This window comes from Rhodothalassium salexigens DSM 2132, assembly GCF_004341375.1.
Lineage (GTDB): Bacteria > Pseudomonadota > Alphaproteobacteria > Sphingomonadales > Rhodothalassiaceae > Rhodothalassium > Rhodothalassium salexigens.
Map to the genome: position 1 here is coordinate 335,983 of NZ_SLXO01000003.1, position 57,671 is coordinate 393,653.

The window sequence follows — 57,671 nt, forward strand, 5'->3', positions numbered from 1 at the left end:
CCGGTGGCGCCCCGGTCGGACAGCGACAGGCCGCGCTCGTCGCGGTCGCTCATCGCCGCCAGATCGCCGAGCACGGTCCAACGGTCCTGGGCTGCGGCCGGCGCGCCGGCCGCGACCAGGGTGGCGAAAAGGCTGACGCTCAGGGCGCGCGCGATGACGGTGGCGCCGGTCGACGCCGCGCGCCGGGGCCCGGTCGCCCGATCGGTCATGGGGCCGGTGCCATTTCGGCGGTCAGCCAGGCTTCGAGGTCGGCGGTGATCCGGTCCATGGCGCCGTCGAAGGCGTCGACGATGGCGCCGGCGCGTTTGTTGTCGGCGCTGCGCTCGGCGCTGAACACCCGGTCGGCCAGCAACACCACCGGGCCGTTGCGCAACAGGGTGGCGGTCAGGCGGATGTCGACCCGGGGGGTGTCATGCACCTCGGCATAGAAGCGCTCCACATCAATGCGCAGGCGATAGTCGGCCTGGATGTCGATGTCCTCGCGCCCGTCGATGCCCTTGATCGGGCCGGCCCGGCGCAGCGCGCTGACCAGATAGCGGCGCAGCAGGTCGGGGGTGCGGTCGGTCCAGCGGGCGCCGTCGATGAAGTTGATCCGGTTGTCGTCGGCGCGCACGGCGATGTCGCTGCCGGCCAATTCGCCGGGCACGCTGGGCGTTTCCACCAGCACCACCCGGGCGGGCGCGATGGCGCTCGGGCCGCGGTCCTGGCTCGGTGGGCTCAGGCGATAGAAATCGGGCGGCTGGCCCTGGCCGGGTAATTCAACCAGCGGATTGCAGCCGGCCAGCACCATCAGGCCCGCCAGCCCGGCCACGCCGGCCAGAGTGGAAAGACGCCATACGCGACAGGTCATCGGGTATCCTCGTTACCGGCCGTACCTTTGACCACCGGCTTGGGCCGGCCGAACAGCAGTTGCGACGGCTCGTCGGCCAGTTGGTCGGCGACCCGTTGCAACGACTGGGTCAGCCGGCGCAGATCGACCACCAGCCGCGACGCCTCGGGCAGGGTGTTGTTGGTGAAACTACGAACCGCGCCGCGATTCTCCGCGACCGCCCGATCCAGGTCGGCGAACAGGGCGCCGGCCTCGGCCAGCGCCGTTTGAGCCTCGGTCAAAGCGGCGGCCAATTCGGTATCGGTGGCGGCGCGTACGCTGTCGGACAGGGCGGTGATCGCCCGGGCGGTCTCCTCGAAGGCGGCCAGCGTCCGGTCGGTGCGCTCGAACAACTGGTCGATGCCCTCGCGCCGGCCGGCCAGCGTATCGTTCAGGGCGGCGGTCAGGCGGGCCATATCGTCCAGGGTGTCGGCGACCCGGCGCTGGTTCTCCGGTCCGGTCATCTTCTGGATGTTGCTCAAGGTCTGGATCGCCGAATTGAGCAGCGTCGGCGCGTCCTCGAACAATTCCTGCAACGGCGAGCGCTGTGACGGAATCACCGGGCGGGGCTGGCCGTCGCCGCGTTCGAGTGCGGGCGAATCGGCCGTGCCGCCGCGCAACTGAATGATCGCCACGCCCGTCAGCCCCTGGGCCTCCAGGCTTGCCTGGGTGTCCACATTGACCGGCACGGATTGCTCCACCCAAACCGTCACCCTCACCCGCGAGGGGTCGTCGGGCGCGATCGAGATGTCGCGCACCTGGCCCACGGGGATGCCGTTGAACTGCACGGTCGAGCCCACCGATAGCCCGGCCACCGAGCCTTCGAAGAAGATGTCGTAAGCCGTGCGCTTTTCGTTCAGATCGCCGCGCGACAACCAGATGATGAACACGAACAGGCCGATGATCACGACCAGCATGAAGATGCCGATAAGCAGGTGGTGGGCGCGTGTTTCCATCCCGGGTCGACCCTTTTCGGGCCAGTGTATGCGGCCCGCCTTACTCTAGCAGAACGTGTTTTTGCGGCGCAGCAGAGCGCGCCCGGATGGCTACTAAGGGATTGTGATGCCAGCCGCCCGGGCACGCGGCCCACGGAAATAGTCTCTGACCCAGGGATGGTCGAATTGCAAGAGCTCGGCCAGGGTCCCAACCGCCAATACCCGACGTTCGGCCAACACCGCGACCCGGTCGCAGACCGTGTGCAGGGTGTCCAGATCGTGGGTGACCAGAAACACGGTCAGCTCCAGCGCCCGCGACAGGTCGGCCAGCAATTGGTCGAAATTGGCCGCGCCGATGGGGTCGAGCCCGGCGGTCGGCTCGTCGAGCAGCAGGATCTCGGGGTCGAGCGCCAGCGCGCGGGCCAAGCCGGCGCGCTTGCGCATGCCGCCCGACAATTCGCTTGGATATTTCGGCCCGGCCTCGGGCGACAGGCCGACCATGGCGAGCTTGTAGCTGGCGATCTGATCGAGCAGGTCCTGCGACAGGTCGAAATATTCGCGCAACGGCACCTGGATGTTCTGCGCCACGGTCAACGACGAGAACAACGCCCCGTCCTGGAACAAGACGCCCCAGTTGCGCCGCGCGGTGTGTTCCTCATCGGCGTTGAGCGTCAGCCGGTCGCGCCCGAAGATCTCCACCGACCCGGCGGCGGGCTGTTGCAGGCCGATGATGGTGCGCAGCAGCACCGACTTGCCGCTGCCCGACGCGCCGACCACGCCAAGGATCTCGCCGCGATAGACGTCGAGGTCCAGATCCTCGTGGATCACCTGGGGGCCGAAGCGATTGGTGATACCGCGCAGGCGGATCGCCACCTCGGCGGCCTCGGCGCCGGCGGGCGCCGGTGGCGACGGCGGGTTGGGAGGCGTTTGGTCGTCCATCAACTCCACCCGATGGCTGAGAAGAACAAGGCGAACAGCGCGTCGAGCACGATCACCATGAAGATCGACTGGACCACGGCGGCGGTGGTGTTGCGCCCGACGCTGTCGGCGCTGCCGCCCACGGTCATGCCGTAGAAACAGCCCGAGGTGGCGATGATCACGGCGAAGAACGGCGCCTTGATCAGCCCCACCGCCAGGGTGCGCAGGCTGACCGCTTCGAGCAACTGGGTCATGAAGATCGCCGGCGTGATGCCGAGCGTCGCCCAGCCGAGGATCATGCCGCCCAACAGGCCCAAAAGATCGGCCAGGAAGGTCAGCAAGGGCAGCATGATGCCCAATGCCAGCATGCGCGGCAGCACCAGCACGTCGATGGGGTTGAGACCCAGGGTGCGCATGGCGTCCACTTCCTCGCGCAGCACCATGGAGCCGATCTGAGCGGTGAACGCGCTGCCCGAGCGGCCGGCCACCATGATCGCCGCCAGCATCGGCCCCAGTTCGCGCAGCACCGAGATGGCCAGCAGGTTGACCACCATCACCTCGGCGCCGAACTGGCGCAACTGGATGGCGCCCTGGTTGACCACCACCGCGCCGATCAGGAACACGATCAGCGCCACGATCGGCGTGGCGCGCAGGCCGACCATCTCCATCTGATGGACCAGGGCATTGATCCGCAGCCGCCGCGGGTGCAGCGGGACGCTGGCGAACCGGACCATCACCAGACCCAGAAAACTCAGAAACTGCCCGAAGGTGGTCAGCGCGTTGACCGTGCCGACGCCGATCTCCTCCAACAGGCGGACAAAGGCGTTGCCCTCGGGCGGCGCCACTTCGCAGGTGCGATCGTTGCGCTGCACCTGGTCGAGCAGCGCCCGGTAGCGCGGGCTCAAGCCGGTGGCGTCGACGCTCAGGCCGCTGGCGCTCAGCCGCTGGCCTGTGCGGTGCAGCAGCCAGGCCCCCACCGTGTCCATGGCGGTGACCGCCGACAGGTCGGCCTCGACCCGATCCTGGGTGCCGGGGCGCACGTCGGCGAGCAGCCGTTCGAGCGTGTTCGCGGTGTCCACCGTCCAGTCGCCGCCGACTTCGAGGCCGAGCGCGGCGGCGCCCATGTGCACCCGCACCCAGGGCGTCTGCTGACTGTTTGGGGCGGGGCTATCCATCGGCTCGCGGGCTCCTTCTTCGGTCTTGGGCCGGGTGTCGGCGGCGATGCTCAGGCGTTGAGGCCCGGGCGTTGAGGCCCAGGCGTTACGGCCCAGGCATGGAAGATCGGGCGTTGACGGCGCGGCTCAGCCGTTGCGTCCGACCTGTTCGGCCAGTTCCAGGCGCGCGATCTGGTAGCGGTGCACCTCGTCGGGGCCGTCGGCAAGGCGCAGGGTGCGCGCCTGGGCATAGGCGTAGGCGGTGCCGAAATCGTCCGAAACGCCGCCGCCGCCATGGGCCTGGATCGCCCAGTCGAGCACCTTGCACGCCATGGTCGGCGCGGCCACCTTGATCATGCCGATTTCCTTGCGCGCGGCCTTGTTGCCGACCGTGTCCATCTTATAAGCGGCGTTGAGCGTCAAGAAGCGCGCCTGGTCGATCAGGATGCGCGCCTCGGCGATGCGTTCCTGCCACACCCCTTGGGCGGCCACCGGCTTGCCGAAGGCGACCCGCTCCGACAGTCGCCGGCACATGCGCTCCAGGCCGCGTTCGGCCAGCCCGATCAGGCGCATGCAATGGTGGATGCGGCCCGGTCCCAGGCGCCCCTGGGCGATCTCGAAGCCGCGGCCTTCGCCCAGGATCATATGGTCGGCCGGCACCCGCACATTGTCGAAAATCACCTCGCCATGGCCGTGGGGTGCGTCGTCATAGCCGAACACCGGCAGCATGCGCCCGATGGTCACCCCCGGCGCGTCGGTGGGCACCAGGATCATCGACTGCTGGCGATAGACATCGTCATTGTCGGGGTCCGACTTGCCCATGAAGATCATCACCTTGCAGCGCGGATCGCCGGCGCCCGAGGTCCACCATTTGCGGCCGTTGATCACATAGGTGTCGCCGTCGCGGCGGATCGACGATTCGATGTTGCGCGCGTCGGACGACGCCACGTCGGGCTCGGTCATGGCGAAGGCCGAGCGGATTTCGCCGGCCAGCAGGGGCTTGAGCCAGCGCTGTTTCTGTCCGGCGCTGCCATAGCGCGCCAGAACCTCCATGTTGCCGGTATCGGGCGCCGAGCAGTTGAAGCATTCGCTGGCCCACAAGACCCGGCCCATCTCCTCGGCCAGGGGCGCATAGTCCAGATTGCTCAGCCCGGCGCCGTCCTCGCTGTCGGGCAGGAACAGGTTCCACAGTCCCTCGGCCTTGGCCCGTGCCTTGATCTCTTCGATGATCGACACCGGCGCCCAGCGCTCGCCGGTCGCCACCTCCGCCGCCACGTCGGCCTCGCGCGGGTAGACATGCTCGGCCATGAAGCCGCGCAGCCGGTCCAGATAGCGGTGCGCGCGGTCGGAGTAGTTGAAATCCATGACGTTTCTCCCCAATTGACGAGGCGCAGTATCACGGCTCCAAGGCGCGTTTCCAAGCGTGAACTGGGCGCCGGTCGGCCGGCCGGCGCGGTCCCGTCCGGGGCGGGCGTTCATGCTTGCATTTGTCAGCCATGACGGGCCTATTCGAAGCATGCGCAACAGTTCGCAAGAGGTGGTCTTGAGAGGCAGCAGCCCGGCACCCCGTCGGCGGCTCTATCCGCCCATCGAACCGCTGCAAAGCGGTCTCCTGCCGGTCAATGGCGGGCATGAGATCTATTGGGAGGTGTCGGGCAACCCCAAGGGCAAGCCGGTGGTGTTCCTGCACGGCGGGCCGGGGGGCGGATCGGCGCCGATCCAGCGGCGCTTTTTCGATCCGGCGGCCTATCGAATCGTTCTGCTCGACCAGCGCGGGTGCGGCAAAAGCCGTCCGCACGCGGCGTTGGAGAACAACACCACCTGGGATCTGGTCGCCGATTTGGAAAGCCTGCGCCGGTTTCTCGGCGTCGAGCGCTGGCAGGTGTTCGGCGGCTCCTGGGGGTCGACGCTGGCGTTGCTCTATGCCCAGGCCCACCCCGACCGGGTCAGCGAGATCGTGCTGCGCGGCGTGTTTCTGGCCCGGCGCGCCGAGGTCGGCTGGTTCTACCAGGACGGCGCCAACCGGCTGTTCCCGGAGGCGTGGGACGAATTCATCCGCCTGATCCCCGAGGCCGAGCGCGACGACGTGGTTCAGGCGTACTATCGCCGGCTGACCTCGGACGACCCTGAGACCATGCGCGAGGCGGCGGCGGCGTGGAGCCGCTGGGAGCGCTCCACCGTCACCCTGCTGCCCGAACCGCAACCTCGGCCCAGCCTCACCACCGACCGGTTCGCTCTGGCGATCGCGCGGCTCGAATGCCATTACTTTGCGAACAATGGTTTTTTGTCATATGACAATCAAATTCTGGACCAGGTGGGCCGGATCAGGCATTTGCCGTGCACCATCGTCCAGGGCCGCTATGATGTGATCTGCCCGCCGGTGTCGGCGCACGATCTGTCGGTGGCGTTTCCCGAAGCGCGGTTGAAAATGGTGCCGGTCGCCGGCCATTCCGCCTTCGAGAGCGACATAATCCACGAGCTCGTCACCGCCACCGACCGGTACCGCGAGCCCCGCTGATCCCGCCCGCCGGCCTCGGTTCTCCGCCGTCCGCATCGGGCGGCGAAGAACCGAGGTGACCATGATCGCCGAGCCCCCACGCCTGCCCGTTGTTGCGTGCCCCGTCCCGTATCCTGCCGCCCGCTTTTCCGCCGCCCGGTCTCTCACCGTCCCGCCTCCCAGCGCCCCGTCGTCCCCGGTTCCGCTGCCGATCGCTCATCCGCCCCATGCGGGTCTGCGGGTCTCGGCCGCCTTGCGGGTCTCAGCCGCCCTGCGGGGCTGGGCCGGGCTGCTTGTCCTTGCGGTGTTGGTGCTCGTCGGGGGCCTGGCCGGCCGGCCGGCCTCGGCGGCGGTCGAGCGGGTCGAGATCCTGTCGCGCACGGCGTTTGCCGACGGCCATCGTTTCGGCGCCGTCGGGGCCTATGAGAAGATCCGCGGCCGCCTGCATTATGCGGTCGATCCCGAAAGCCCGCACAATGCGCCGATCGTCGACCTGGATCTGGCGCCGCGCGACGGCGACGGGCTGGTCCGGTTCAGCGGCGACTTTCTGCTGTTCCGTCCGGCCGAGCGCGGCGCTGGCAATGCCACGCTGCTCTACGATGTGACCAATCGCGGCCGGCTGACGGTGTTCGGGATTTTCAATTCGGTGCGGTCGGGCAACGACCCCGCCAGTCTCGCCGATGCCGGCAACCGGTTTTTGTTCCGCCAGGGCTATACGCTGTTGATGAGCGGTTGGAACTGGGACGTGCCGGCCGCCAGCGACGGCCTGTCCATCGACCTGCCGATCGCCCGCAGCCCCGAGGGCACGCCGCTGACCGGCAGCATCGCGCACGAATTTCACGTGCCCGAGCCCAGCCGCACCGCGTTCATCGCCGGCATCTCGGCCCGGGGCTATCCGCTGATCGACCGGGCGCACGCGGTGCTGACCGTGCGCGACAGTCCCTATGCGCCGCGCCGTCTGGTGCCGCGCGACACCTGGCGCTTCGGCCGGCCCGCCCCGAATGCCGCCCCCGCCCCGGCTTCCGAGCCCGCCCCCGGGGCAGCGGCCGAAGCGGGGGGTGATCGCGGGGCGGCGGCGGTGGCCGGCCCGGAAGCGTCGCTGGTCGACCGCGACGTCTATGTGACCGCTGACCAACCGTTCCAACCCGACAAGATCTACGAGCTGGTGGCCACTGCCGTCGAGCCGCGCGTCACCGGGCTTGGCTTGGCGGCGATCCGGGACGCGGTGGCGCATTTCCGTGCCGCCGAGCCGGTGGAGACCGCGCTGATCTTTGGCCATTCGCAGTCGGGCCGGCTGATCGCCACCATGGTCCACCAGGGCCTGCATGTGGACGCGCGCGGGCAATCGGTGTTCGACGCCGGCTATGTGCGCGTCGCCGGCGCCGGCAAGGGCAGCTTCAACCATCGTTTCGCCCAGACCACCCGCCATTTCAGCCAGTATGAAGAGCTGATCTATCCGACCGATTATTTCCCCTTCTCCGCCACCGCGACCGTCGACCCGCTGACCGGCCGGGATGCCAGCCTGCTGGACGCTGCCCGCGCCATCGAGCGCCGCCAGATGGCGGCAGCGCCGGCCGGCGAGGGTGGGCCGATAACAGGCCAGGCGCCAGGCCAGGCGCCTGGGCAGACGCCGGGGCAGAGGTCTGCGCAGGGTGCGTCCTCGACGCCGGTTGGCGATCCGGCGCCCGCGGGCCAAGGCCGGTCGGGGCCGGCGGCGGTTGGGGCGGGCCCGGCCGCTGGGCGGTCGGCACCGGCGCGGCGCAGCGCGATCCCGAAGCTGTTTTTCACCAATTCCTCGGCCGAATACTGGGCACGCGCGGCCAGTCTGATCCACACCACGCCGCTGGGCCGCGCCGATTTGGCGCCGCCCGCCGACACGGTGCGCGTCTATGCGATCCTCGGCGCCCAGCACTTCCACGCCCGCTGGGCCGAGCGCCGAGGCCTGCGCTATTGTGTCAACCCCATCGACAAGCGCCCGGTGGCGCGCGCGCTGCTGGAGCATCTGCGTGCCTGGGCGCAGGACGGCACAGCCCCGCCGGCCAGCCGCTATCCGCGCGTGGCCGACGGCACCCTCGGCCGGCCGGCGGCCTATTTCGAGGCGCTGCCCAACGCGCTGGCGCCGTTGCGCCCCGACCGGCCGCTGATGCCGCCATTGCTCGACCACGGCCCGCGATTTGCCACCACCGGCATCGCCGACCGGGTGCCGCCGGTGGTCATGGGCACCTATCGCACGCTGGTGCCCATGCCCGATGGCGACGGCAACGACCGCGGCGGTGTCGGCTTGCCGCACCTGGCGGTGCCGCTCGGCAGTCATCTGGGCTGGAACCCGCGCAGCCTGACCACCGGCGGCCCGGCGGCGATTTCGCGCTGGTTGGGCAGCTTTCATCCGTTCGCGGCGACGCGCGCCGACCGGCTGGCCGACGACGACCGCCGGCCGTCGCTCGGCGAACGCTATGACGGACGCGGCGACTTCGAGGCGCGGTTCCGCCGGGCCGTGGAAGCGTTCGCCGAGGCGGGCTTTGTGCGACGCGAGGAAATCGGCGACATTGTCGCCGACTGGACCGGGCTTTATGATCGGGTGATGGCGCGCCCGGACGGTGCGCTCGGTTGCGGCTATCTGTCGGCCGATGACGCCCTGTGACCGTGCCCGGCGGATGCCCCGGCCCGACGACGCGACGCACGTTCGCGACGGGGCGCAAACGCGCCCGCGACGCGACGCAAATGAGCCGGCGACGCGGTGCGAACGTGCCCGCTTCGCGATCCAACCCCGCGACGCGATGAAGTAAGGAATAGCGATGTTGATGGCGACCCTGCGCTTTAGTCCCCTAGTCAGCCCCCGGTTTCTGGCGCTGTTCTTGGCGGTTTTCGCCGTTGCCGCGCACCCGCCCGGCCCGGGCGAGGCGCACGACCATGCGCATGAAGACGCCGCCGCCCACCACACGCATGACCACAACGCCGACGCGCCCCAAGCGCATGACCATGTCCACGATACTGACCATGACCATGACCACGCGGCGGGAGCGATTCGCCTGTCCAATGCGTGGGTGCGTCAGGCTCCGCCAAGCGCGGACGTGGCGGCCGGCTATTTGATGGTGTGGAACCGCGGCGACGCCGCCGACCGTCTGGTCGGGGTCAGCAGCCCGGCCGCCGAGCGGGTCGAATTGCATGAGACCGTGCGCGAGGGCGACCGGGTGCGCATGCAGCCGCTCGATCATGTGGCCGTGGCCGCAGGCGATGCCGCGCTCTTCGAGCCCGGCGGCAAACACCTGATGTTCAAGGGGCTCCAGGCGCCGTTTGAGCCCGGGCGCATGGTCACGCTGGTGCTGCACTTCGACCGGGCCGGGGCGGTCACGGTGGACGTGCCGGTCAAGCCGATCGGCCATCAACCCCAGTACGGCCGGGCGACCGTGGAACACCACCACTGACGGTGCGGGCATCCGGCGTGCTGGCCTCGGGTGGGCCGCCGGTGCCGGGCCTGGTCCCGGCGAGCCTGCGTGCTTGGCGGGGCTTCGGCCGGCGCCGGTCGAGGCAGATCAGCGCGGCGACGGTCGGCGCCAGCGCAGCCGCATGGCCTGCCAATCGAAAAGGATCGTGTGCGCGGCCAACAGGTCGGTGCCCAGGATCATCGCCGGGGCGTCGGTCAGGCCGAGCGAGCGGAAGATCGGGAGTGCGCCCACCGCCGGGCGTGTCTGCCCCAGCGCCCGGTCGCCCAGATGAACCGTCAGCGCGTCGTCGGTCACGGTCACCGATGTGGCGGTGCCGTCGATGCCGGTGACACGCGCCGCCCGGCCGGGCGCGAGGGTCAGTGCCTGGGCCGCCGCCGGGTTGAGCACGCTCCGCACCGCCCCGGTGTCGACCAGCGCTCGCACCCGGGTGCCACCGAGGCGCGCGCGGACGCTGACCAGCCGGCCGGTGACGGCGTGCAGGGGGTGGTCGTCATAGACCGCGCCAGGGGCGCCCGGCACGCCGCTGCGTCGCGCATAAAGCCGCAGGCAGCGGCCGGGGCCATCCAGTTCGACGGCATAGCGCAGCAGAAAGTCCTGGCCGAGAACCCCATAGAGCGGCTCGCCCGGATCGGCGGACACGGGTAGGGCGGCGACGCTGTCCAGACGGTGTTCGACGCCGCCGATACCCAGCCGCCCCAGCCGATAGCGCGGGACCAGGCGACGCCCGCCCGTGCCCAAGACCGTCACCGGCCCCGAGGCCGACCGGTCGAGCCCGAGTCGGCCGACGAGGCGCCGATAGATGGCGGTCTGGTGGGCCGCCGTGTCCAGCCGGAAAGCGAAGGGTCCGGCCTCGCCCACGCGCACGTCGACGACCAGGGCGCCCCCCACCGACCGCATGGGCACCCGGGCCAAAGCCCTCGACGCTGCGTCCTCCGCCGCCAGCCCCGGGCATGCGGCCGCCCACAGGGCCAGAACCGCCAGCAGGCGAACGACGGCGCCGCCCACCCGGCGCCCGGCGCATGCCGCCCGGCTCAACCGAATTATATATAGAAATGAGATATCCCTGTATGATACAAGGTCGGTCATGTGGTCGATTATCTGATAAACGAGCGAGAAAAGGCCACACGCATGACACCGGAAAAGCGTGTCGGGCGTATAAGGTCAATAACAGGTCCGGGCGTGCACCCGGCCCACGACGACAGCGAAAGAGGATACGCGCGTGAAACCGATTTTTCAGATCCTGGGGGTCGTGGTGATCCTAGCCGTGGCGATCGCTGCGGTGATCACTTTGTCGGCGACCAAGCCGGAACCGAAGAAGAAGGCGCCCGAGGCACAGGTGGCGCGCCTGTTCACCGAAACGGTGGAGCGGACCGCCGCGGTGTTGACGGTGCGAACCCAGGGCGAAGTGCAGCCGCGCACGGCGATCGATCTGGTGCCGCAGGTGGGCGGCAAGATCGTCGCCGTGTCCGATCAATTCGTCGAGGGCGGCCATGTGACGGCCGGTGAAACCCTGGTCCGGCTCGACGACTCGGATTATCAACTGGCGCTGATGCAGGCCAAGAGCCAGCTTGCGCAGTCCGAGCGTCTGTTGGCCGAAGAAGAGGCCAATGCCGAGATCCGGCGCAAGCAGTGGGACTGGGACGAACTGCGCAAGTCCGACCGGCCCGAAGATCTGGCTCTGCGCCGGCCCCATCTGGCCGAACGCCGCGCCGACGTGGCGGCGGCCGAAGCCAATGTGGCCAACGCCCAGGTCAATCTGCAGCGCACCAAGATCACCGTGCCGTTCGCCGGTCGGGTGACCGAGAAGGCCGCCGACCTGGGCCAGTTCGTCTCGCCCGGCACGCGATTGGGCCGGGTGTTTTCGACCGAGACGGTGCAGGTCCGCCTGCCCTTGACCGACGCCCAGTTGGGTAAGCTCGGTCTGACCATCGGCTATGTACCCGAACCGGGCGCCGAGCCCGAAGTGCGGTTCAGCGCCGAAGTGGGCGGCAAGCTGCGCCACTGGACCGGCAAGCTCAAGCGCATCAACGCTCAGGTGGATGCCGAGACCCGGCTCGTCTATGCGCTGGCCGAACTGGACGATCCCTATGGCGCCAACACCGACGACGGCGTGCCCATGGCGGTGGGGCTGTTCGTCAATGCCGAACTCGACGGCCGGCGGATCGACCCGGCGTTCCGCTTCCCACGCGCCGGTTTGCGCAATACCGACACGGTCTATGTGGTCAATGACGACGACAAGCTGGAGATCCGGCAGGTCGAGGTGGCCGATAGCAACGAACAACGGGTGCTGGCCACGGCCGGCGTGGTGCCCGGTGAGCGGGTCGTGGTGTCGCCGGTGCGCAACCCGATCGCCGGCATGGCGGTCGAGGCCATGCAGCGCGGCGCGGCGGGCGAGTCCGACGTGGCAACCGGCGCGGCCCAGGCCATGGGCAGCACGTCCATGCCCGGCGGCGGCTTTTAAGGCGGGGATTGCAGCATGACCAAGAAAGAGCATCGCGGCATCGTCGCCTGGTGGGCGCGCAATCCGGTCGCCGCCAATTTGATGATGTTCGGCATCATCCTGGCCGGCGCGCTGGCGTTCACCAATATGGACCGCGAGGTCTGGCCGACCTTCGAGACCACCAATGTGGAGGTGACGGTGACCTGGCCCGGCGCCGGGCCCACCGAGGTGGAGGATCAGATCCTGATCCGTGTCGAGCAGGCGATGAACGGGCTCGACAATGTGGACCGCATCCAGTCGACGGCCTATGAGGGCTTCGGCCGGGTAATCGTCAAGGGCCGGCCGGGCATCGACATGCCGGGCTTCATCAATGACGTGAAGGCGCGCGTCGACGCCATCTCCACATTGCCCAGCGACGTGGAGCCGCCGCGGGTGCGCCAGCAGGTGTGGCGCTCGCCGATCATTCGGGTCGCCGTCCATGGCAACGCCAGCGAGCGGGTGCTCAAGGACGCCGCCGAGGAGATGGAGCGGCGGATCGCCCAGCTTCCCGGGGCCGCGCTCACCGATCTGTTCGGCGTGCGCGACGAGGAAGTGTCCATCGAACTGTCGGAAGAGGCGTTGCGCCGCTATGGCCTGACCTTCAACCAGGTGGCCCAGGCGATCCGCGCCAGTTCGCTCAACCTGTCCTCGGGCACCGTGCGCACCCAGCACGGCACGGTCGGGCTGACGGTGCGCAACCGCGCCGATTCCGAAGCGGAATTCGAGGACATCGTGCTGCGCCAGACCGCCGACGGCGGCACCATCCGGGTCGGCGACGTGGCGACGGTGATCGACGGCTTCGAAAGCGAGGAAGCGCTGGTCCGGTTCAACGGCCAGAACGTGGTGCTGATCGACGTCCAGGGCGCCGATCGGGTCAATGTGGTCGAGTTGTCCGAGGTGGTCACCACCTGGCTCGACGAAAACGCCCAGCGCTATCTGCCGCCCGGTGTCCAGGTGACCATGTGGCAGGACAATTCCGATATCTTCAAGGATCGCATGGAGTTGATCTCATCCTCGGCGCTGATGGGTCTGGGGCTGGTGTTCCTGGTGCTGATCTTGACCCTGCGGCCCAAGGTGGCCTTGTGGGTGACGCTTGGCATCGCGACCGCGTTTGCCGGCGCGTTCATCCTGCTGCCGGGCAATGACGTGTCGCTCAACATGCTGTCCTTGTTTGCCTTTTTGCTGGTCATCGGGATCGTGGTCGACGACGCGATCATCGTCGGCGAGAGCATCCACCGGATGTCGGAATCGGGCTATAAGGGCCAGGACGCGGCGGTGATCGGTACGCAGATGGTGCTCAAGCCGGTGATCTTCGCCGTGCTGACCTCGATGATCGCGTTTCTGCCGTGGATGTTCCTGAGCGGCGAGGACACTCAGATCACCCGGCAGATTTCGTTGATCGTGGTGTTTTCGCTCGTCTTTTCGCTGATCGAGGCGCTGCTGATCCTGCCCGCCCACCTGGCCAATCTGAAGGAGGAGACGCGGCCCAAGGGTTGGCTCGGGCCGTTGCTGGCGTTCCAGACCAAGCTGGCCCACGCCATGAACCGCACCGCGACCCACCTCTATCGACCGTTGGTCGAGCGCGCGCTCAAGGCGCGGTATGTGACCGTGGCGGCGTTCATGGGTTTCTTCATCCTCAGCGTCGGCGTGCTGTCCACCGGCTGGCTCAAGTCGAGCTTCATGCCCGAGGTGGAGAGCGAGTTCATCCAGATGAGCGTCACCCTGCCCGAAGGCACGCCCTATTCCCGCGCGCTCGAAGTGCTCGACCAGTTGCAGGCGGCCGAGCGGCAGCTTCAGGCCGAGTTCCGCGCCGAGAGTGCCGAGAACGAAGACGTGGAGTTGGTCCAGAACTGGTTCACGCTGGCCCGGCCGACCCAGGTGGAGGCGTTCGTGCAACTGGCGCCGCCCGAGGTGCGCGGCATGCCGTCGAAGCAGGTGGCCGAGCGGCTCAAGGACCTGATCGGCGACATTCCCGACGCTGAAGAGGTGGACACGTCCTTCACCCTCAACCAGGGCGACGACGGTCTGCAATTCTCGATCAACCACCCCGATCTCGACACCTTGCGCGTGGCGGCGGCCGACTTGCGGGCCAAGTTGATGACCTATGACGCGGTGTTCGACGCGCGCGACAATTTGCAAAGCAGCACCGACGAATTGCAGATCGAGCTCAAGCCCAATGCCCAGCGTTTCGGGCTGACGCTGTCTGACGTGTCGCGCCAGATCCGCCAGGCCTATTTCGGCGAGGAGGTGCAGCGCTTGCCGCGCGAGGGCGACGATGTGCGGGTTTATGTGCGCTATCCCGAGGCCGACCGGGAGAGCCTGGACAGCCTGGAGGACTTCCGGGTGCGCACCGACGACGGCCGTCAGATCCCGCTGTTCTCGGTCGCCGACGTCGCGTTTGCGCCGGGCATCCAGCGGATCAACCGGCGCGAGGGCTTCCGCTCGGTGGTGGTCACCGCCGACCTGCCGGCCGAAAAGCGCCAGGAGATCATGAAGGACCTGGACGAGACCTTCTTCCCCGACTGGGAGAAGCGCTACCCTGAGGCCAAGCGCGGCGCCATCGGCGCGGCCGAGGGCCAGCAGCAGTTCATGGAAGAGATCTTTGCGCTCTACACCCTGGCGCTGTTTCTGATGTACGCGCTGATCGCGGTGGCGTTCCGGTCCTATATGCTGCCGCTGTTGATCCTGACGGCGATCCCGTTCGGCTTCATGGGCGCGGTCTATGGTCACCTGATCTTCGGCCTGTCCATGGGGCTGTTCAGCTATTTCGGCATCGGCGCGGCCGCCGGGGTGGTGATCAACGACAATCTGGTGCTGGTCGACTATGTGAACCGGCTGCGCGACAAGGGGCTCGGCGCCTTCGACGCGCTGGTCGAGGCCGGGGTGTCGCGGTTCCGGCCCATCGTGGTGACCTCGGTGACCACGTTTATCGGTCTTATCCCGATCATGGCCGAGCGCTCGACCCAGGCGCAGTTCCTCAAGCCCACGGTGGTGGCGCTCAGCTTCGGCGTGCTGCTGGCGACGGCGGTGACGCTGGTCCTGGTGCCGGCCCTCTATGGCGTCGGCGTGGACATCAACCGGGCGGCGGCACGGATCTTCAAGGGCAAGCGCCGGGGGGCCTTCGGCTCCCACGCCCACGAGCATCATCCGTCGGGCGACACCGGCGGCGAGGGGGTGCCGGCCGAATAAGCCCAAGCGCCGCGGCGGACAGGCTGTGCCGCGGCAAGCGCTCAAGACCAACGGGCCGGCCCTGCCATGGGGCCGGCCCGATTTGTTTGGTCGTCATGCGCGCGCCGGGGGGCTCAGCGGCCCCGGGAAGAGAGGTCCGGCCAGCCCCTTCAGAGCCGGCCGGCGCAACCGGTCAGTGGCTGTCGAGCAGACGCCGGGTGTCGCGGAAGGCGGCGAGCGCGCGGGTCAGGCTGGCATGCGCCTCGCCCGTATAGCCGTCGGCCGAGGCCGACCAGGCGCGGTTCAACGCCCGCTCGCCCGAGGCGAAGGCGCTCATCACCGCGGCATAGGCGGTCATGCCCGAGTGGGCGATCATCGAACCGCGCGCGTCGGCGAACCGGGCGAGCGGGGCGCGCAGCCGGTCGTCGATCTCGGCGCGCAGGGCGTCGCCGTCGAGGCTTGTCTTGCGCGCGTCGATCTGGGCCAGATCGTCGATCACCTGGGCGATGGTCTCGTCGAGGGCGGCGCGGCCGCTGGCCACCGCCTCGGGGTCGGTGGCGGCGGCTTTCTGGCGCCGCTTGAGCCACACCACGCCGGCGATGCCGACGCCCAGGAAGACCAGAAAACGCGGCCAGGCGAGCGTTTCGGGGTCGAGCGAGGCGGTATAGGCGGCGCCCAAAAAGCCCAACGCGATCAGGATGGCGGGAAGCGGGGTCATGGCAAGTGTCTCCGGAAGCGGCGGCTCAGGTGCTCTGGGCGATCATGGTCAGCGCGTAGCCGACGCCGACCAAGGCCTCGCCGATGATGAAGCCGGCGGCGATCGGCACGCCGGTGTGGTCGGCCCAGTCGCTGCCCTTCCAGCGGTTGGCCGACAGCCGCAGCGCGGTGCCGATGGCGTAGGTCAGCACCACGTTGAACGGCAGGTAGAAGCCGAGCCCCACCAGGATCCCCAGGCCGCCTTGGCTGGCGGTGAGCAGGGCGCCCATGAGCGCACCGGCGACATATTTCTCGGTCGGCACGTCGCCGCCCAGAATGCCTTCGACGGTGGAGGCGAGCGCCTGGCCCTGGGGCGCCGGCAGGGCGTCGCTGCCCAGCACATAGACGTCGTGCAGCACATAGACCACGCCGATCACCACGATCGGGCCGAGCCAGGCGCCGACGAACTGCGCCATCTGCTGGCGGCGCGGCGTGGCACCGACCAGATAGCCGGTCTTCATGTCGAGCATCAGGTCGGTGGCCTGGCTCATGGCCACGCAGGTGGCGCCGCCGACCATCACCGCAGCGACGATGGCGTCGGCGTCGTCGAGGCCCGAGACGATCAGCAGGAGCAAGGTCACCGCGATCAACGTCATCCCCGACAGCGGCGACCAGTTGGTGCGCCCGATGGCTTCCGACAGGATGATGCCCGACATCCAGATCCACAGCGTACCCAGCACCGCCATGGCGATGCCGCGGCCAAGGCCCACCGTCTCCACCGAATTGACCGCCATGAAGGTGAGCAGCACGGTGGCGCCGGCGATGCCTACATAAAGCAGCTTGACCGGCAATTCCTCGCTCGCGCCGGTGCCCGCCTTGCTGGCATCCGACATCGACTTGATCGCCGAGCGGATCAAGGGCAGGGCCAGCAACACGCCCATGATCGCGCCGCCGATCAACATGCCGATGCCGAGCGGGCGATAGATCAGGCCGCGCAGGCCGTCGGGCGTGTCGATCACCGCCCCGGCCTCGTCGACGGGGAAGGCGCCGGTGGCGGCGAGCAGCGGCGACAAGATCCACCAGACCACGAAGCCGCCGAGGATGAAGGCGATGCCGCCGCGCCCGGCGATGAAGCCGACGCCCACGGTCATCAGCGACAGATACCAGGTGGCGTTGAGATAGGAGGGCAGGCCGAGCCAGTCGCCGAGCGCCCAATTGTCGACGCCGGCGCCGAGGCTGAGCGCGTGCAAGCCGCCGCTGAACACGGCCGCGCCGACCAGCAATTGCGCCTTGCGCACGCCGGCGCCGGGCGATTTCAGGATCGTCGCCACCGCCACGCCGCCGGGATAGGTCAGCCGCTCGAAGTCGATCATCTGCTTGCGCAGCGGCACGATGAAGGCGATGCCCAGGAACGCACCGGCGATGCAGCCGAAGGCGAGCAGAGCGGGGTTCAGTTGGTCCTGGTGGCCGAGCAGGAAGATCGCCGGCACCGAAAACATGATCCCCGACGAGGCGCCGTTGACCGCACTGGCCACCGTCTGCGCCACATTGTTCTCGACGATCGACTTGCGCCCGAACAGCCCGCGCAGAATGCCGAAGCCCAGGATCGCCGCCAGTTCGGAGCCTTCGATGGAGAAACCCAGCTTGAGCGCTGCGAAGCCGATCGACACCGAGATGACGATGCCGAGCACCCAACCGGTAAACACGGCGTGCCAACTCAGTTCGGGATAAGCGGGATAGGCGCGGTGGGTGGACGCCGACGGGGGCAGGGATTCGGACACGGATACCACTCCTGAACGTGAACGACCCTCCCCCTAGCAGGCGGGGTCGCCGCCGCCAAGATCATGCGGACGGTAAAGCGCTCGAACGGCTGATCCGCCCGGTGGCGCTGGGCGTATCTTCGTCGACGCCAACCGTCTGCCAAGGAGGCTTCCCATGACCCTGCCGTTTCGCCGCGTGCTGCTGGCCCTGAGTGTGGCCATTGCCGCCATCGCCGCCCCGTCGCTGCGGGCCGCGACCGGCCAAAGCCTGCACGACTTCACCGTGCCGTCCATCGGCGGCGAGCCCATGGACCTGGCGCAGTATCGCGGCAAGGCGGTGCTGCTGGTCAATACCGCCAGTTTCTGCGGCTTCACCAACCAGTATGGCGACCTGCAGGCGCTCCACGAGCGCTATGCCGACGCCGGTTTCGTGGTGCTGGGCGTGCCCTCGGCCAGCTTCGACCAGGAGTATGGCGACGACGGCAAGGTCAAGGAGTTCTGCGAGGTCAATTACGGCATCACCTTCCCGATGACCACGCGCCTCGACGTCACCGACGACGACGCCCACCCGCTCTACCAGTGGCTGGCCGGGGCGATGGGCAAGCGCCAGGCACCCAAGTGGAATTTTCACAAATATCTGATCGGCCCGGACGGCCAGCCGGTGGCGGCATTTGCGTCGTCGGTCAAGCCCGATGCCGCCAAGCTGACCGCCGCCATCGAGCGCGTGTTGCCGGCCGCCGAGACGCTTGCCAGCGACCGCAAGGGCGACTAAATCTCCAGCCCATGGCGAGTTTGGATATCATTACGGTCCCCAACGAAAAGCTGCGGGAGACCTCCGAGCCGGTCGAGCGGGTCGACGACGAGCTGAACAGGCTGATCGACGACATGCTGGAGACCATGTACGAAGCGCCGGGCATCGGCCTGGCGGCCATACAGGTGGCGGTGCCGCGCCGGCTGTTCGTGTGCGACGTGTCCGGCGAGGGCGAGGAGCGCAGCCCGCAGGTGTTCGTCAATCCCGAGCTTGTGTGGGCCGACGACGCGCGCAGTGTCTACAACGAGGGCTGCCTGTCGATCCCCGGCCACTATGCCGAGGTGGAGCGCCCGGCGCGGGTCACGGTGCGCTATCTGGACCGGTCGGGCGCCCCGTGCGAGGTGGCGGCGGACGACCTGCTGGCCACGGTCATCCAGCACGAGATGGACCATTTGGACGGCACGCTGTTCATCGACCATCTGTCGCGGCTGAAACGCAGCATGATCGTCAAGAAGATCAAGAAGGCGCAGCGCGACCAAGCCGTCGAGGTTTTGTGATCCGATGAGCAATCTGCGGGTCGCCTTCATGGGCACGCCGGGCTTTGCCGTGCCCAGCCTGACCGCCCTGCACGACGCCGGCTATCAGGTGGTGCAGGTCTACACCCAGCCGCCGCGCCCCGCCGGACGCGGCAAAAAGCTTCAGAAAAGCGCCGTGCACAAAGAGGCCGAACGGCTCGGCGTACCGGTGCGCACGCCCGGCTCGCTCAAGGACCCGGACGAACAGGCGGCGTTCACGGCGCTCAATCTCGACGTGGCGGTGGTCGCCGCCTATGGCCAGATCCTGCCCCCGGCGATCCTCAAGGCGCCGCGGCTCGGCTGCGTCAATGTGCACGCCAGCCTGCTGCCGCGCTGGCGTGGCGCCGCCCCCATCCACCGGGCGATCCTCGAAGGCGACGTCGAGACCGGCGTGTCGATCATGGTCATGGACAAGGGGCTCGACACCGGCCCGGTGCTGGCCGAGGAACGCACCGCCATCGGCGGCGAAGACACCAATGCCGATGTGCACGACCGGCTCGCCTATATGGGCGCCGACCTGCTGGTGCCGAGCCTGCGTGCCTATGCCATGGGCGCCCTGAAGCCGTTGCCGCAACCCGCCGACGGCGTCACCTATGCGGCCAAGATCGACAAGGCCGAGGCGTGGATCGACTGGTCGGCGTCGGCCGAGCGGGTCGACCGGCAGGTGCGCGCGCTCAACCCGCAGCCCGGCGCCTGGACCGAAACCCCGGCCGGCCGGCTGAAAGTGCTGATGGGGGTGCCCGAAGCGTCGGGTGAGCGCGGTGCGGTGCCCGGAACCGTTCTCGACGATCAGTTGCGGGTCGCTTGCGGCACCGGCGTACTGCGGGTGACGGTGGCGCAACGGGCCGGCCGTGCGCCCATGGACGCCGAGACCCTGCTGCGCGGCTTCGCCCTGCCGCCGGGCACCGTGTTGGGCCAGACCGAACCGGCGGCTTGAGCGCCGGCGTGCCCGGGCGCCCGGGCAGGTCCGGCCAAACATCTTCCCCCCTCGCCGTTGTCGCGAGCGCCAGCGACGCGACCCAATCGCCGCTTGCCGTCTGCGCTGCCGGTTACCCTGTGGGCGGTTGCGTCCTGCCGCCTGTCGGCGGGTGTCGGTCGCGGCCGTCAGTTGGATGGCTTCGCTTCCGCTCGCCATGGCGACGGTGGGGCACGGTGTGGCGGGCTTGGCTTCCGCCGTCATCGCGAGCGCCACCGACGCGATCCAATGGCCGCCTGCGAGGCTTGGTCGCCAGTGAGAGGGCGCCGCGCCGCGGTCGATCACAGGGCGCGGCGACCGGCTCAGTCGAACAGGCTGGAGACGCTGGTTTCGTGGCTGATGCGGTTCATCGCCTCGGCGATCAGGGGCGCGACCGAGATGCGCCGCACCCGTTGGCTGACCCGCACCGCCTCGGTGGCGTGGATCGAGTCCGTGATCACCAGTTCCTTGAGCGCGCTGGCACCGAGGCGCGCCACCGCGCCGCCCGACAGCACACCATGGCTCACATAGGCCGACACATCCTCGGCGCCGGCCTGGCGCAGCGCGTCGGCGGCGTTGCACAGCGTGCCGGCGGTGTCGACGATGTCGTCGACCATCAAGCAGGTGTGGCCCGACACGTCGCCGATGATGTTCATCACTTCCGACGTGTTGGCCGACTCACGGCGCTTGTCGATGATCGCCAGGGGCGCCTTCAGCCGCTTGGCGAACTGGCGCGCGCGCACCACGCCGCCCACATCGGGCGACACGATCATCAGCTTCTGGCCCTGATAGCGTTCCTCGATATCGCGGCACAGCACCGGCAGGGCGTAGAGATTGTCGGTGGGGATGTCGAAGAAGCCTTGGATCTGACCGGCGTGCAGATCGATGGTCAGCACCCGGTCGGCGCCGGCGGTGGTGATCAGATTGGCCACCAGCTTGGCCGAGATCGGCGTGCGCGGCCCGGGTTTGCGGTCCTGCCGGGCATAGCCGAAATAGGGCAGCACGGCGGTGATCCGACGCGCCGAGGCACGGCGCAGGGCATCGATGATGACCAGCAATTCCATCAAATGGTCGTTCGCCGGGTAGGACGTGGACTGGATCACGAACACGTCCTCGCCGCGTACGTTCTCCTGCACCTCGACGAACACTTCCTGGTCGGAAAACCGGCGGACACTGGCCTTGGTGAGCGGGATGTTGAGATAAGCCCCGATGGCTTCGGCGATCTGGGGGTTGGAATTCCCGGCGACAATCTTCATGGGCGACAGGCTCCTGTTGCGGCGCAGGCGTGGCTTAGCCGACGCAACCCGATCGTTCAAGGGGGCCGTCCTCGCCCATTGGTCGAGGGGGCTAGCGGGCCCGGGCGATCAGGCTGATCTGGCGGCCATAGTCGGTCTCGCCCCGGTGGGTGGCGCGGCGGTAGCTGAAGAAGCGCTCGGGCGCGCCATAGGTGTCGAGGTCGAGGCGCACCACCCGCCCGACGCCCGCAGCCTTGAGCCGCGCGGCCACCAGACCGGCCAGGTCGAACTGCCATTTGCCCGCTTGGGCGCCGGGCGCGAACAGGCCGGATGCGCCGCCCGCAGCGACGACGGCGTCGCGCACCTCGTCGCCGACCTCATAGGCCGCCTGGGCGATGCACGGGCCGATGGCGGCGACGACGCGGGCGCGCTCGGCGCCTAATTCGACCATGGCGGCGAGGGCGGCGCCGGTGACATCGGCGACCGCGCCGCGCCAGCCGGCGTGCGCCGCGCCGATCACCCCGGCGTCGGGATCGGCCAGCAGCACCGGCGCGCAGTCGGCGGTCAGCACGCCGATGGCCACGCGGCTCAGCCGGGTGACGATGGCGTCGGCCTTGGGGCGCGCGTCGGCCTGGTCGGGCCGGTCGAGCACGAACACGTCCGCGCCGTGGACCTGATACAGCGTCGCCGCCGTGTCGAGCCCGAGCGCTGCCGCTGCCCGGCGCCGGTTCTCGGCCACCGCCAGCGGCTTGTCGGCGGACCCCGGGCCGCAGTTGAGGCCGGCGTAAAGCCCCGTCGACACGCCGCCCTGGCGGGTGAAGAAGCCGTGGGCGAGCCCCGGCCGGTCGAGCGCCGGCGCGGTCACCGGGTCAGGGGATTGTGTGGGCGCGGGCCCGCATGGCTCGGTCATCGGGCGGGCTCCGCTGCAAAGCCCGGCGGCACGGGGGCATCGGGGCCGGTGAGGGCGAGCGCCTTGAACAGCGTGCCCATCTGCTCGGGTGCGGTCAGCCGTGCCACGGCGGCGTCGATGGCGGCGGCCTGGGCGGCACTGGCCCGCGCCTTGAGGGCGGCCGCGCGCAGCCCAAGCCCCAACTGGTCGAGGAACCGGCCCTGGTCCACCGGGCCGAGCGCCGCCGCGCCGCCGGCGCGGGCTGTGTGGGCCAGGGCGGCGAAATTCACATGGGCGGTCAGGTCGGCGGCACCGGGGGCGGTCAGCGGGTCGACCGGGCGGTGTGCGGCCACCGCCTGGAAGGTGTCGCCCCAGCCCGGGCCGGCATAGCCATAGTCGACGATCAACGCTGCCCCGCCATCGCGCGCCAGCCGCCTGGCGATCGCGTGCGCGTGCGCCATGGCCGCCGGGCAGCGCTCGGCGATGGCGCCGGCGGGCGGCGGTGTCGCTGGTAAAGGCGGTGCGTCGGCGTCGGCGCCGAGGGTGGTGAACACCAGCCGGTCGGTCTGTTTGTCCAGCCCGACCGCGCGCTCGGCCCAGCCGCTGCCCAGCCACAGCCATTGCCGGATCGGCAGCGCGTCGAAGAATTCGTTGGCGATCAGCAGCAGCGGGCCCGCCGGCACCGTGTCCAGCGTATCGTGCCAGGTGGCGGGCAGGCCGCGGTCGCGCTGGGCGGTGCGGAAGTCGCGGTTGCTCTCCACCAGGTGCAGGTCGAGGGCGTCGCCGAGCGCTGGCAGCACCCGCAGGGCGCGCAGGATGTCGGCCATCAACGTCCCGCGCCCGGGGCCCAGTTCGACCAGCCGCACCGGCGCCGGCGCGCCCATGGCCTGCCAGCGGTCGGCCAGCCACAGGCCGATCAGTTCGCCGAACATCTGGCTGATCTCGGGCGCGGTGGTGAAGTCACCCTCGGCGCCGACGCGCCGGCCTTGGGCGTAATAGCCGTGGACCGGGTGCAGCAGCACCTCGGTCATGTACTGGTCGATCCGCAATGGCCCCGCCGCCGCGATCAGGTCGCGGATATGGCGGCCGAGCGGCCCGTCGGCGGGGGCTGGCGCGGCGGTCATGCCGCCCCCTGGCGGGGGGTGGCCCGGTCGCGGGGCTCGGGCTGCGGCGCCCGGCGCCATGCCCAGACGATGATCGCCGCGCCGGCCAGGATCATCGGCAGCGACAGCAACTGCCCCATGGACAGGAACGACCGCGCCAGCCCTTCGAGTTGCGGGTCGGGCGAGCGCACATATTCGACCGCGAACCGTGCCGCACCATAGCCGGCCAGGAACACGCCGGTCAGCACGCCCGGCCGGCGCTGGCCCAGGCGCGTGGTGTAGGCGAGGACGTTGACCAGCGCGAACAGCGCCACGCCTTCGAGGGCGGCTTCATAGAGCTGGCTCGGGTGGCGCGGCACCTGGAGCGGGTCGGCGGGGAACACCATGGCCCAGGGTACGTCGGTGGGCCGGCCCCACAGTTCGCCATTGATGAAATTGGCCAGCCGGCCGAGCAGCAGCCCGATGGGGGCGGTGCAGGCGAGCATGTCGCCGAAGCGCATGGGCGGGATGCCATTGGCGCGGGTGAACAGGATCGCGGCGACGATCACGCCGGTCAGGCCGCCGTGGAACGACATGCCGCCGTCCCATAGCGCGAAGATGCTGAGCGGTTCGGCCAGGAACCGTCCGGGGTTGTAGAACAGCACATAGCCGAGCCGGCCGCCGGCGACGATGCCGAGCGTCGCCCACAGGATAAAGTCGTCCAGATGCTGGCGGCTGATCGGCGCGCGCAGCCGGCCGACCAAGGCGCGGGCGTAGAAATAGGCCTGCAGGATGCCGAAGAAATAGGCCAGCGCGTACCAGCGGATCGGGAACGGGCCGATCTCCACCAGCACGGGGTCGATGTTGGGATAGTCGATCACCAGGGGCGGCGGAAAGGACAACACGACGCGCGAGCCTCCGTTAAGGTTCAGGACGCGATGCCGCACAGGTGCCAACGGCCGCGAAGAAAGTAAAGGCTTTGCGCGGCCCCCCATGGCACTTATATGGGGACCAAGCCGGGAGAAGAGCAATGCAAAACCAATCCAAACTTTTTGACGATTTTGCGAAGCTGGCCCAGGGCGCGCTCGGCGCCGCCAGTTCGGCCCGCGAGGAATTCGAGGCGACCATGCGCGCCTGGGTGGATTCGCAGGTGGACAAGATGAACCTGGTCCCGCGCGAAGATTTCGACGTGGTGGCCGAAATGGCGCAGCGCGCGCGCACCGAAAACGACGCCCTGGCCGAGCGGATCGCCGCGCTCGAAGCCAAGGTCGACGCGCTGGAAGGCGGCGCCAAGGGCGGCACGGCCTCGAAGGCCAAGCCCACCGGGGCCAAGTCCACCGGGGCCAAGGGCGCCGGCGCCTCGAAGGCCGGCGACACCGGTACGGCCAAGGACACCGACGAGGGCTGAGCCCGGCGCCTTGGGGCTGGCCGGGGATTGCTCAGGGGCTGTCCGGGGCGGCCCGGGGTGCCGTCCGGTCGGTCGCCCGATGGTTGTGCGGCGCCCTTACGCAGGTGGCGCGGCTGGAATGTCCTTGACTTATCCACAGGAAATTTTCGGGGTCCCCGACTCGGGGGCTTGTTTTTGTTTGGGCGCGGTGGCACGCTAGATTTGGTAGTGCTTGGAGAGCCGGAGCCAAATCTAGTGCTGCGATTATCTCATTGCATTTTGCCGACCATGCCGGAGACGTCTTAGCCTCCGGCGGCCATCGGCACCGGGGGCGCTCATTCTGGGAGCGGAACCATGACGACCCTGTTTGCGGACCAATTCCTCACCCCGGTCGCCAATCCCGTCGATACCGTCGAAGAAGTGGCCCAGGTCAATGACTGGACCTTCGACCGCGACGATGACGAACTGACGGCGGTCCTGCCCGGTTCCTTTTGCGATTATCAGCTCCGCTGCCTGTGGCGAGAAGAGGGCCGCGCGCTCCAGATCGCCAATCTGTTCGACCTCAAGGTGCCCGAGGCCAAGCGGCCGGCGGTCTATGAGGCGATCGGCCGGCTCAACGAGCGGCTGTGGCTCGGCCATTTCGAGATGTGGGCCGAGGAAGGGCTGATCATGTTCCGCCACGCCGCCGTGGTCGACGGCGCCATCGGCCAGACCCATGTGGAACTGCTGATCGAGACCGCCCATGCGGAGTGCGAGCGCTACTACCCCGTGTTCCAGTTCATCCTGTGGTCGGGCAAGACCGCCCAGGAAGCCATCGACGCCGCCCTGCTCGACGTGATCGGCGAGGCGTGAGGCTGCGGCCACCGGGGCGCCCGACGCCCCGGCGGTCCGGTTGACCCGACGATCCGCTGTGCGAGGGCGCGCCGGGCGATTGCCCTCCGGCGCGCCGGGGGGCGCCCGTCAGGCGCGGGCCTGACGGCGATGCAGCCACCAGCCGATGGCGCCGGCGAGCGCGAAGGCGATTTCGTAATAGAGCACCATGGTGGACACGGGCGCGGTGTCGGTGCTGGCAATGGCGACCGCGCGGGCGCCGCCGGCGCCGACCATGGTCACGGTCAACACGCACAAGCCCGGGGCGCGCCACGCCCGGTCGATCGCGCCATAGCCGAAAAAGCCCGCAAGCCCGAGGAAAAAGCCGCCATAAAGCGCCAGGAACTCGGCGCGGCCGCTGGCGCCGTCGAAGCTGTAGCCGACCCAGGCGCCGAGGCCGACGGGATCGTTGAACACTGCCAGCGCCTGGCCGGCACAATAGAGCGCCATCAGCGCGAGAATGATGCGGGGGATCAGAGACATAAGGCCGTTCCTTCCTTGGTTTCATCGTCTTACGCAGGAACGCGCGGGCCGGACCAACGCGTGTCGCGCCCCGGGCGTCCGGTCGGGCGATGAAAAACCCCCCGTCCCGGGGGAGGGCGAGGGGCATTGGTTGAGGCGTGACGCCGGTGTCGCCCGTTTGGGGGCGCGGTCGGCCTATTCCGCCGGGATGCGCGCGCCGGTGTCGTCGAGCGGCACGTCGAGCTTGTCGAGGATTTCGGTCGGCACCACGTGGACGAAGCGGTCGCGATAGCTCTCCCAGTTGGCCAGGATCGCCAGCGCCAGCCGCGAGCCGGTCTCGGCGGCGTGTTCGCGGATCAGCCCTTGTGCCAGCGCCTCATAGTGCGGGTGGTCGAGCGGCCGGGTGATCGTGCTGTCGGGGTTGAGCTTGGCGGCCAGGGTGCCGTCCTCGTCGAGCACAAAGGCCATGCCCCCGGTCATGCCGGCGGCGAAGTTGTCGCCCACCGCGCCCAGGATCACCGCGTGACCGCCGGTCATGTACTCGCAGCCATTGGCGCCGCAGCCCTCGACCACCACTTGCGCGCCCGAGTTGCGCACCGCGAAGCGCTCGCCCGCCTCGCCGGCGGCGAACAGCTTGCCCGCCGTGGCGCCGTAAAGCACCGTGTTGCCGATGATCGCGTTGCGGTGGCCGGTGAGCCCGGAGCGGTTGGGCGGCCGCACCACGATGGTGCCGCCCGACAGGCCCTTGCCCACATAGTCGTTGGCGTCGCCATAGACCACCAGCTTGAGCCCCTGCACGGCGAAGGCGCCGAGCGACTGGCCGGCCGAACCGCGCAGGTGCACCGACACATGGCCGGGCTTGAGCCCGCGTTCGCCGAACGTGCGCACCAGATGGCTGGAAAAGCGCGTGCCGATGGCGCGCTGGACGTTGCGGATCGCGTAGGTGAGCTGCATCTTCTCGCCGCGCTCGAACACCGCCTTGGCGTCGTCGATCATCTGCGCGTCGAGGGTATCGGGCACCGGGTTGCGGCCGTCGATGGTACAGCGCCGGGCGTCCTGCGGCGCGTCGACCATGGTCAGCACCGGGTTGAGGTCCAGGTCGTCCAGATGCGCGGCCCCCCGGCTGACCTGGGTCAAAAGGTCGGTGCGGCCGATGATGTCGTCGATGCGCTCGGCGCCCAGGCTCGACAGGATTTCGCGCACCTCCTCGGCCAGATAGGTCATCAGGTTGATCACCTGGTCGGCGCTGCCGCCGAACTTGGCGCGCAGCCGCTCGTCCTGGGTGCACACCCCCACCGGGCAGGTGTTGGAATGGCACTGGCGCACCATGATGCAGCCCATGGCCACCAGCGACGCGGTGCCGATGCCGAATTCCTCCGCGCCGAGCAGCGCGCCGACGACGATGTCGCGGCCGGTTTTGAGCCCGCCATCGACGCGCAGGCGCACCCGGTGGCGCAGATTGTTGAGCGTCAACACCTGGTTGACCTCGGACAGGCCCATTTCCCACGGCGTGCCGGCATATTTGATCGAGGTCTGCGGGCTGGCGCCGGTGCCGCCTGAATGGCCCGAGATGTTGATCACGTCGGCATGCGCCTTGGCGACGCCGGCGGCGATGGTCCCGATGCCCGCCGACGACACCAGCTTGACGCACACCCGCGCCACCGGGTTGATCTGCTTCAGGTCGTAGATGAGCTGGGCCAGGTCCTCGATTGAATAGATGTCGTGGTGCGGCGGCGGCGAGATCAGGGTCACGCCCTTGGTGGCGTGGCGCAGCTTGGCGATCAGGTCGGTGACCTTGAAGCCGGGCAATTGGCCGCCCTCGCCAGGCTTGGCGCCCTGGGCCACCTTGATCTCGATTTCCTCGCAGTGGTTGAGATAGTTGGCGGTGACGCCGAAGCGCCCCGAAGCGACCTGCTTGACCGGCGAGTTGGCGTTGTCGCCATTGTCGTACGGGGTGAAGCGCTTTTCGTCTTCGCCGCCTTCGCCCGACACCGACTTGGCGCCGATGCGGTTCATGGCGATCGCCAGGGTCTCGTGAGCCTCGGGGCTGAGCGCGCCCATGCTCATGCCCGGGGTGACGAAGCGGCGCCGGATCGCGGTGATGCTTTCGACCCGTTCGAGCGGTGTCGGCGTCTCGACGGTCTTGAACGCCAACAGGTCGCGCAGGCTGACCGGCGGCGTCTGGGCGACCGCGGCGGAATAGGCGCGATAGCGGGTGTAGCTGCCCTCGGCCACCGCCTCTTGCAGCATGTGCACCAGATTGCCCGAAAAGGCGTGCGTTTCGGTGCCGTGACGATAGCGGTAGAAGCCGCCCACGGGCAGGGTGACCACGGCTTCGTCGAAGGCGCGGGCGTGTTGTTCGCGCACCTTCTGTTCGATGCCGGTCAGCCCGATGCCGGAGATCTTGGACGGCACATTGGGGAAGAACTCGGCCACCAGCGCGCGGCTCAGGCCCACGGCCTCGAAATTGCCGCCGCCGCGATAGGCCGAGATGATCGACACGCCCATCTTGGACATGATCTTGAGCAGGCCCTGGTTGATCGCCTCGCGCTGGCGCTCCAGGCAGGTGCCGAGGTCGAGCCCCTCGAACAGCCCGCGCGCGTGGCGTTCGCGCACCGCCTCCTGGGCCAGATAGGCGTTGACCGTGGTCGCGCCGACGCCGATCAGCACGGCGAAATAGTGCGGGTCCAGGCATTCGCCCGAGCGCACATTGATGCTGGTGAAGGTGCGCAGACCCTGGTTCAGCAGGTGCGTGTGGACGCCGCCGGCGGCCAGGATCATCGGCACCGGCGCGCGGCGGGCCGAGACGCCCATGTCGGACAGGAACAATTGGGTCTTGCCCGCCTGCACCGCCTCCTGCGCCTCGGCACGGATGCGGTCGAGCGCGTCATGGAGCGCGTGCGGCCCGGCGTCGACCGCGAAGGTACAGTCGATCTCGTGCGCCTCGTCGCCGAAATAGCGGATCAGCGCGGTGTATTCGCCATTGGTCAGCACCGGGCTTTCCGCCACCATGGTGTCGGACTGGGGATTGTCGTTGTCGAGCACGTCGGCGAAGTTCGAGAACCGGGTCTTGAGCGACATCACCCGGTTTTCGCGCAACGGGTCGATCGGCGGGTTGGTGACCTGGCTGAAGCACTGGCGGAAGAAGTGCGACAGGTTGCGATACTGCGACGACAGCACGGCGAGCGGCGTATCGTCGCCCATCGACCCGATCGCCTCCTTGGCGGTGGTCACCTGCGGGTGCAGCAGCAACTCCAGGTCCTCGCGGCTGATCCCGGCGGCCACCTGGCGCTGGCGCAAGTCGTCCTTGTCGAACAGCGCCGGCTCGCCGATGGTCCCCGACACCTGCGAGAACTCGGTGAAGTTGCGCACCCATTCCTCGAACGGCGCGCTGGCGGCCAGTTCGTCCTTGATCTCGCGGTCGCGGCAGAACCGTCCCTCGGCCAGATTGACGCCGATCATCTGCCCCGGCCCCACGCGGCCCTTCTCGCGCACGTCCTCTTCGCGCAGCGGCACCATGCCGGTCTCCGAGCCGACCACCAACATGCCGTCATTGGTCAGCGAATAGCGCAGCGGGCGCAGGCCGTTGCGGTCGGCGCCGGCGAACACCCAATGGCCGTCGAAGCCGACCATGCCCACCGGCCCGTCCCACGGCTCCATCACCGAGGCGGAATAGGCGTACATGGCCCGGTGCGCCTCGGGCAGGTTGGCATTCTTCGACCAGGCCTCGGGGATCAGCAGGGTCTTGGCCATCGGCCCGGTGCGCCCGGCGCGCACCAGCACCTCGAAGGTGGCGTCCATGGCGGCGCTGTCCGACGCGCCCATGGGGATCACCGGCTTGATGTCTTCCTGATGCGGGCCGAACGCCTGGCCGGCCATCTTGATCTCGTGGCTGCGCATCCAGTTGGTGTTGCCGCGCACGGTGTTGATCTCGCCATTGTGGGCGATCATGCGGAACGGCTGGGCCAGCCACCATTGCGGGAAGGTGTTGGTGGAATAGCGCTGGTGATAGAGCGCATAGGCCGAGACGAAGCGCTCGTCCTTGAGGTCGGGGTAGAACACCGCCAATTGCTCGGCCAGGAACAGGCCCTTGTAGATGACCGACCGGCACGACAGCGAACAGATGTAGAAATCGCCGACGCCGGCTTCGCGCACCGCGCGTTCGATGCGCCGGCGGATGATGTAAAGCTCGCGCTCGAACGTCTCCACGTCGACGCCCTTGGCGTTGGCGATCATGATCTGTTCGATCTCGGGCCGGGTCGCCTGCGCCTTGTCGCCGATCACCGACACGTCCACCGGCACCTGGCGCCAGCCATAGATGGTGTAGCCGAAGGCGATGATCTCGGTCTCGACGATGGTCCGGCACCGCTCCTGGGCGCCCAGGTCGGTGCGCGGCAGGAACACCTGCCCGACCGCCAGCCGGTCGTCGGACGGCCGGTGGCCGGTGCGTTCGATATGCTCGCGGAAGAACGCTTGCGGGATCTCCACCTGGATGCCGGCGCCGTCGCCGGTCTTGCCGTCGGCGTCGACCGCGCCACGGTGCCAGACCGCGCACAGGGCGTTGATGGCCGCTTCGACCACCCGGCGGGTGGGCTTGCCGTCCACATTGGCGACGAAGCCGACGCCGCAGGCGTCATGCTCTTCGCGCGGGTCATAGAGGCCGAACGGCGCCCGGCCGATGGGCGATTGAGGCGTGGTGCTGGTCATGGGCGAGGTCCTTTCGCCGGGCGCTCGCCGCACCGGCGGCGGAGCGCGGATTGTCGAGTATCGGCCGGGCGGGCCGGCTGGGACGGCCTCTGGCCTGGGGCCTGGTCCGAGCCCTGGCCAGAGCCTTGGCCAGAGCCCTGGTCCGAGCCTTGGCCCGGGTCTTGGCCGGTGGCGTGGCGGCGCGGGCCGGGCGGCCTGCGTCTATTCGGCGGCGATGGCGGCGGAGCGCGGGTGCGCCCCGGCCTTGGCGGACAGCCATTTGTGCATGGCGGCGGCGGCGTCGCGGCCGTCGCGGATCGCCCAGACCACCAGGCTTGCACCGCGCACGATGTCGCCGGCGGCGAACACACCGTCGAGCGAGGTCATCATGCTGGCATGGTCCACCTTGACGGTGCCCCAGCGGTTGACGTCGAGCGCCGGCTCGCCGAACAGCACCGGCAGGTCTTCGGCGTCATAGCCGAGCGCCAGGATCACCATGTCGGCGGGGATCGTCTCGGTCGAATCGGGCACCGGTTCGGGCGCCTGGCGGCCGGTGGCGTCGCGCGCGCCAAGCCGCATGCGGTAGGCGCGCACGCCGGTCACCGTGTGGTCGCCCAGGATCGCCTCGGGCGCCGACAGCCAGTGGAAGGCGACGCCCTCTTCCTCGGCGTTCTTCACCTCTTGTTGCGAGCCCGGCATGTTGGCCCGGTCGCGCCGGTAGAGGCAGGTGACGCTGGCGGCGTCCTGGCGGATCGCGGTGCGCACGCAGTCCATGGCGGTGTCGCCGCCGCCGATCACCACCACGCGCTTGTTGCGCGCGTCGAGCCGGCCGCTGTCGAAGTCGGCCACGCGCTCGCCGAGCCCGCGCCGGTTGGAGCAGGTCAGGAACTCCATCGCCGGGATCACATTGTCGAGCCCGACGCCCGGCACCTTCAGGTCGCGCGCCTTATAGGCGCCGGTGGCGATCAGCACCGCGTCGTGGGTCTGGCGCAACTCGGCCATGGTGACGTCGCGGCCCACCTCGGTGTTGAGCCGGAAGGCGATGTTGCTGTCCACCAGGCGCTGGTGGCGGCGGGCGACGATCTCCTTGTCGAGCTTGAAATTGGGGATGCCATAGATCAGCAGCCCGCCGGCGCGGTCGTAGCGGTCGTAGACGGTGACCTGGTAGCCGCGCTTGCGCAATTCCTCGGCGGCGGCCAGCCCGCCGGGCCCGGCGCCGATGATGCCCACCGACTGGCGGCGTTCCACCGGCGGCGTGAACGGCTTGACCCAGCCCTGTTCCCAGGCGTGGTCGAGGATGTGCTTTTCCACCGCGCCGATGGTGACCGCGTCGAACTCCTTCTCGATCACGCAATTGCCCTCGCACAGGCGGTCCTGCGGGCAGATGCGGCCGCACACCTCGGGCATATTGTTGGTCGCCGACGCCACCTCATAGGCTTCTTCCATGCGGTCTTCGGCGACCAGCTTGAGCCAGTCGGGGATGTTGTTGTGCAGCGGGCAGTGCACCTGACAGAAGGGAATGCCGCACTGGCTGCACCGGCCGGCCTGTTCCTCGGCGCGTTCCTGGACGAACGGCGTGTAGATCTCGGCAAAGTCCTGGGCGCGCGTGTCGGCCGGCCGCTTGTCCGGCATCGCCTGCGGCGTGTCGGTGAATTTCAGCATCTTTCCGTTCACGGGCTCACTCCTTGCCTCACAGGCCGGGCCCCGCGTTTCGGGAGCCAGGCATTCAATCCTGATTGTCTCCATCGGTTGGGGCCGGCTGGCCTGCCCGTCCGGTAGCCCGGGCGCCGCACCGTTCGCATGGCGTGGCGGGCGCGCGTGCCCCGACCGTGTGCCCTGAATGGGCTGGGGGATCTCTTATACCGACCTGCGGACCTCAAAGCGAGTCTAAATCCGCATTAAGGTACTTTTATGTGATATAAATTGACAGATTGTCGCAGTTTGCCTCGATTCATCAGGGTCAGGCCGTCGCGATCAGGCATTAAACATCTCATTATGCGATATGAAAGCTGGCTGGTTTCCACGGGCACCGGCTGATATCACCGGCCTTCGCCCTTTGGAGCCTTGCTACCCATGCCCTTGTTGCACCTGCTGGTTCTCGCCCTGGTTCAGGGTATCACCGAGTTTCTGCCGATTTCGTCCTCGGCCCATCTGATCCTTGTGCCGGCGGTGACCGGTTGGCCCGATCAGGGGCCGGTGATGGACCTGGCCATGCATGTGGGCACATTGGTCGCCGTGTTGGTCTACTTCCGGCGCGATACCGTCGGCCTGACCTGGGCGGTGCTGGCGGCGGTAAGGGTGCCGGCGGCGCGTCGGGCGGTCGCCGGCACGCCCTATGCCGGCCTGTTGGCAGCGCTGTTGGTGGCCACCGTGCCGGTGGTGGCGGCGGGCGGCCTGTTGGCGGCGCTCGATCTGGTCGATCTGTTGCGCCGCCCCGACGTGATCGCGGCCGCCAGCATTGGGTTCGGGCTGTTGCTCTATGGGGTCGACATGCGCGCCCCGCGCCAGCGACGAATGTCGCACATGGGCCGGCGCCCGGCGCTGCTGATCGGGCTGGCCCAGGTGTTGGCGTTGATTCCCGGCACCAGCCGTGCCGGCATCACCATGACCGCGGCCCGGGCGCTGGGCTTTCGACGGCCCGATGCGGCACGGTTTTCGATGCTGTTGGCGATCCCGACCATCCTGGCCGGCGGCGCGCTGGCCGCTGCCGACTTGGCGGCCGAGGGTGCGGCCGGGCGCTGGCGCGACGCGCTGATCGGTGCCGGGCTTGCCTTTGCGTTCGCCCTGGCGGCGATCCACTTTTTGATGCGGTGGTTGCAGCGCGCGTCGATGACCATTTTCGTGGTCTATCGGGTGGCGCTCGGGCTGGCGCTGTTGGCGCTGATCGGCGCCGGAGTTCTGTAGGTCCCGGTCGCCGGGCGGGCGATGGCCTGCCGGCCGGTCACGCCCGCACCGCCTTGGGTATGCCCGTGCGCTGATCCGTCAGCGCTACTGCGCGGCGGCGCGCTTGAGTTGCAGGGCGATGCGCAGCGCTTTGGCGCGCCGGAGGGCCGGATCCATGGGCGCGGCGGCCATGGGGTCTGCCGGCGTCGGTAACGGTGTCGAGGTTGTGTAGGGGGCTGTGGGCGCCCCCGGTGCGTCGCTCAGGGTCGGCGTGGCGTTGTCGCATGGCGCCTGCGCTACCGCTCGTGCTTGTGCCGTCATGGTCCGCATTGGCTTTACCCCCTGTCTCCACATTGACCCTCAACCGGAGCGTCCGGCGCAGGACGAGAGCCGCGCGGTTTGCGCCGCCTCCCGAGGGGAACCGGGCGCCTTTTCCGCCCGGCCGCCTGTCGCGGAACACAGTGGGAAAAGCAATGCCCGTGCCAGCTTGGCAAGGGGCCTGGAATAGCGGTTTTCCAGGGGGATTCTCCTGCTGTTCCGGGCCTTGACCGGCAGATCCCGCCGGTTCGGGGCCGTGCTTTGCCGGGCGCGCTTTGCCGGCTTCGGTCCGGCTGCCCCGCCGTTTTGCCGGCCGGTGGGGCAGCCCTGATTGGTCCAGATCATGAGCGGCTGGCGGCGCGACACCGGCGGGACAGCGAGGGCCGGCGACAGGCTCCTTCGGCCGATCCGATCCTGCCGCATGGCCACCCGGCAGGGGTGCTGCGGCGCGCCTTAGTGCGCCGAGGGTTTGGCGAACTGACCGCGCGGGCGGTAGTGCTCCAGATACTCGCCGAGGATCGCTTCGAGCGGCGTCGGCGTGATGCCCAGGTCTTCGAGTGTCGCGGCGTCGTCGGCGACCACATTGTCGCGCGCCAGCATCTTCAACTGGTCGGGCGTCAGCGGCGGGTTGGGCAGGAATTGCAGCACCTGCGCCTGGAGCTTGGCGATCGGCATGGGGATCGAGACCAGGGGCCGCTTGATCATGATCTCCTTGAGCATCAGCTTGAGCAATTCCTCGAACGTGTAGGTGCGCGGGCCGCCCAGTTCGTAGGTCTTGCCGCGTGCCGGGCTGTCGGGTTCGAGGGCGGCGCGCACCGCGTCGGCCACGTCGCCCACATAGACCGGCTGGAACCGCGACTGGCCCGAGATCAAGGGCAGGGCCGGCGCCATGCGCGCCATCTTGGCGAAGCGGTTGAAGAAGTCGTCCTCCGGTCCGAACACGATCGACGGGCGCAGGATGGTCGCCTCGGGGAAGTGCTCGCGCACCAGCGCCTCGCCGCGCGCCTTGCTGCGGGCGTAGGCGGCCGGGCTGTCGGCATCGGCGCCGATGGCCGACATCTGCACCAGCGCCTTGACGCCGTGCTGCTTGGCCAGCCGCGCGATCCGGCCGGCGCCTTCGCCCTGCAGGGCGGCGAACTTCTGCTTGCCTGTCTCGGCCAGGATGCCGACCAGATTGACCACCGCGTCGGCGTCGGCGATGGCGCGCTCGACCGAGGCGTCGTCGCGGATATTGGCCTGGACGGTGTGGATCTGGCCGACCTCGCCCAGCGGCTTGAGGAACAGCGCCTCCTGCGGCCGGCGCCCGGCCGAGCGGATGCGGTCGCCGCGGTCGGCCAAGCGTTGCACCACATAGCGGCCGAGAAAACCCGAGCCGCCGAAAACTGTGACGAGGCGTCCTTCCATGGTGGCGTCTCCCAATACATGAGCGGAGGTGGCCCGGCGATATCAGGCGCGCGGGGGTTCGACAGTCTTCTGCCGTCTTACCGGCGCGGCTTGGGCTTGCCAAGGCGGCGGCTTGTCCCGTCGGGTCGACCGGCGGTGCCGCATGGGGGCAGAGGGTCGTTTCGGGGCCCGAAAACAATGCTTGACACCGGCCGGGCGGGGGCATACCAAGCGGCCCACAGCACACGCCCCAAGCCCAGGTGGCGGAATTGGTAGACGCGCTAGCTTCAGGTGCTAGTGACCGTATGGTCGTGGAGGTTCGAGTCCTCTCCTGGGCACCATTATGCCTTAACTAGCTGATTTCATTGAAAAATTAGGGTGTCCCGGCGGCTTCTGATGCACCAGGACGGTGCGCGCAGGCCGCAGCGCCTGTGCGGCGTGCCGGCGATCCAGGGCGAGCGCCTTGGGGCGCGCAGCTCCAGAGCCAGCCCCAAAGACAGCCCCAAAGACAGCCCCAGGGCGAGCCTCAGCCTCAGCCTCGGGCGCTCAATTCCTCGCCGGTCACCCAGGCGATATGGAGCACATTGGTGGCCCCCGGGGTGCCGAAGGGCACGCCCGCAGTGACCACGATGCGGTCGCCGCCGGGGGTGAAGCCGTGGCGCAGCGCCATGCGCCGGGACTTGGCCACCATCTCCTCGAAATCGTGCACGTCGCGGGTCTTGACCGTATGCAGCCCCCACACCAGGCACAGCCGCCGCGCCACCGCCAGATGCGGGGTCAGCGCCAGGATCGGCGCCCGGGGCCGCTGACGCGCCACGCGCAGCGCCGTCGAGCCCGACGAGGTGAAGCTGACGATCGCCGCTGCGCGCACCGTTTGCGCCACATGGCCGGCGGCACTGGTGATCGCGTCTTCCGCCGTGTTGCGCGGTTGCGGGATCGGCTGGGCGGCGGCGTGGGCGGCGGTGCGGAACTCCTCCGGCATGCCCTCGGCGCGGCGGATCACCCGGTCCATCACCGTCACCGCTTCGACCGGATAACGCCCGGCCGCCGACTCAGCCGACAGCATCACCGCGTCGGCACCGTCCTCGACCGCATTGGCCACATCCGACACCTCGGCGCGGGTCGGCACCGGCGCCTGGATCATGCTCTCCAGCATCTGGGTCGCCACCACCACCGGCTTGCCGGCCTCGGCCGCCGCCAGGATGATGCGCTTCTGGGCGCCGGGCACGTCTTCCACCGGCAATTCGACGCCCAGGTCGCCGCGCGCCACCATCACCGCGTCGGCCAGGTCGAGAATCGCGTCGATCTGCTCGACCGCGCTCGGTTTCTCGATCTTGGCCAGCACGCCGGCGCGCCCGGCGATCAGCTTGCGCGCCTCGGCCACATCCTCGGCGCGCTGGACGAACGACAGTGCCACCCAGTCGGCGCCCATCTCCAGGGCCGCGTCCAGGTCGCGGCGGTCCTTGTCGGTCAGCGCCGGCACCGGCAGCACGATGTCGGGCACGTTGACGCCCTTGCGGTCGGACAGCCGGCCGCCGACCAGCACGGTGGTGTCGGCGCCGGTGGCGTCGACATGTTCGACCCGCAAGGCGATCTGGCCGTCATTGAGCAGCAGCCGATGGCCGGGGTCGATGGCCTGGAAGATCTCGCGATGGGGCAGGTGGACCCGGCGGGTGTCGCCGGGCGTGTCGTCCAGGTCCAGGCGAAACGCCGCGCCCGCCACCAACTCTGCCGCGCCATCGGCGAACCGGCCGACGCGCAGCTTGGGCCCCTGCAGGTCGGCCATGATGGCGATCGGCCGGCCGACCCGGGCCTCGACGGCGCGGATGTGGCGCACATAGGCGGCTTTGTCGGCCAGGTCGCCGTGGCTCATGTTGAGCCGGAACACGTCCGCCCCGGCGCGCCACAGTGCCTCGATCCGCTCCGGCGTGTCGCTCGCCGGGCCCAGGGTGGTGACGATTCGCGCCCGGCGGGCGCGCCGGTCGGTTGGGGCGGCGGCCGAGTGGTCGGTGCCGGGGCGGCTAGTGCCGGGGCTCGGGGCCTTGCGGTCTGCCATGGCGTAGATCCTTGATGGTTGGCGGCGGTCTGGCGGGCTCGTGTGCGGGGCTCAGGCGGGTCTGGGCTAGGTCTGGGCTGGGTCTTGGCTAGGTCCGGGCCGGGTCTGGGGCGCATTGGCCACGGGCTGCGGCGCGTGGGGATTGTGCGACGGGGCTGTTGCGCCCACGTTTCTAAGGCACCCGGTCGCGCCGTCATAGCCCCGAGCCGCCAGCGACCGTCCCGTCCCTCCAGTCTGTCCGTTTGTTCCGATGCCTTATTCCCTGACCCCGCGTCCGCCCGAAGTCCTCAACCCCGACAGCGGCAGCGGTATCGTCCTCGTCTGCGACCATGCCAGCAATGCCGTGCCCGCCGACCTTCATGGTGGCGACCTGGGCGTGCCGGCCGACGCCATGACCAGCCACATCGCCATCGACATCGGTGCCGAGGCGGTGACCCGCGCGCTGGCCGAGCGCTTAGGCGCTACGGCGGTGATCGCCACGGTCTCGCGACTGGTCTGCGATCTCAATCGCAACCCTGCGCATCAGAACCCGTTTCCCGCGCATAGCGACGGCGTGGCGGTGCCGGCCAACCAGAACCTGGCGCCGCAAGCCGGGGCTGCGCGCCTCGACGCCTATTTCCACCCGTTCCACGACCGGTGCGCGACGGCGGTCGCCGCGGCGGCCGAGCGCCACCCGCGCCCGCTGGTGATCGCCGTGCACAGCTTCACGCCGGTGATCGCGGGCGCGGCGCGCCCGTGGGAGATCGCCTTCCTGCACGACCGCGACCCGCGCCTGGCCCATGCGTTCCTGAGCACGCTCGACGCGCGCTACGCCTTCACGCTCGGCGACAATGAACCCTATTCGGGGCGCGAGCTTTACTACACCATGGACCGGCACGGTCAGGCCTTGGGCATCCCGCAGACCACGGTGGAGATTCGCCAGGATCTGCTGGCGTCCGACGCCGGCCACGGCCTGTGGGCCGACCTGTTGGCCGAGTGCATCGACGCCATGCCGCAGGGCCAGGCGATGCGCCCGCAGCCGGTCTGACCGGCCGGCAGCAAGGGGGGCGCAACCGGTCGGCTCAAGGGAGCCCCCACCCCGGGGGCTGGAACGGGAACGGTGCCGATGGGTGAAGACCTGTCGAACGGTTGGAACGCGGTCGCCGACGCCTTCGCCGCACGGCGGGCGGCGCACCCCATCGGGCGGTCGGTGGTGCGCGATTGGGCGGCGTCGCTGCCGGCGGGTGGATCGATCGTCGATGTGGGCGCCGGCTCGGGCGAGCCCTTGGCTACCGCCCTGGTGGCCGACGGGTTCGACCTGTGGGCCATCGACGCCGCACCGGCGATGGTCGCCGCCTTTCGCCGCCGCTTGCCCGATGTGCCGGTGCGCTGCGAGGCCGCCGAGCGCAGCGACTTCTTCGGCCGGTCGTTCGACGGCGCCCTGGCGGTCGGGCTGGTGTTTCTGTTGCCGGCCGACACCCAGCGCGCGCTCATCCCCGCCCTGGCCCGGGCGCTCAAGCCCGGCGGTCGGCTGCTCTTCTCCGCCCCCGCCCCGTCATGTGTCTGGGACGATCTGATGACCGGGCGGCGGTCGCGGTCGCTGGGCGCGGCGGCCTATGGGCGCCTGCTTGCCAAGGCCGGTCTGGACCTGGTCGCCACGCCGGTGGACGAGGGGGGCAATCACTATTTCGCCGCGCGCAAAGGCCGGGGCCGAGCCGGTTGCCGGTTGGGTGCTGCGGCGGGTGTCTAGGGGCCGGCAGAGAATGGCCGCCATGCGCTGAGCGAGGTGCCGTCCGGCCGCACCGCTGGCCGGTCGATAGGGCCGATTTTGGCCCTTGGCTGCCATTGCCTTGGGCCGGCGGGTCGCTTATGGTCCGCGCCTTTCCCCGACAGCGTCAAGGGAGTGTCAGGACATGGCCAATGTGGGCGGCGTCTCGGGCGCGCAGCTGCGCCAGTTCATCGAGCGCATCGAACGGCTTGAAGAAGAGAAGAAGGCGATCGCCGACGACATCAAGGATGTCTACGCCGAGGCCAAGGCCAATGGCTTCGACCCGAAGATCATGCGCCAGGTGATCAAGGTGCGGAAGATGGAAACCCAGGAACGCCAGGAACTCGAAGCGCTCCTCGACGTTTATCTGCACGCGCTCGAAGGCGGCGACGCGGCCGCAGCGGCAGACGACGACGCCACCGCCTGACCATCGCCCCGGGCCGGCGCGCCGGGCGTGCCGGTCGTGGAGCCGTCGCGGCCGGTGTCGGGGCCGCCGCACCGGTCCGCCGCATCGCGTCGCTGCGCGCGTCAGGACCGGCGGTGCGGCCGGTGCCCCGGGCCGGCGCGGTCAGCCGGCGTCGATCACCGCTTGCATCAGCGCCTTGGCCTCGTCCGACGCCCAGTCGGCCGGGCCCAGATAGCGCCCGACTTCGCGGCCCTTGGCGTCGACCAGCACGGTGACCGGCATGACGCCCTCGCCGAACGCCTGGCCGAGCGCCATGCTGGCGTCCACATAAAGCGGCAGCGCGGTGGCGTCGACCTTCTCCAGCGTCGCTTGCGCCTTGGCCCGGCCCTCGCGGTCGAGCGACACGGCGACCACCTGGAACGCCGCGCCGCCCATCTCGGTGTGCAGGCGCGCCAGATGCGGCAGTTCGGTCAGGCAGGGCGCGCACCAACTGGCCCACAGATTGACCAGCACCACCCGGCCCTCGAAATCGCCAAGGGTCCGCTGGGTGCCGTCGGCGGTCTCGAACGGCGTTTGCGGCACCGGCTCGCCGCGGTGGTCGAAGGTGAAATCGGCCATCTCGCCCACCGCCTTGTCGGCAATCGACGCTTGCCCCGGTGCGCCGCTGCCCATAAGCAAAACCACCAGATAGACGACCAACAGCAAGACCAGGACGGCCAAGGCGCCGATGGTGGGGGCAAGCCAGCGGTTGTTCATCGCGCGCTCCTTTTCGGTATACGGACGCACCCCGTGGGCAAGACGGGGAGACGGGAGAGACAGACTATGGACACCCCAACGGGCGGGCGCAATCCGTTGATCCAGGGCCGCTTCGACGGCAGCCCCGACAGCGTGATGACCGCCATCAACGCGTCGATCGACATGGACCTGCGCTTCTGGGCCGAGGATATCGCGGGCTCCAAGGCGCACGCGCGCATGCTCGCCAAGCAGGGCATCATCGCCGCCGACAGTGCCGAGAAGATCCTTGCCGGGCTCGACACCATCGCCGGCGAGTTGGCCGCCGGCACGTTCAAGACCGACCCGGCCCTTGAAGACATCCACATGCATGTGGAGGCGCGCCTGGCCCAGTTGATCGGCCCGGAGGCGGGGCTTCTGCACACCGCACGCTCGCGCAACGACCAGGTGGCGACCGACTTCCGGCTGTGGGTGCGCAACGCCATCGACCGGCTCGACGCCGAATTGGCGGCGTTCATGGCCGCGCTGCTCGACCAGGCCGAGGCGCACGCCGCCACGGTCATGCCGGGCTTTACCCATCTGCAAACCGCCCAGCCGGTGACCCTGGGCCACCATCTGATGGCCTATGTGCAGATGACCGCGCGCGACCGCGGGCGGCTGGCCGACGCGCGCCGGCGGCTCAACGAATCGCCCTTGGGCGCGGCGGCGCTGGCCGGCACCGGCTTCGCCATCGACCGCCACGCCACCGCCGCCGACCTGGGCTTCGATCGGCCGATGGCGAATGCCATGGACGCGGTCTCGGACCGGGATTTCGCGCTTGAATTGCTGTCGGCCCTGGCGATCGCGGGCGGTCACCTGTCGCGCCTGGCCGAGGAAATGGTCTTGTGGGCGTCGGCGCCGTTCTCGTTCATCACCCTGTCCGAGCGGTTTTCCACCGGCTCGTCGATCATGCCGCAGAAGCGCAACCCCGATGCGGCGGAACTGGTGCGCGCCAAGACCGGGCGGCTGTTCGGCTCGTTGCAGGCGCTGCTGGTCGCCATGAAGGGCTTGCCGCTGGCCTATTCCAAGGACATGCAGGAAGACAAGCCGCCGGTGTTCGAGGCGGTCGACGCCTTCGCGCTGGCGATCGCGGCGATGACCGGGCAGGTGCGCGATCTGCGCGTCAACCCGGCGCGTATGCGGCAGGAAGCCGGGCGCGGCTATTCCACCGCCACCGACCTGGCCGACTGGCTGGTGCGCGAGGCCGGGCTGACCTTCCGCGAGGCGCACCATGTGACCGGCCGCGTGGTCCGGCTGGCCGAGGCCGAGGGGCTCGACAGCCTGGCCGATCTGGACCTGGCGGCGCTGCAAGGCGTCGACGCGCGCATCGGCCCGGCGGTCTTCGACGTGTTGAGCGTCGAGGCGTCGGTGGCGTCGCGCCAGAGCCTCGGCGGCACCGCGCCCGAACGGGTGCGCGAAGCAGCGGCGGCGGCGCGCGCCGCCTGGCTCTGACCCAGGGGGCGATCCGATCCGGGCGCCGACCGGCGCTCGGGTGCCACAGGCGCGCCCCGGAACGGGACGCAGGCGATGAAAGGGGAGACGGCATGACACGGACCTTGAGCGCGCTCCTGGCGCTCGCCCTGGTGACGGCGTTGCTCGCCGGCTGCGGGCGGCGCGCGCCCCTCGACCCGCCGACCGAGGCGCCGGCACCCGCCGCGCTCGACGAGATCCCCGGCGACGACAAGAAGCCCGGCCGGCCATGAACCATTTTCACTATCGCGGCGGCATCCTCTTTGCCGAGGACGTGCCCCTGCCGGTGATCGCCGACGCGGTCGGCACGCCGGTCTATGTCTATGCCCAGTCGACGCTGGAACGTCACCTGACGGTGTTTCAAGAGGCGCTCGCCGGGCTCGACCATCTGGTCTGCTTTGCGGTCAAGGCCAATGCCAACATGGCGGTGCTGCGCGCCCTGGCGGCCAGGGGCGCGGGCGCTGACGTGGTGTCGCTGGGGGAACTGGAGCGCGCGGTGGCCGCCGGCATCCCGCCCGAGCGGATCGTGTTCTCGGGCGTCGGCAAGTCGCTTGAAGAGCTGTCGCGCGGCGTCGCCTTGGGCATCCACCAGTTCAACGTGGAATCGGAGCCCGAGCTCGAACGGCTGTCGCACATGGCCCAGGCGCAGGGCCGCACGGCGCAGATATCGCTGCGCGTCAACCCCGATGTGGCGGCGCGCACCCACGCCAAGATCGCCACCGGCGGCGCCGAGACCAAGTTCGGCATCCCATGGACCCGGGCGCGCGCGGTCTATGCCCATGCGGCGCGCCTGCCGGGCCTGGAAGTGGCCGGCATCGACGTGCATATCGGCTCGCAGCTGACCGATCTGGAACCCTTCGAGCAGGCGTTCGCCCGCGTCGCCCACCTGGTCGGCCAGTTGCGCGAGGACGGCCACCAGATCCGCCGGCTCGACCTCGGCGGCGGCCTGGGCATCCCTTATGACCCCGCCGAGCCCGAGCCGCCGGCGCCCGCCGATTATGGCCGGCTGGTGCAGAAGCTCGCCAAGCCGCTCGGCGTCTCGGTGATCGTCGAGCCCGGCCGGCTGATCGCCGGCAATGCGGGCGTGCTGGTCACCCGCGTGTTGTTCACCAAGGAAGGCGAGGCGCGGCGCTTCGCGGTGGTCGACGGGGCGATGAACGACCTGTTGCGGCCGGCCATGTACGAGGCGTTCCACCACATCGACACGGTGCGCCAGACGCCCGACAATGCGCCGCGCTACGACACCGACGTGGTCGGCCCGGTGTGCGAGACCGCCGATATCTTCGGCCGCGCGCGGTCGTTGCCGGCGCTGGCGCAGGGCGATCTGTTGGTGGTGCGCTCGGCCGGCGCCTATGGCGCGGTGATGGCGTCCACCTATAACAGCCGCCCGCTGGTGCCCGAGGTGCTGGTCAAGGACGACCAATGGCACGTGGTGCGTCCCCGGCTCGACGAGGCGTTCTGGCGGGGGATGGACAAGCTGCCGCCCTGGCTCGCACACTAGGCACCTGGCGCGCGTCGGCCAGGCGGGCCGCGCCCGCGGACCACAAAGACCCACAGGGGAGACGGTGATGGCCCGTCACACCACGCGCTTGAGGCTCGCCCGGGTGCTGCTGTTCGTCGAACGGTTGTGGCCGCGTTTGTTGCCGCCGGTGCTGTGGGTCGCCGGCTTCGCCGCGCTGGCCCTGGTCAATGTCTGGGCCGTGCTGCCCGGATTTGTGCACAGCCTGGCACTTGTGGTGCTGGTGGTCGCGCTCGGCCGCCATCTGTGGCGCTTGGCCGGCGACGGCCTCGGCTGGCCCGAGCCCGCCGCCGTGCGCCGCTGGGTCGAGGCGCGCGCGGGCCTGTCGCACCGCCCGCTCGACGTGGACGCCGACGCACCGGCCACCACGGGGCCGCTGGCCGAGCGGCTGTGGGCCGAACACCGCCGGCGCATGGCCGCACGGGTGGCGGCCCTGCCGATCCCGCGGCCCCGGCTGAGCTGGGTCGAGGCCGACCCGCGCGCCATCCGCGTCGCGGTGGCGCTGCTGTTCGGCGCTGGGCTGCTGATCGCCGGGCCGGACGCGCCGCGGCGGCTCGACGACGCCTTTTCGCTGCGCCCCGGCGGCACGCCGCGCGCCGTGCGCCTCGACGCCTGGATTACGCCGCCCGACTATACCGGCGCCACGCCCACCGTGCTGGCGCGCGCGGGCGACGCCGCTGTGGCGTCGACGGCCACCGCCGAGCCGCTGGTGGTGCCGCAGGGCAGCGTGCTGACCGTGCAACTGACCGGCGGCCACCGGGCGCCGGTGTTGGATCTGGCCGGCGACCGGTTGAGCTTCGACAGCCCGGCCGAGACGTCGCACCGGGTCGAGGCGGCGGTGACCGCGTCGGGCGACATCCGGGTCCGCCAGGGCGCGGTGCTGCGCGCCCGCTGGCCCATCGAGGTGACGCCCGACACGCCGCCCGAGGCTGCGTTCGCCGGCCCGCCCGAGGCCACCGAGCGCCATGCGACGCGGTTTTCCTACCGGTTGAGCGACGACTATGGGGTCACGGCGGCGCGGCTGGAAATCCGGCGCGGCGACGGCAATCATGTGCGCCTCGGCCCGCCGGCGCCCGAGCGCGCGCTGCCCGCCGTGCCCGAGCCGCGTACCGGCGGTGACGCGGCGACGGTCTATCACGCCGCCGAAACGGACGAGGCGGTGCTGGTGGTCGACCTGCCGGCGGCGCGCACCGGCGGCCAGACGATCACCGCGACGGCGTTTCAGGATCTGTCCGACCAGTATTGGGCGGGCGAGGCGGTGGCGGTGCAACTGGTGGTGCGCGACGCGGCGGGCCAGGTCGCGCGTTCCGAGCCGCTCGCCGTCACCCTGCCGGTGCGCGATTTCGAGCACCCGGTGGCGCGCGAGATGGTCGACGCGCGGCGCCGGCTGATCGACAATCCCGGGGCGCGCAACCGGGTCGGGGCGACGCTGCGGCGGCTGGCCCGCGCGCCCGACGCGTTCGACGGCGACCTGATGGTTTTCGCCGCCCTGCGCAGCGCCTATTGGCGGCTGCAGGCGGGCCGCGGGATCGCCCAGGCCGATCAGGCGGCCGAGCTTTTGTGGCGCGCGGCGCTGCGGCTCGAAGACGGTGAGGTGGGCGAGGCCGAGGCCGCGTTGCGCGCCGCCCTCGACGCCATGGCGCAGTCGCTCGAAAGCGGCGATGCCGGCGCCATCGCCGATCAGGCCCAAGCACTCGATCAGATGCTGCGCCAGTTTCTGGCCAGCCAGAATCAGACCTTCAACGGCGCACAGACCCCGCCGCCCAGCAGCGACCAGGGCCGGGTGACCACCGTGGACGCCGGCGTGCTGTCGGCCATGGTTCAGCAGATCCGCGACCTGGCGGCGGCCGGTCGGACCGAAGAGGCCCGCCAGATGCTCGACCAATTGCGGGCCATGATGGAGAATATGCGTCGCGAGCCGCTCGATGCCGAGGACCTGGCGCGGATGCGCGCCGCCCAGCAGGCCGCCCAGGCGCTCAAGGGCCTGAGCGAGGAACAGCGCGAGGTGCTCAACCGCACCGCCCAGCGCGCCATGCAGAACCGCGCCGACCGCCGCCAGGGGCTCGAACCGCAACCCTTCGACGGCCTGGCCGAAACCCAGAGGCGGCTGAGCGAGACCCTGTCGCAACTGCGCGGCGCGGCGGGCGAGGCCGGCATGGAGATGCCGCAACAGGTGGACCGGGCTCAGCAAGCGCTCGACGCCGCCAGCGAGGCCCTGGCCCGCGGCGACGGGGCCGGCGCCATCGGCAATCAGGCCCAGGCCCTGCAGCAGGTGGATCAGGCCGAACAGCAGTTGCAGCAGCAATTGGCCCGGTCGCGCAGCCAGCAGCAAGGCCGCGGCGGCGGCCGCGATCCGCTGGGACGCATGGCGCCTGACTTGTCCACCTCGGACTTCGAACTGCCCGGCGCCGACGGCCGCCGCCGCGTGGAAGAGATCGTCGAAAGCCTGCGCGAGCGCTTGTCCGACCCCGGTTTGAGTGCTGAAGAGCGCGCCTATATCGAGCGGTTGTTGCGCCGCTATTGAGGCGAGCCCGGCGGCTCGATCCCGCGCGAGGCCTGCGCCGCGGACGGGCGGGAACGCCGCCGAACGGGGCGCCAAGGGCCGGCCGGTGCCAAGGGCCGCCCGGTGCCAAGGGGCGGGCGGCCGCCTGGCGCGGGGGCGTTTGGTGGCTGGTCAGCCGTCTTGGGGGTCGGTGCGGAAGGCGATGCGCACGGTATCGAGCCGGTCGGGGGTAAAGTCGATGCCGGTTTCAACCGGCACCGAGGCGCCCGGTTCCAGCACCGACCGATCCACCGGGATCTGCCATTGATAGATCACATTGCCGCGCGCGTCCTCGGCGACGCCATCGAGCGGCGGCAGGGTCAGCCGGCGGTCGGTGGGGTTGGTGATGGTCACCGCGATGCTCAGCCCGTTGGTCGGGTCCTGGGGATTGCGATAGGCCACCTCGGGCGTGGACAGGCGTAGCAATTGCGCCGCGCTTGGGGCCGGGGCGCCGGCGTCTGCGGCGTTCGGGGTCATGCCCAGCGCGGCATAGAGCGGTCGCGACGCCGGCCAGGCGCTGGCCACGGTGTCGGCAAAGCCCACAAAGCCGCCGGCCAAGGCCAGATAAAACACCGGCAAGGCGACCCAACCGGCGGTCACCCAGCGCGGCCGGCGGGCGGCCGGGCGGTCGTGATCGGCGGCGCCAAAGGGGCTGAGGCCGTCGAGACCGCGTGGGCCTCGGGGGCGCTTGGCGGTGCCGTTGGGGGCGTCGGCCGGGGCCATGGCGGGGTGACCGAACGGGCTCGGATCGGCGAGCGCGCCTTCATCGGCGGCGTCGGCGCGCTCGGCCTTGGCGGCGCGTTCGGCGGCCATGTCGACCGAGCCGCTGCGTTCCACCGCTTGGCGCAATGCGGCGAACGGGGAATTGGGGTCCATATCCGGGCGCCCGGCGGGCCCGGCGCCGCCCGCCTGCTGCGGCTCGGACGGCCGGTCCGCCGTCGCGTTGTCGGCGGCGATGGTATCGCTTGTGGCGCTGCCAGGCGGGGCCGGATCGTCGGGTGCCGGGGCATCGGCATCGTCGTCGGCGTCGCGGAACACGGCCGAAAAGTCGGGCCGTTCCTCGCGCTCGGGCAGCGTGGCCGGTTCGGCGGCCTCGTTTGAGGCGTCGGTCTCGGCCACTGCGCGCCACTCATGGCCGCAGCTGCTGCACCGCACTAAGCGGCCGCCGCCGGCCAGCGCCGCTTCGGGGACGTTGTAACGGGTCGAACAAGAGGGGCAGGCAATCAGCATCCGCGTATCCGCCATCGGGTCTGTCAGGCGGCCAATGTCCCGGTCGTCGGGTGGACAGCCACGCCACCCCGTGTATAGAGTTCGCCCGGAGCCATTTCAAGAACCCCGGTTTTCGGCCCCGTTTCGTCCCCCGCAAAACAACAAGGCACGGCGTTGTGATACGGTTTGAGAATGTGGGCAAACGCTATGGCATGGGGGCCGAGGTTCTGAGCGACATCAGCTTCACGCTGGAACCGGGGTCGCTGCATGTGCTGACCGGGCCGAGCGGGGCGGGCAAGTCGACCTTGCTGCGTCTGCTGTATCTGGATCAGCGGCCGACGCGTGGCTCGGTGCAGATGTTCGGTCACGACGTGACCCGGCTGGCGCGCCGTCAGCTGCCGGCCTTCCGCCGCCGCATCGGCGTGGTGTTCCAGGACTTTCAATTGCTCGACCATATGTCGGCGCTCGACAATGTGGCGCTGCCCCTGCGCATTGCCGGCGACCTGCCCGAAGAGCGCATCCAGGGCTTCGTCCGGGAATTGCTGTCTTGGGTGGGCTTGGGCGACCGGCTGAATGCCAAGCCGCCGACGCTGTCGGGCGGCGAACAGCAGCGCGTCGCCATCGCCCGCGCGGTGATCGGCAAACCCGATCTGCTGCTTGCCGACGAACCGACCGGCAATGTGGACCCGTCCATGGCGCAGCGGTTGACGCGGTTGTTCGTCGAACTCAACCGGCTTGGCACCACCACGGTGATCGCCACCCACGACTTGACGCTGGCCGAAAGCATCGGCGGCGCGCGCATGCAATTGGCGCACGGGCAATTGCTGGCGGTGGGCGGTGGCGGCGGCGCACCGCGGGTGGCGGGCGCGCCGGTGCCGCCCCAACCGGCCGATTTCGGAGGGTTTTGACGGTGCGCGGTCTGGTGCCGGTTCGATTTCTACCGCGCGGCAAAAGTCGCGGCGGCCTGGTGCCGTGGGTGATCGCGGTGATGATGTATCTGTGCGGCCTGGCCATGGTCGCCGGGCTCAGCCTGCAAGGCGCGCTCGCCGGCTGGGCCTCGGGTCTGGAGCGCAAGGCGACCGTGCAGATCGTCGAGCCCGACCCGGACGCCAGCCGTCGCATCCAGCGGGCCGCGCTCGCCACCCTGCGCACCATGCCGGGGGTCGAGGCGGTGCGCGTGTTGCCCGACGATGAGGTCGCCGACCTGCTGGCGCCATGGCTTGGGGCCGATGTGGCGCAGGCGGGCTTGCCGGTACCCGCACTGATCGACGTCACCTTCGCCCCCGGCCGGCGGGTCGACATGGGCGCGGTGCGCGCCCGGCTTGCGGCGCGCGCGCCCGGCGCCGAGATCGACGACCATGCCCGCTGGCTCGGCCGGCTTTACGATCTGTCGGCGTTGTTGCAGACGCTGTCCTGGGCGGTGGTGGTGCTGGTGCTGGTGGCGACCGCGGCGATCGTGGTGTTCGGCACCCGCGCCGGTCTGGCGAGCCAACAGCGCGCGGTGCGGATCATGCACCTGATGGGCGCCGAGGACCGCACCATCGCCGGCGAATTTCAGTTTCAGGCGTTGATGGACGGGCTCAAGGGCGGGCTTGGCGGCACGGTCTTGTGCCTGATCACGCTTTACGCCCTGTCGCGGCTGGTCCAGGGCATCGGCGGCGGGTTGCTGCCGCAATTGGGGCTCGGCGGGCCGGCGCTGTTGGCACTGTTGGCGCTGCCGCTGTTTGCCGCGCTGCTCACCCTGATCACCGCGCGCTGGACGGTGATGCGCACCCTGGACGATCTGGTCTGATGGCGCGGCGTCCGGCATCGCACCGTCGTGGCCGCCTTTGGTCGCGCTTGGGCGCCCTGGTGCTGGCGCTGGGCGTCGCCTGGGGCGGGGGATTTGTTTATTTCCTGGCCACCTTGCCGCCGGAACGCGCGCTCAGTCCGGGCTTCCGGGTCGACGGGATTGTCGTGCTGACCGGCAGCGGCGGGCGCATCCGCGCCGGGCTTGAAGCGCTCGAACGCGGGGTCGCCGACCGGATGTTGATTTCGGGCGTCCATGCGGTCGTGGGCAAGGGCGAGATCATCGGCCAGTATCGCGACTATGCGGGCCTCGTCGGTTGCTGTGTGGATCTGGGCCACAGCGCGCGCAATACCATCGGTAACGCCGGCGAGACGGCTTTCTGGGCCGAGCAGAACCGGTTTCGCTCGCTCTTGGTGATCACCGCCGACTATCACATGGCACGCAGTTTGACCGCGTTCGAGGGCGCCATGCCCGGGGTGCGGCTGGTCGCCTATCCGGTGGCCAGCCGGGCCGGTCTGGCGACCTTGGCGGCGGAGTATTCAAAATTCCTGGTGACGGCCACGGTGGCGCGCCTGTGAGCCGGCGCCGGTCACCGCCGCCCGCCCGGCGTCGTCGCCCGCCGCGCCGCGCCGGTCTGGTGCTGAGCGCGCTGGCAGCGCTGGGGCTGATGCTCGCCTATGCCGGGGTCTGGCACTGGCAGGCCGACCGTCTGCGCGCCACGCTGGTCGAGCGCCTGGCGGCGGTCGATGGGCGGGCCGGCGTGACGCTCGCCAACGGGCCGGTGGCGGTCGGCGGTTTTCCCTTCCGCTTGGTGTTGAGCGTGCCCGATCTGACGCTCGACCTGTCGGGCGATGGTCTGCGCGCACGGCTGGCGCTCGGCCGGGTCGAGGCGGTGAGCCATCTGTGGACGCCCGACCATTGGGTGGTGCGCGGCGCCGACGTCGCTGGCCACGGCGCTTTTGCCGACGGGCCTGCGCTGGCGTTGCAGGCTGCTGCGGTGCGCGCCAGCCTGACCGAGCGAGACACGGCCGGCTGGCGGCTCGGGCTCGAGGTGCCGGCATTGGCGCTCGGTCCGCCGGGTGCGGCGCCGGCGCTGGTGCTCGACCGAGCCTTGTTGGTTGTCGACGGTGCCGAAGCGACCGAGACACAAGGCGTCCGGCTGCCGCGCACCGGTCGGCTGGCATTGCGCGCCGAGCGGGCCCGGTTGGTTGGGGGTGACGCGCCGGCGGCGGGGCCGTTGGGGCGAACGATCGAGGCGCCGGCGCTGCGGGTGGCGCTGCACGGGGTGCTCGGCGGGGTTGGGCGCGCCGATCTGGCCGACTGGCGCGACGCTGGCGGCACGCTGGAACTGGATCGGCTGTCGGGCGACTGGGGCGGTGTGGCGGCGTCCGTCAACGGCAGTCTGGCGCTTGACGAGGCGTTTCGCCCATTCGGCGCGGCGACCCTGGTTGTCGACGACCCGAGCGCTTTGATCGGTCAGGCGGCTGCCTTGGGGATGGTGCCGGCGGATGTGGCAAGGTCGGTGTCGGCTGCAACGGCGGGCGCCACGCCGGCCCGCTTGGCGATGATGGTGCAGGATGGCGTGCTGACGCTTGGCCCGGTCGCGTTGGCGACACTGCCGCCGCTGCTCGCGCCGCGCTAAGGTCGCCCGGTGGCGAGATGCCGGCCGATCATCTGCGAAGCGGTTGGGCCAGGTGGCCCAGTTCGGCGACGACCTGTTCGTAGACCCGGCGTTTGAAGGGAATGGCGAGCGCCGGCAGGCGCGGTGCCTCGACCCACGTCCAGTCTTCGAACTCGGGGTGATCGGTGGCGATGTCGATGCGCTCTTCCGCACCGGTTAGGCGCATGGCGTACCAGTGCTGGCGCTGGCCGCGATAGCGACCGCCCCAGACCCGGCCCAGCAGGCTGTCCGGCAGGTCGTAGCTCAGCCAGTCGCGGGTCCGGCCCAGCACCGCAACCTCATCGGTGCCGACCTCTTCCAACAGTTCCCGGTGTGCCGCTTCGTCGGCGCTTTCGCCCGGGTCGATGCCGCCCTGAGGCATCTGCCAGGCGTCGACTTGCGTGTCGATGCGCTGGCCCACGAACACCAAGCCGGCCCGGTTGATCAGCATGATGCCCACGCACGGGCGATAGGGCAGGCGCGCGCGCAAGGCGTCCGGATCGTCGGCGGGCGCGGGGGCTGGGTTGGGCAGATCGGGATCGGAGCTGGCCATGGCGTGCGGTCCTCAGCGGATGGTCTGGCGGCCGGCTATGGTGGACAGCGGCACGAACGAAATGCCCTGGGCCGCCAACCGGCCGCGCCAGTACTGGATACGCTCGACGGTGACCGGCAGCGGCTTGCCGATGCCCACCGCCACGCCGTCGTTGCGGGCGATGCTTTCCAGGTCGGCGAAGGTGTCGTCGATGGCGTCGGGCGAGGCGACGGCGTCGATGAAGCGGTTGTTGACCGCGGTCGGCATGCCGAACTCGCTGGCCATGCGCCCGGCAGCGGAAAAGCCGGTGACCCGGGCGTCGAGGAACATCAAGCCGCGCTTGTCGATCTCTTGCAACACCGGGCGTAGCACACTGCGGTCGGCGGTGAAGCGCGACCCCATATGGTTGACCGTGCCCATATAGCCGCCGAATGCCCGCATCACCGTGTGCAGCGAGCGGATGTTGCGGGCGCTCGACACCTCCACCTTGAGCGTGTCGACGCCGGGATTGTTGCGCGGATAGTCCTGCGGCTCCATGGGCACCATCAGCAACAGCTCATGGCCCGCCGCATGGGCCCGGGTCGCCCAGTCCTGGGGGCTTTCGGCATAAGGCGAGATGCCGAGGGTGATTTCGGCCGGCAACTCGTCGAGGATACGGTCACCGATGCGCTTTTTGAGCCCCACATTGACGATCACCACCGCGATCACCGGCCGGTCGGTGGCCGCCGCCGGGCGCGCATAGCGCTCGAACGGCGTCGTGCCATTGTCGGCACGGCGCGGCAGGCCCTCATAGTCGCCGCTGTCCAGGTAGCGCGGGTCGGGGAACGGCGCCGCGTCGAACGCCGGCGCCCGGTCCCCCGGGAGGCCCCCCGTACCGGCGTCGGCCCGGTCGCGCTCGTCGGCCGCCGGTTCGCCGTCGCGTGTGGCGTCGGTTGCGGCGGCCTGGCGGTCGACCGCGTCGCTGTCGGGCGCTGCCGGTGCCGGATTGTCGGCGGCGATTGTGGTGGCCTCGTCCGCGGCCGGGTCATCCGATGGCGTCTGGGTGGCGGCTTGACCTTCGGCGGCGGTCGCTGCGGCGGCTGCGGTGGAGCCATCGGCGCGTGCCGGCGCGGGCTCTAAGGTCGGGCTGGCCGAGGCGGTTTCTGGTGCCGGCGCGTCCTGGACCGGGTCGGTTGGCGCGGGGTCGGCCGAATAAGTCAGGTGTAGCGCCAGGGCGCCGCCGACGACGAGCAACACCGTCGCCCCCCAGGCCAGCGCCAGGTTGCGCCATGGCGGCACGGGTTTGCGCGGACCGGCCGGCTTTGTGGGCTGGTCCTGCTTGGTCTTCCCCGACGCCCGGGTCGGTCGGCGACGGGCTGCGGCCTTGGCCTCCGCGCGGGCTTTGAGCGGATTGGCGACGAGACGGTCGGGGGTATCGGGCTTGTTCTTGGCCAAGGATCGGCCCCGTTCGGCAGAGGAAGACAACCGGGCGACAGCCCGACCCGGCGCACGGTTGATCCCGGCGCCGAGCCTGAGCCTGTCACCTTCGTGTACTGTGCGCCCTGCGACGGGTCAATCTTGCGCCGCTTGGTCGGCCCGGTCGGCCTGAGCCGATCCGGGCCCCATCCATGTTGGACAGCGCGACCTCGGTGCCCTGCAACAGGTCGAGGGCGCGCTCCAACTGTCGGTCGACGGGCTCGCTGTCTTCGGCTGCGGTGTCGGCCGCGACCTGATCGCCCGCAGGGGCGTCGGCATCCCGGTCATCGGTATGCGGGGCATCGGCGCCGGTTGCCTCCGCGTCGGGTGCGTCGGTGTCGTCGCCGCCGGTGTCTGTGCCATCGGGCGCCTCGCCGTCCCCGGCTGCGTCCTTCAGCGCCTCGGCCGCGGCGGGCTTGAGCGGTCCGTTCTCGTTGACCAGATGGCCGGCCAGATCTTCTTCGCGCCGCACCCGGCGACCGGACGTCTCGGTCTGCAAGACCTCGATGTCGGGTTCGATGCCGCGTTCCTGGATCGAGCGGTTAGAGGGCGTGTAATAGCGCCCGGTGGTCAGGCGAATGGCGCTTTCCCGGTCGAGCCGCAGCACCGTCTGCACGGTGCCCTTGCCGAAGGTCCGTTCGCCCAGGATCGTCGCCCGGCGGTGGTCCTGCAGCGCGCCGGCGACAATCTCCGAGGCCGAGGCGCTGAACGGGTTGACCAGCACCACCACGGGCACACCGTCGGCGCGGTCGCCCGGCGTGGCGTTCCAGCGCGCGCGGTCGGAGGGCCGGCGCCCGCGGGTCGACACGATCTCGCCCTGGTCCAGGAACATGTCCGAGACCGAAATCGCCTCGTTCAACAGGCCGCCGGGATTGTTGCGCAGGTCGAGCACGATGCCGGCAAGATCGTCGCCCAGGTCCGCCTTGAGGCCCGAGAGCGCGTCCTTGAGGCCCGGTGTCGTCTTCTCGTTGAAGCTGGAGATGCGGATATAGCCGATGTTCCCCCGCTCGACCCGATAGTCCACCGAGGCGAGGCGGATCTTGTCGCGGACGATTTCCACGTCGAACGGTTCGTCGACGCCCTGGCGCACCACGGTGATGATGACCGATTGACCGATCGGGCCGCGCATCCGGCGCACCGCCTTGGTCAGCGAGGTGTCGGTGATCGCCTCGCCGTCGATATGGGTGATATAGTCGCCGCCTTGGATGCCGGCGCGTTCGGCCGGGGTGTCGTCGATCGGCGACACCACCTTGACGACGCCGTCTTCCATGGTGACCTCCATGCCGAGGCCGCCATACTCGCCCTCGGTCTGGACCTGCATGTTCTGGAAGGTCTCCGGGCCCATATAGCTCGAATGCGGGTCGAGCGAGCGCAACATGCCGTTGATCGCGGCTTCCAGCACCTCGCCGTCGTCCACTTCCTCGACATATTCGGCGCGGATTTTCTCGAACACTTCGACGAAGCGGTTGAGATCCTGGTAGGTGTTGAAACCCTTCTTGTCGGTCTCGGCCGCGCCGGGCAAGGCGAGGCCCAGGGTCAGCAAGGCCGAGAGCGTGACGGCGAAAAATCCTGTGCGCATGAATCAACCCATCTGTTCGATACTCGCCGCAAGCCAGGGCAGCGGATCGACCGGCTTGCCCGCCCGGCGCAGTTCCATATACAAGTCCGTTCCGCCGGTCGGTCCCGGCCCTTGCGTGCCCGCCGCCCTATCGGCGGCGACGCGGCTGCTTGGGGCGCTGCCGGTCCGGGCCGGAGCCGCCATGGCGCCGACCGGTTCGCCGGCAAGCACCCATTGCATCTCCTGGCAGTACAAACGATCAAGGCCGGCAAGAATACTAAGGTAATCTTCGCCATGATCGATAATCAAGAGACGACCATAACCCTTATACGGTCCGGCGAACAGGATCCGACCATCATAAGGGGCCACCACCTGGGCGCCGGCGCGCGTCCGAATGGTAACGCCCTCGGTCTTACCGAGTTCTTTCGGCGCGCCGAACGCCTGGATTATCGCGCCCTGCGCGGGCAGCGGCAGGTCGCCCGCGGCCTTGGGCAGTCCGGCCAGCCGACGCTCGTCGCGGGCCGATTTGCCGCGCTCGGGGCGGCTTTCGCCGGCGCGCGCCAACGCCTCGGATAACAGCCTTTGGCGCTCGGCCTGCTCCGCCTCCAGCTTGTCGATTAAGGCTTCAAGCGATTCGGCCTGGCGTGCCAGGGACGCGATCTTCTTTTTCTCCTGCGCCAGTTCGCTCTGCAGCCGGCGGCGGTCGCGTTCGCGCCGATCGAGCAGGGCGGCGAGGCGTTCGCGGCGGTCGTCGAGCCGGGCCAGCGTGCTGTCGAGGGCGGCGCGGTCACGGGCCAGGCGCGCGCGCATGGTACGCAGATCCTCGATATCGTCGGCGATGGCGGCGGCGCGGGCTTCCACCTGCGGCACCAGGGTGGCCAGGAGCGTGCCGCCGCGCGCCACGTCGAGCGCGCCGCCCGGGCGCAGCACGGCCAGTGCGGGCGGCTGGCGGCTCAGCCGTTGCAGGGCGGCGAGCGTGCGGCTCATCTGTTCGCGCCGCTCGGCCAGTTCGGCGCGTTTGTCGTTCTGGCGCCGGGTGACCACGCGGATGTCGCGTTCGAGGCTGTCGGCGCGCGCCTCCGACGACTGGATCTCGGCGGCCACCGCGCTCAACCGGCGGGTCAGGGCCTCGGCCTCGGCGCCGGCGGCCTGGGCCTGTTCGGCCAGCTTGCGCTGTTCGGCGGCGCGGGTGGCGAGTTCCGCCTCGATCCGGTCGAGGCGCGCGCGCTCTTCTTGCTGGGCGTGAGCCGGCGCGCTGGCCAGCGACAGGGCGATGGCGAGCCCCAGCGCGGCCACCAGGCGGCCGGGCGCCCGGGGCCGGGGGCCGGCGGTGGTGCTATGCGCGGCGCGACCGGTCACGACCTATTCAGCGGCCACAGCGGCGGTGGCGCGGTCGCCGCCGGTCAACAGCACCCGGCCGGTCATCTCGTCGGGTTGGTCGAGCCCCATGAGCGCCAGCAGCGTCGGCGCCACGTCGGCCAGCCGACCGTCGTCGAGGCCCAGGCCGGGGGCGGCGTTGACCAGGAACACCGGCACGTCGAGGGTGGTGTGGGCGGTGTGCGGCTGCTCGGTCTCGGGGTCGCGCATCAGTTCCACATTGCCGTGGTCGGCGGTGACCATGGCCACGCCGCCGGCGCGTTCCACCGCGTCGAGCAGCCGGCCGAGCCCGGCGTCGACCGCTTCGCAGGCGCGCTTGGCGGCGTCCATGTCGCCGGTGTGGCCGACCATGTCGGGGTTGGCGTAGTTGATCACGATGGCGTCGAAGCGGCCCTGGTCGATCGCGTCGACCACCCGGTCGGTGACCTCGCCGGCGCTCATCTCTGGCGCCAGGTCATAGGTGGCGACCTTGGGGCTGGGCACCAGGATGCGTTCTTCGCCCGGTTCGGGCGCCTCTTCGCCGCCGTTGAAGAAGAAGGTGACGTGGGCGTATTTCTCGGTCTCGGCGATGCGCAACTGGCTCAGCCCGGCCTTGGCGACCACCGCGCCGAAGCCATTGTCGACCGCTTCGGGCGGGAACAGGGCGGGATAGAGCGGGGCCAGGTCGGTGGAGTATTCGACCATGCCGGCGCGCGCGGCGAAGGCGACGGTCCGCTGCCGCTCGAAGCCGTCGAAGGCGGGGTCGGCCAGGGCGGTGAGGATCTCGCGCGCCCGGTCGGCGCGGAAATTGGCCATCAACACGCCGTCGCCGTCGGCCATGCCGGCATAAGGGGCGATCACGCACGGGGTGACGAACTCGTCGGTCTCGCCCGCGTCATAGGCTTGGGCGACGGCGACCGCCGGGCTCGGGCGGCTCGGTCCCTCGGCCAGCACCAGGGCGTGATAGGCTTTTTCGACCCGGTCCCAGCGTTGGTCCCGGTCCATGGCGAAATAGCGCCCCGACAGCGTGGCGATGCGGGCATTGTCGAGGCCGTCGAGATCGGTTTCGAGCCGGGCGATGGCGTCGGCGGCGCTTTTGGGCGGCGTGTCGCGGCCGTCGAGGAAGGCGTGGATGCGCACGGCCACGCCGGCGGTGTCGAGCGCGCGGGCCAGGGCGGCGATGTGGCGTTGGTGGCTGTGCACGCCGCCGGGCGACACCAGGCCCACCAGGTGCGCGGTGCCGCCGGTGCGCTGGAGCGCGGCGACGAAGTCGCGAAACGCGGTGTTGCGGTCCAACTCGCCGCTTCCAAGGGCATCGTCGATGCGCGGCAGATCCTGTTTGACCACGCGCCCGCCGCCCAGGTTCATGTGGCCCACTTCCGAATTGCCCATCTGGCCTTCGGGCAGGCCGACGGCGCTGCCGCTGGTCTTCAGGAACGCCTTGGGCGCGCTGGCGAACAGCCGGTCCCAGACCGGCGTGCGGGCTTGGGCGGCGGCGTTGGCGTCGCTGTCGGACCGCCAGCCCCAGCCGTCCAGAATGCACAGCACGACGGGCTTGGGGCGCGGGGCGTTGGGGGCGGACATGGCCGGACGGTCTCCTCTGGCGGTTCGCGGTGGTCGGGTCGGCGCGTGCGGGTCAGTCGCGATGGTAAGGGTGGCCCTGGGTGATGGTCCAGGCCCGATACAGTTGCTCATAGACCATCGCGCGCGCCAGCTTGTGGGGCCATGTGAGCCGGCCCAGGCTCAAGGTCAAGGCGGCTTCATGGGTCAGGTCGGGGTCGAGCCCGTCGGGGCCGCCGACGATCAGGCCGAGGCGCCGGCAGCCGTCGTCCTGCCAGGTCTGGATCTGGCCGGCCAGGTCGCGCGAGGTCAGGGTGGCGCCGCGTTCGTCGAGGGCGATCAGCCGGTCGGCGCGGTCGAGCGCCTTGCGCAGCCGCCGGGCTTCGTCGGCGCGGCGCTGGTCGACCGTATCGGCGCGCGATTCGGGGCATTCGACCGTGGTCACGGGCCAGGCCAGGCGCTTGGCGTAGGCGGCGGCCAGATCGGCTTCGGGGCCGCGGCCGAGCTTGCCGACCGCCGCAACGATGATGTCCATGGATGTCTCCGATCGGGGGCGCCAGGAGCGGATCAGGAGCGGGCCAAAGGCGGATCTGCACGGACCAGACGCGGTGCCGGCCCGAATCAACCGGGGCGGCCCGACCCAA

General features: G+C 69.8%; 48 protein-coding genes, 1 tRNA gene and 1 pseudogene (1 of these 50 running past the window's edge). 23 read left to right on the forward strand and 27 right to left on the reverse strand.

The annotated features are described in order from the left end of the window. The 6 genes from EV659_RS06135 to EV659_RS06160 all read right to left on the reverse strand — a co-directional run. Positions 1-209 carry the start of a hypothetical protein gene (locus EV659_RS06135; protein ID WP_132707962.1) on the reverse strand. The gene continues 571 nt to the left of window position 1, outside the view, so 209 of the gene's 780 nt are visible here — the first part of the coding sequence; it begins with the start codon at positions 207-209; its stop codon lies off the left edge, out of view. Then, a complete protein-coding gene (locus EV659_RS06140) occupies positions 206-850 on the reverse strand; it encodes an ABC-type transport auxiliary lipoprotein family protein (RefSeq protein ID WP_132707963.1) in 645 nt (214 codons plus the stop codon). The genes EV659_RS06135 and EV659_RS06140 overlap by 4 nt, the downstream gene beginning before the upstream one ends. Next, entirely contained in the window at positions 847-1,824 is a 978-nt protein-coding gene (locus EV659_RS06145; protein ID WP_132707964.1) for an MlaD family protein, read from the reverse strand. Before EV659_RS06145 ends, EV659_RS06140 begins: the two co-directional genes overlap by 4 nt. A 93-nt stretch (positions 1,825-1,917) precedes the next feature. Then, positions 1,918-2,742, reverse strand: coding sequence for an ABC transporter ATP-binding protein (locus EV659_RS06150; RefSeq protein WP_132707965.1), 825 nt, complete (start codon positions 2,740-2,742; stop codon positions 1,918-1,920). Then, entirely contained in the window at positions 2,742-3,896 is a 1,155-nt protein-coding gene (locus EV659_RS06155) for an ABC transporter permease (protein WP_200287877.1), read from the reverse strand. Before EV659_RS06155 ends, EV659_RS06150 begins: the two co-directional genes overlap by 1 nt. A gap of 126 nt (positions 3,897-4,022) precedes the next feature. Next, entirely contained in the window at positions 4,023-5,240 is a 1,218-nt protein-coding gene (locus EV659_RS06160) for an acyl-CoA dehydrogenase family protein (protein WP_132707966.1), read from the reverse strand. 178 nt (positions 5,241-5,418) lie between these two features. Here EV659_RS06160 and pip point away from each other — a divergent pair, with 178 nt between their 5' ends. The 3 genes from pip (at position 5,419) to EV659_RS06175 (ending at position 9,797) form a co-directional block, all read left to right on the forward strand. Further along, complete coding sequence (pip, locus tag EV659_RS06165; protein ID WP_200287879.1) at positions 5,419-6,393, forward strand: prolyl aminopeptidase; 975 nt, start codon at positions 5,419-5,421, stop codon at positions 6,391-6,393. A 289-nt stretch (positions 6,394-6,682) separates the two neighbouring features. Next, positions 6,683-9,013 (forward strand): alpha/beta hydrolase domain-containing protein, encoded by a 2,331-nt coding sequence (locus EV659_RS06170; RefSeq protein ID WP_132707968.1) that lies wholly within the window; start codon positions 6,683-6,685, stop codon positions 9,011-9,013. Between the two features lie 154 nt (positions 9,014-9,167). After that, complete coding sequence (locus tag EV659_RS06175) at positions 9,168-9,797, forward strand: copper chaperone PCu(A)C (RefSeq protein WP_132707969.1); 630 nt, start codon at positions 9,168-9,170, stop codon at positions 9,795-9,797. Between the two features lie 108 nt (positions 9,798-9,905). Here EV659_RS06175 and EV659_RS06180 read toward each other — a convergent pair whose 3' ends face one another. Beyond that, a complete protein-coding gene (locus tag EV659_RS06180) occupies positions 9,906-10,715 on the reverse strand; it encodes an aspartyl protease family protein (protein WP_165878756.1) in 810 nt (269 codons plus the stop codon). A gap of 322 nt (positions 10,716-11,037) precedes the next feature. On the opposite strand from EV659_RS06180, the gene EV659_RS06185 reads away from it, so the two are divergent. Both EV659_RS06185 and EV659_RS06190 read left to right on the forward strand, forming a co-directional pair. Then, on the forward strand, positions 11,038-12,279 hold the full coding sequence (locus EV659_RS06185) for an efflux RND transporter periplasmic adaptor subunit (protein ID WP_132707971.1): 1,242 nt from the start codon (positions 11,038-11,040) through the stop codon (positions 12,277-12,279). Positions 12,280-12,294: 15 nt separating this feature from the next. Then, positions 12,295-15,486 (forward strand): efflux RND transporter permease subunit, encoded by a 3,192-nt coding sequence (locus EV659_RS06190; protein WP_132707972.1) that lies wholly within the window; start codon positions 12,295-12,297, stop codon positions 15,484-15,486. 172 nt (positions 15,487-15,658) lie between these two features. Here the strand turns inward: EV659_RS06190 and EV659_RS06195 are convergent, their stop codons facing one another. Both EV659_RS06195 and EV659_RS06200 read right to left on the reverse strand, forming a co-directional pair. After that, entirely contained in the window at positions 15,659-16,183 is a 525-nt protein-coding gene (locus EV659_RS06195) for a hypothetical protein (protein ID WP_132707973.1), read from the reverse strand. A gap of 25 nt (positions 16,184-16,208) precedes the next feature. Then, positions 16,209-17,942, reverse strand: coding sequence for an OPT family oligopeptide transporter (locus EV659_RS06200; protein WP_200287757.1), 1,734 nt, complete (start codon positions 17,940-17,942; stop codon positions 16,209-16,211). A gap of 154 nt (positions 17,943-18,096) precedes the next feature. On the opposite strand from EV659_RS06200, the gene EV659_RS06205 reads away from it, so the two are divergent. The 3 genes from EV659_RS06205 to fmt are packed head-to-tail and all read left to right on the forward strand — an operon-like array spanning position 18,097 to position 20,184. After that, positions 18,097-18,693, forward strand: coding sequence for a glutathione peroxidase (locus EV659_RS06205; protein WP_132707974.1), 597 nt, complete (start codon positions 18,097-18,099; stop codon positions 18,691-18,693). An 11-nt stretch (positions 18,694-18,704) separates the two neighbouring features. Further along, positions 18,705-19,229, forward strand: coding sequence for a peptide deformylase (gene def / locus EV659_RS06210; RefSeq protein WP_132707975.1), 525 nt, complete (start codon positions 18,705-18,707; stop codon positions 19,227-19,229). Positions 19,230-19,242: 13 nt separating this feature from the next. After that, the gene (gene fmt, locus EV659_RS06215; RefSeq protein WP_132708058.1) at positions 19,243-20,184 is read left to right on the forward strand and encodes a methionyl-tRNA formyltransferase; all 942 of its coding nucleotides are present in this window, start codon (positions 19,243-19,245) and stop codon (positions 20,182-20,184) included. A gap of 341 nt (positions 20,185-20,525) precedes the next feature. On the opposite strand, the gene EV659_RS06220 is transcribed toward fmt, so the two are convergent. From EV659_RS06220 to lgt, 4 genes are all read right to left on the reverse strand, one after another. Further along, a complete protein-coding gene (locus EV659_RS06220) occupies positions 20,526-21,458 on the reverse strand; it encodes a ribose-phosphate pyrophosphokinase (protein WP_132707976.1) in 933 nt (310 codons plus the stop codon). Between the two features lie 91 nt (positions 21,459-21,549). After that, positions 21,550-22,347: a peptidoglycan editing factor PgeF gene (gene pgeF, locus EV659_RS06225; RefSeq protein WP_132707977.1), complete on the reverse strand. Its 798-nt coding sequence runs from the start codon at positions 22,345-22,347 to the stop codon at positions 21,550-21,552. Then, positions 22,344-23,450: a class I SAM-dependent methyltransferase gene (locus EV659_RS06230; protein WP_132707978.1), complete on the reverse strand. Its 1,107-nt coding sequence runs from the start codon at positions 23,448-23,450 to the stop codon at positions 22,344-22,346. Before EV659_RS06230 ends, pgeF begins: the two co-directional genes overlap by 4 nt. Further along, entirely contained in the window at positions 23,447-24,313 is an 867-nt protein-coding gene (lgt, locus tag EV659_RS06235) for a prolipoprotein diacylglyceryl transferase (RefSeq protein WP_200287754.1), read from the reverse strand. Before lgt ends, EV659_RS06230 begins: the two co-directional genes overlap by 4 nt. A 125-nt stretch (positions 24,314-24,438) precedes the next feature. Between lgt and EV659_RS06240 the strand changes: the two genes are divergently transcribed. Beyond that, complete coding sequence (locus EV659_RS06240) at positions 24,439-24,816, forward strand: accessory factor UbiK family protein (RefSeq protein ID WP_132707980.1); 378 nt, start codon at positions 24,439-24,441, stop codon at positions 24,814-24,816. A 333-nt stretch (positions 24,817-25,149) separates the two neighbouring features. Then, a complete protein-coding gene (locus EV659_RS06245; protein WP_132707981.1) occupies positions 25,150-25,647 on the forward strand; it encodes a type III secretion system chaperone family protein in 498 nt (165 codons plus the stop codon). 108 nt (positions 25,648-25,755) lie between these two features. Here EV659_RS06245 and EV659_RS06250 read toward each other — a convergent pair whose 3' ends face one another. From EV659_RS06250 to EV659_RS06260, 3 genes are all read right to left on the reverse strand, one after another. Next, positions 25,756-26,148 carry a DUF4345 family protein gene (locus EV659_RS06250; protein WP_132707982.1) on the reverse strand — a complete coding sequence of 131 codons (393 nt, stop codon included), beginning with the start codon at positions 26,146-26,148 and terminating at the stop codon, positions 25,756-25,758. A 174-nt stretch (positions 26,149-26,322) separates the two neighbouring features. Beyond that, on the reverse strand, positions 26,323-30,834 hold the full coding sequence (gene gltB / locus EV659_RS06255) for a glutamate synthase large subunit (RefSeq protein ID WP_132707983.1): 4,512 nt from the start codon (positions 30,832-30,834) through the stop codon (positions 26,323-26,325). A gap of 201 nt (positions 30,835-31,035) precedes the next feature. Further along, positions 31,036-32,487, reverse strand: a complete 1,452-nt coding sequence (locus EV659_RS06260; RefSeq protein ID WP_132707984.1) for an NAD(P)-dependent oxidoreductase — start codon at positions 32,485-32,487, stop codon at positions 31,036-31,038. Positions 32,488-32,886: 399 nt separating this feature from the next. Between EV659_RS06260 and EV659_RS06265 the strand changes: the two genes are divergently transcribed. Next, a complete protein-coding gene (locus EV659_RS06265) occupies positions 32,887-33,717 on the forward strand; it encodes an undecaprenyl-diphosphate phosphatase (protein WP_132707985.1) in 831 nt (276 codons plus the stop codon). 750 nt (positions 33,718-34,467) lie between these two features. On the opposite strand, the gene EV659_RS06270 is transcribed toward EV659_RS06265, so the two are convergent. After that, positions 34,468-35,418: a complex I NDUFA9 subunit family protein gene (locus EV659_RS06270; protein ID WP_132707986.1), complete on the reverse strand. Its 951-nt coding sequence runs from the start codon at positions 35,416-35,418 to the stop codon at positions 34,468-34,470. Between the two features lie 233 nt (positions 35,419-35,651). Between EV659_RS06270 and EV659_RS06275 the strand changes: the two genes are divergently transcribed. Further along, positions 35,652-35,738, forward strand: a tRNA-Leu gene (locus tag EV659_RS06275). Positions 35,739-35,929: 191 nt separating this feature from the next. On the opposite strand, the gene pyk is transcribed toward EV659_RS06275, so the two are convergent. Beyond that, the gene (gene pyk, locus EV659_RS06280; RefSeq protein ID WP_132707987.1) at positions 35,930-37,453 is read right to left on the reverse strand and encodes a pyruvate kinase; all 1,524 of its coding nucleotides are present in this window, start codon (positions 37,451-37,453) and stop codon (positions 35,930-35,932) included. Between the two features lie 250 nt (positions 37,454-37,703). Here pyk and EV659_RS06285 point away from each other — a divergent pair, with 250 nt between their 5' ends. From EV659_RS06285 to EV659_RS06295, 3 genes are all read left to right on the forward strand, one after another. Further along, positions 37,704-38,480: an N-formylglutamate amidohydrolase gene (locus EV659_RS06285; protein WP_132707988.1), complete on the forward strand. Its 777-nt coding sequence runs from the start codon at positions 37,704-37,706 to the stop codon at positions 38,478-38,480. A 78-nt stretch (positions 38,481-38,558) separates the two neighbouring features. Beyond that, positions 38,559-39,182 (forward strand): class I SAM-dependent methyltransferase, encoded by a 624-nt coding sequence (locus EV659_RS06290; RefSeq protein WP_132707989.1) that lies wholly within the window; start codon positions 38,559-38,561, stop codon positions 39,180-39,182. 163 nt (positions 39,183-39,345) lie between these two features. Further along, a complete protein-coding gene (locus EV659_RS06295; protein WP_132707990.1) occupies positions 39,346-39,627 on the forward strand; it encodes a DUF2312 domain-containing protein in 282 nt (93 codons plus the stop codon). A 141-nt stretch (positions 39,628-39,768) separates the two neighbouring features. Here the strand turns inward: EV659_RS06295 and EV659_RS06300 are convergent, their stop codons facing one another. Continuing rightward, positions 39,769-40,362, reverse strand: a complete 594-nt coding sequence (locus EV659_RS06300) for a TlpA family protein disulfide reductase (RefSeq protein ID WP_132707991.1) — start codon at positions 40,360-40,362, stop codon at positions 39,769-39,771. 66 nt (positions 40,363-40,428) lie between these two features. Between EV659_RS06300 and argH the strand changes: the two genes are divergently transcribed. The 4 genes from argH to EV659_RS06315 all read left to right on the forward strand — a co-directional run bounded on the left by argH (position 40,429) and on the right by EV659_RS06315 (position 45,890). Continuing rightward, complete coding sequence (argH, locus tag EV659_RS06305; protein WP_132707992.1) at positions 40,429-41,829, forward strand: argininosuccinate lyase; 1,401 nt, start codon at positions 40,429-40,431, stop codon at positions 41,827-41,829. A gap of 92 nt (positions 41,830-41,921) precedes the next feature. Further along, on the forward strand, positions 41,922-42,080 hold the full coding sequence (gene lptM / locus EV659_RS14655) for an LPS translocon maturation chaperone LptM (protein ID WP_165878758.1): 159 nt from the start codon (positions 41,922-41,924) through the stop codon (positions 42,078-42,080). Beyond that, complete coding sequence (gene lysA / locus EV659_RS06310; RefSeq protein WP_132707993.1) at positions 42,077-43,348, forward strand: diaminopimelate decarboxylase; 1,272 nt, start codon at positions 42,077-42,079, stop codon at positions 43,346-43,348. The genes lptM and lysA overlap by 4 nt, the downstream gene beginning before the upstream one ends. 67 nt (positions 43,349-43,415) lie before the next feature. Next, positions 43,416-45,890, forward strand: coding sequence for a DUF4175 domain-containing protein (locus EV659_RS06315; RefSeq protein WP_132707994.1), 2,475 nt, complete (start codon positions 43,416-43,418; stop codon positions 45,888-45,890). Between the two features lie 150 nt (positions 45,891-46,040). Here the strand turns inward: EV659_RS06315 and EV659_RS06320 are convergent, their stop codons facing one another. Continuing rightward, positions 46,041-47,027, reverse strand: a complete 987-nt coding sequence (locus EV659_RS06320) for a hypothetical protein (protein WP_243641583.1) — start codon at positions 47,025-47,027, stop codon at positions 46,041-46,043. A gap of 12 nt (positions 47,028-47,039) precedes the next feature. Continuing rightward, positions 47,040-47,153 (reverse strand): annotated as a pseudogene (locus EV659_RS15200) (zinc-ribbon domain-containing protein); the annotation flags it as partial. A gap of 140 nt (positions 47,154-47,293) precedes the next feature. Between EV659_RS15200 and ftsE the strand changes: the two are divergent. From ftsE to EV659_RS06335, 4 genes are read left to right on the forward strand one after another with little or no spacing between them, the layout of a single operon-like run. Next, entirely contained in the window at positions 47,294-48,025 is a 732-nt protein-coding gene (gene ftsE, locus EV659_RS06325) for a cell division ATP-binding protein FtsE (RefSeq protein WP_200287797.1), read from the forward strand. A 14-nt stretch (positions 48,026-48,039) separates the two neighbouring features. Next, positions 48,040-48,909: a cell division protein FtsX gene (locus tag EV659_RS14660; protein WP_165878760.1), complete on the forward strand. Its 870-nt coding sequence runs from the start codon at positions 48,040-48,042 to the stop codon at positions 48,907-48,909. Continuing rightward, positions 48,909-49,484 (forward strand): YdcF family protein, encoded by a 576-nt coding sequence (locus EV659_RS14665; protein WP_165878761.1) that lies wholly within the window; start codon positions 48,909-48,911, stop codon positions 49,482-49,484. Before EV659_RS14660 ends, EV659_RS14665 begins: the two co-directional genes overlap by 1 nt. A 59-nt stretch (positions 49,485-49,543) precedes the next feature. Beyond that, positions 49,544-50,548 (forward strand): DUF2125 domain-containing protein, encoded by a 1,005-nt coding sequence (locus tag EV659_RS06335; protein ID WP_132707996.1) that lies wholly within the window; start codon positions 49,544-49,546, stop codon positions 50,546-50,548. Between the two features lie 28 nt (positions 50,549-50,576). Here EV659_RS06335 and EV659_RS06340 read toward each other — a convergent pair whose 3' ends face one another. The 6 genes from EV659_RS06340 to rlmH all read right to left on the reverse strand — a co-directional run bounded on the left by EV659_RS06340 (position 50,577) and on the right by rlmH (position 57,562). Next, on the reverse strand, positions 50,577-51,119 hold the full coding sequence (locus EV659_RS06340; protein ID WP_132707997.1) for an RNA pyrophosphohydrolase: 543 nt from the start codon (positions 51,117-51,119) through the stop codon (positions 50,577-50,579). 12 nt (positions 51,120-51,131) lie between these two features. Then, on the reverse strand, positions 51,132-52,532 hold the full coding sequence (locus tag EV659_RS06345) for a divergent polysaccharide deacetylase family protein (RefSeq protein WP_132707998.1): 1,401 nt from the start codon (positions 52,530-52,532) through the stop codon (positions 51,132-51,134). 85 nt (positions 52,533-52,617) lie between these two features. Then, positions 52,618-54,132, reverse strand: coding sequence for a S41 family peptidase (locus EV659_RS06350; protein WP_132707999.1), 1,515 nt, complete (start codon positions 54,130-54,132; stop codon positions 52,618-52,620). Positions 54,133-54,135: 3 nt separating this feature from the next. Beyond that, the gene (locus EV659_RS06355) at positions 54,136-55,470 is read right to left on the reverse strand and encodes a murein hydrolase activator EnvC family protein (protein WP_132708000.1); all 1,335 of its coding nucleotides are present in this window, start codon (positions 55,468-55,470) and stop codon (positions 54,136-54,138) included. Between the two features lie 3 nt (positions 55,471-55,473). Beyond that, positions 55,474-57,051, reverse strand: coding sequence for a 2,3-bisphosphoglycerate-independent phosphoglycerate mutase (gene gpmI / locus EV659_RS06360; protein ID WP_132708001.1), 1,578 nt, complete (start codon positions 57,049-57,051; stop codon positions 55,474-55,476). A 52-nt stretch (positions 57,052-57,103) separates the two neighbouring features. Then, the gene (gene rlmH / locus EV659_RS06365) at positions 57,104-57,562 is read right to left on the reverse strand and encodes a 23S rRNA (pseudouridine(1915)-N(3))-methyltransferase RlmH (protein WP_132708002.1); all 459 of its coding nucleotides are present in this window, start codon (positions 57,560-57,562) and stop codon (positions 57,104-57,106) included. Between the last annotated feature and the right edge of the window lie 109 nt (positions 57,563-57,671).

What these genes read in the sequence shown, in the direction of transcription:
- EV659_RS06140 (WP_132707963.1), bottom strand. Translation starts at nt 850, where the DNA reads ATGACCTGTCGCGTATGGCGTCTTTCCACTCTGGCCGGCGTGGCCGGG.
- EV659_RS06145 (WP_132707964.1), bottom strand. Translation starts at nt 1,824, where the DNA reads ATGGAAACACGCGCCCACCACCTGCTTATCGGCATCTTCATGCTGGTC.
- EV659_RS06150 (WP_132707965.1), bottom strand. Translation starts at nt 2,742, where the DNA reads ATGGACGACCAAACGCCTCCCAACCCGCCGTCGCCACCGGCGCCCGCC.
- EV659_RS06155 (WP_200287877.1), bottom strand. Translation starts at nt 3,896, where the DNA reads ATGGATAGCCCCGCCCCAAACAGTCAGCAGACGCCCTGGGTGCGGGTG.
- EV659_RS06160 (WP_132707966.1), bottom strand. Translation starts at nt 5,240, where the DNA reads ATGGATTTCAACTACTCCGACCGCGCGCACCGCTATCTGGACCGGCTG.
- EV659_RS06175 (WP_132707969.1), top strand. Translation starts at nt 9,168, where the DNA reads ATGTTGATGGCGACCCTGCGCTTTAGTCCCCTAGTCAGCCCCCGGTTT.
- EV659_RS06180 (WP_165878756.1), bottom strand. Translation starts at nt 10,715, where the DNA reads ATGCGGTCGGTGGGGGGCGCCCTGGTCGTCGACGTGCGCGTGGGCGAG.
- EV659_RS06190 (WP_132707972.1), top strand. Translation starts at nt 12,295, where the DNA reads ATGACCAAGAAAGAGCATCGCGGCATCGTCGCCTGGTGGGCGCGCAAT.
- EV659_RS06195 (WP_132707973.1), bottom strand. Translation starts at nt 16,183, where the DNA reads ATGACCCCGCTTCCCGCCATCCTGATCGCGTTGGGCTTTTTGGGCGCC.
- EV659_RS06205 (WP_132707974.1), top strand. Translation starts at nt 18,097, where the DNA reads ATGACCCTGCCGTTTCGCCGCGTGCTGCTGGCCCTGAGTGTGGCCATT.
- def (WP_132707975.1), top strand. Translation starts at nt 18,705, where the DNA reads ATGGCGAGTTTGGATATCATTACGGTCCCCAACGAAAAGCTGCGGGAG.
- EV659_RS06220 (WP_132707976.1), bottom strand. Translation starts at nt 21,458, where the DNA reads ATGAAGATTGTCGCCGGGAATTCCAACCCCCAGATCGCCGAAGCCATC.
- pgeF (WP_132707977.1), bottom strand. Translation starts at nt 22,347, where the DNA reads ATGACCGAGCCATGCGGGCCCGCGCCCACACAATCCCCTGACCCGGTG.
- EV659_RS06230 (WP_132707978.1), bottom strand. Translation starts at nt 23,450, where the DNA reads ATGACCGCCGCGCCAGCCCCCGCCGACGGGCCGCTCGGCCGCCATATC.
- EV659_RS06240 (WP_132707980.1), top strand. Translation starts at nt 24,439, where the DNA reads ATGCAAAACCAATCCAAACTTTTTGACGATTTTGCGAAGCTGGCCCAG.
- EV659_RS06245 (WP_132707981.1), top strand. Translation starts at nt 25,150, where the DNA reads ATGACGACCCTGTTTGCGGACCAATTCCTCACCCCGGTCGCCAATCCC.
- EV659_RS06250 (WP_132707982.1), bottom strand. Translation starts at nt 26,148, where the DNA reads ATGTCTCTGATCCCCCGCATCATTCTCGCGCTGATGGCGCTCTATTGT.
- gltB (WP_132707983.1), bottom strand. Translation starts at nt 30,834, where the DNA reads ATGACCAGCACCACGCCTCAATCGCCCATCGGCCGGGCGCCGTTCGGC.
- EV659_RS06265 (WP_132707985.1), top strand. Translation starts at nt 32,887, where the DNA reads ATGCCCTTGTTGCACCTGCTGGTTCTCGCCCTGGTTCAGGGTATCACC.
- EV659_RS06270 (WP_132707986.1), bottom strand. Translation starts at nt 35,418, where the DNA reads ATGGAAGGACGCCTCGTCACAGTTTTCGGCGGCTCGGGTTTTCTCGGC.
- pyk (WP_132707987.1), bottom strand. Translation starts at nt 37,453, where the DNA reads ATGGCAGACCGCAAGGCCCCGAGCCCCGGCACTAGCCGCCCCGGCACC.
- EV659_RS06285 (WP_132707988.1), top strand. Translation starts at nt 37,704, where the DNA reads ATGCCTTATTCCCTGACCCCGCGTCCGCCCGAAGTCCTCAACCCCGAC.
- EV659_RS06290 (WP_132707989.1), top strand. Translation starts at nt 38,559, where the DNA reads ATGGGTGAAGACCTGTCGAACGGTTGGAACGCGGTCGCCGACGCCTTC.
- EV659_RS06295 (WP_132707990.1), top strand. Translation starts at nt 39,346, where the DNA reads ATGGCCAATGTGGGCGGCGTCTCGGGCGCGCAGCTGCGCCAGTTCATC.
- EV659_RS06300 (WP_132707991.1), bottom strand. Translation starts at nt 40,362, where the DNA reads ATGAACAACCGCTGGCTTGCCCCCACCATCGGCGCCTTGGCCGTCCTG.
- argH (WP_132707992.1), top strand. Translation starts at nt 40,429, where the DNA reads ATGGACACCCCAACGGGCGGGCGCAATCCGTTGATCCAGGGCCGCTTC.
- lptM (WP_165878758.1), top strand. Translation starts at nt 41,922, where the DNA reads ATGACACGGACCTTGAGCGCGCTCCTGGCGCTCGCCCTGGTGACGGCG.
- lysA (WP_132707993.1), top strand. Translation starts at nt 42,077, where the DNA reads ATGAACCATTTTCACTATCGCGGCGGCATCCTCTTTGCCGAGGACGTG.
- EV659_RS06315 (WP_132707994.1), top strand. Translation starts at nt 43,416, where the DNA reads ATGGCCCGTCACACCACGCGCTTGAGGCTCGCCCGGGTGCTGCTGTTC.
- EV659_RS14665 (WP_165878761.1), top strand. Translation starts at nt 48,909, where the DNA reads ATGGCGCGGCGTCCGGCATCGCACCGTCGTGGCCGCCTTTGGTCGCGC.
- EV659_RS06340 (WP_132707997.1), bottom strand. Translation starts at nt 51,119, where the DNA reads ATGGCCAGCTCCGATCCCGATCTGCCCAACCCAGCCCCCGCGCCCGCC.
- EV659_RS06350 (WP_132707999.1), bottom strand. Translation starts at nt 54,132, where the DNA reads ATGCGCACAGGATTTTTCGCCGTCACGCTCTCGGCCTTGCTGACCCTG.
- gpmI (WP_132708001.1), bottom strand. Translation starts at nt 57,051, where the DNA reads ATGTCCGCCCCCAACGCCCCGCGCCCCAAGCCCGTCGTGCTGTGCATT.
- rlmH (WP_132708002.1), bottom strand. Translation starts at nt 57,562, where the DNA reads ATGGACATCATCGTTGCGGCGGTCGGCAAGCTCGGCCGCGGCCCCGAA.